53 protein-coding genes and 1 pseudogene (1 of these 54 cut by a window edge) are annotated in these 55729 nt (G+C 65.2%); 27 read left to right on the top strand and 27 right to left on the bottom strand.

Translation table 11 applies throughout. The annotated features are described in order from the left end of the window. Positions 1-675, top strand: partial view of a beta-barrel assembly-enhancing protease gene (locus NG898_RS06950; RefSeq protein WP_252691671.1) — the end only. The gene continues 1029 nt to the left of window position 1, outside the view; 675 of the gene's 1704 nt are visible here — the last part of the coding sequence; the start codon falls outside the window, past its left edge; its stop codon occupies positions 673-675. Positions 676-695: 20 nt separating this feature from the next. On the opposite strand, the gene NG898_RS06945 is transcribed toward NG898_RS06950, so the two are convergent. Genes NG898_RS06945 through NG898_RS06925 form a run of 5 tightly spaced genes read right to left on the bottom strand, consistent with a single transcriptional unit; the run spans position 696 to position 4119 of the window. Next, positions 696-1277, bottom strand: coding sequence for a DUF2946 family protein (locus NG898_RS06945; protein ID WP_252691670.1), 582 nt, complete (start codon positions 1275-1277; stop codon positions 696-698). Beyond that, on the bottom strand, positions 1270-2346 hold the full coding sequence (locus tag NG898_RS06940) for a YheT family hydrolase (RefSeq protein WP_252691669.1): 1077 nt from the start codon (positions 2344-2346) through the stop codon (positions 1270-1272). Before NG898_RS06940 ends, NG898_RS06945 begins: the two co-directional genes overlap by 8 nt. A gap of 34 nt (positions 2347-2380) precedes the next feature. Beyond that, the gene (locus NG898_RS06935) at positions 2381-2821 is read right to left on the bottom strand and encodes a YybH family protein (RefSeq protein WP_024976550.1); all 441 of its coding nucleotides are present in this window, start codon (positions 2819-2821) and stop codon (positions 2381-2383) included. A gap of 25 nt (positions 2822-2846) precedes the next feature. Further along, positions 2847-3872 carry a lipopolysaccharide heptosyltransferase II gene (waaF, locus tag NG898_RS06930; protein WP_252691668.1) on the bottom strand — a complete coding sequence of 342 codons (1026 nt, stop codon included), beginning with the start codon at positions 3870-3872 and terminating at the stop codon, positions 2847-2849. 49 nt (positions 3873-3921) lie between these two features. Next, the gene (locus NG898_RS06925) at positions 3922-4119 is read right to left on the bottom strand and encodes a zinc-finger domain-containing protein (RefSeq protein ID WP_252691667.1); all 198 of its coding nucleotides are present in this window, start codon (positions 4117-4119) and stop codon (positions 3922-3924) included. Between the two features lie 327 nt (positions 4120-4446). Here NG898_RS06925 and NG898_RS06920 point away from each other — a divergent pair, with 327 nt between their 5' ends. The 11 genes from NG898_RS06920 (at position 4447) to NG898_RS06870 (ending at position 15473) form a co-directional block, all read left to right on the top strand. Next, positions 4447-5241: an AzlC family ABC transporter permease gene (locus tag NG898_RS06920; protein WP_252691666.1), complete on the top strand. Its 795-nt coding sequence runs from the start codon at positions 4447-4449 to the stop codon at positions 5239-5241. Then, on the top strand, positions 5238-5561 hold the full coding sequence (locus NG898_RS06915) for an AzlD domain-containing protein (protein WP_252691665.1): 324 nt from the start codon (positions 5238-5240) through the stop codon (positions 5559-5561). The genes NG898_RS06920 and NG898_RS06915 overlap by 4 nt, the downstream gene beginning before the upstream one ends. Positions 5562-5563: 2 nt before the next feature. Beyond that, positions 5564-6460 (top strand): EamA family transporter RarD, encoded by an 897-nt coding sequence (gene rarD / locus NG898_RS06910; protein ID WP_252691664.1) that lies wholly within the window; start codon positions 5564-5566, stop codon positions 6458-6460. Positions 6461-6579: 119 nt separating this feature from the next. Continuing rightward, positions 6580-7773: a phosphoglycerate kinase gene (locus tag NG898_RS06905; protein ID WP_092973117.1), complete on the top strand. Its 1194-nt coding sequence runs from the start codon at positions 6580-6582 to the stop codon at positions 7771-7773. 49 nt (positions 7774-7822) lie between these two features. Next, positions 7823-9262 carry a pyruvate kinase gene (pyk, locus tag NG898_RS06900; protein WP_252691663.1) on the top strand — a complete coding sequence of 480 codons (1440 nt, stop codon included), beginning with the start codon at positions 7823-7825 and terminating at the stop codon, positions 9260-9262. A gap of 87 nt (positions 9263-9349) precedes the next feature. Further along, positions 9350-10414 carry a class II fructose-bisphosphate aldolase gene (fba, locus tag NG898_RS06895; protein ID WP_004636117.1) on the top strand — a complete coding sequence of 355 codons (1065 nt, stop codon included), beginning with the start codon at positions 9350-9352 and terminating at the stop codon, positions 10412-10414. 137 nt (positions 10415-10551) lie between these two features. Beyond that, positions 10552-11475, top strand: a complete 924-nt coding sequence (locus NG898_RS06890; protein WP_004636116.1) for a phosphoribosylaminoimidazolesuccinocarboxamide synthase — start codon at positions 10552-10554, stop codon at positions 11473-11475. 15 nt (positions 11476-11490) lie between these two features. Next, positions 11491-12000 (top strand): 5-(carboxyamino)imidazole ribonucleotide mutase, encoded by a 510-nt coding sequence (gene purE / locus NG898_RS06885; RefSeq protein ID WP_092973737.1) that lies wholly within the window; start codon positions 11491-11493, stop codon positions 11998-12000. A gap of 19 nt (positions 12001-12019) precedes the next feature. Then, positions 12020-13255, top strand: coding sequence for a 5-(carboxyamino)imidazole ribonucleotide synthase (locus NG898_RS06880; RefSeq protein ID WP_252691662.1), 1236 nt, complete (start codon positions 12020-12022; stop codon positions 13253-13255). 13 nt (positions 13256-13268) lie between these two features. Beyond that, the gene (locus NG898_RS06875; RefSeq protein WP_252691661.1) at positions 13269-14282 is read left to right on the top strand and encodes an L-threonylcarbamoyladenylate synthase; all 1014 of its coding nucleotides are present in this window, start codon (positions 13269-13271) and stop codon (positions 14280-14282) included. A 144-nt stretch (positions 14283-14426) separates the two neighbouring features. Continuing rightward, positions 14427-15473: an SGNH/GDSL hydrolase family protein gene (locus NG898_RS06870; protein ID WP_252691660.1), complete on the top strand. Its 1047-nt coding sequence runs from the start codon at positions 14427-14429 to the stop codon at positions 15471-15473. Positions 15474-15535: 62 nt separating this feature from the next. Here NG898_RS06870 and NG898_RS06865 read toward each other — a convergent pair whose 3' ends face one another. From NG898_RS06865 to ku, 5 genes are all read right to left on the bottom strand, one after another. Next, the gene (locus NG898_RS06865; protein WP_252691659.1) at positions 15536-16708 is read right to left on the bottom strand and encodes a tetratricopeptide repeat protein; all 1173 of its coding nucleotides are present in this window, start codon (positions 16706-16708) and stop codon (positions 15536-15538) included. A 78-nt stretch (positions 16709-16786) separates the two neighbouring features. Further along, a complete protein-coding gene (gene mobB / locus NG898_RS06860) occupies positions 16787-17314 on the bottom strand; it encodes a molybdopterin-guanine dinucleotide biosynthesis protein B (RefSeq protein WP_252691658.1) in 528 nt (175 codons plus the stop codon). Continuing rightward, positions 17311-18855: a D-alanyl-D-alanine carboxypeptidase/D-alanyl-D-alanine endopeptidase gene (gene dacB, locus NG898_RS06855; RefSeq protein ID WP_252691657.1), complete on the bottom strand. Its 1545-nt coding sequence runs from the start codon at positions 18853-18855 to the stop codon at positions 17311-17313. Before dacB ends, mobB begins: the two co-directional genes overlap by 4 nt. 139 nt (positions 18856-18994) lie before the next feature. Then, positions 18995-21598, bottom strand: coding sequence for a DNA ligase D (gene ligD, locus NG898_RS06850; protein WP_252691656.1), 2604 nt, complete (start codon positions 21596-21598; stop codon positions 18995-18997). Positions 21599-21616: 18 nt separating this feature from the next. Next, positions 21617-22534: a non-homologous end joining protein Ku gene (gene ku / locus NG898_RS06845; protein ID WP_252691655.1), complete on the bottom strand. Its 918-nt coding sequence runs from the start codon at positions 22532-22534 to the stop codon at positions 21617-21619. 156 nt (positions 22535-22690) lie between these two features. On the opposite strand from ku, the gene NG898_RS06840 reads away from it, so the two are divergent. From NG898_RS06840 to NG898_RS06830, 3 genes are all read left to right on the top strand, one after another. Further along, on the top strand, positions 22691-23875 hold the full coding sequence (locus NG898_RS06840) for an MFS transporter (RefSeq protein ID WP_252691654.1): 1185 nt from the start codon (positions 22691-22693) through the stop codon (positions 23873-23875). A gap of 212 nt (positions 23876-24087) precedes the next feature. After that, positions 24088-24477 carry a hypothetical protein gene (locus tag NG898_RS06835; RefSeq protein WP_252691653.1) on the top strand — a complete coding sequence of 130 codons (390 nt, stop codon included), beginning with the start codon at positions 24088-24090 and terminating at the stop codon, positions 24475-24477. A gap of 19 nt (positions 24478-24496) precedes the next feature. Further along, positions 24497-25312, top strand: coding sequence for a hypothetical protein (locus NG898_RS06830; RefSeq protein ID WP_252691652.1), 816 nt, complete (start codon positions 24497-24499; stop codon positions 25310-25312). On the opposite strand, the gene NG898_RS06825 is transcribed toward NG898_RS06830, so the two are convergent. Together NG898_RS06825 and NG898_RS06820 are read right to left on the bottom strand one after the other, a co-directional pair. Continuing rightward, positions 25302-26078 (bottom strand): DUF1045 domain-containing protein, encoded by a 777-nt coding sequence (locus NG898_RS06825; RefSeq protein WP_252691651.1) that lies wholly within the window; start codon positions 26076-26078, stop codon positions 25302-25304. The two genes, NG898_RS06830 and NG898_RS06825, sit on opposite strands and share 11 nt — an antisense overlap. An 8-nt stretch (positions 26079-26086) precedes the next feature. Next, complete coding sequence (locus tag NG898_RS06820) at positions 26087-27262, bottom strand: alpha-D-ribose 1-methylphosphonate 5-triphosphate diphosphatase (protein ID WP_252691650.1); 1176 nt, start codon at positions 27260-27262, stop codon at positions 26087-26089. 169 nt (positions 27263-27431) lie between these two features. Between NG898_RS06820 and NG898_RS06815 the strand changes: the two genes are divergently transcribed. Both NG898_RS06815 and NG898_RS06810 read left to right on the top strand, forming a co-directional pair. Beyond that, on the top strand, positions 27432-30155 hold the full coding sequence (locus tag NG898_RS06815; RefSeq protein WP_252691649.1) for a sensor domain-containing protein: 2724 nt from the start codon (positions 27432-27434) through the stop codon (positions 30153-30155). A 150-nt stretch (positions 30156-30305) separates the two neighbouring features. Further along, positions 30306-31718 carry a methyl-accepting chemotaxis protein gene (locus NG898_RS06810; RefSeq protein WP_252691648.1) on the top strand — a complete coding sequence of 471 codons (1413 nt, stop codon included), beginning with the start codon at positions 30306-30308 and terminating at the stop codon, positions 31716-31718. Between the two features lie 565 nt (positions 31719-32283). Here the strand turns inward: NG898_RS06810 and NG898_RS06805 are convergent. The 4 genes from NG898_RS06805 to NG898_RS06790 all read right to left on the bottom strand — a co-directional run bounded on the left by NG898_RS06805 (position 32284) and on the right by NG898_RS06790 (position 36620). Beyond that, a complete protein-coding gene (locus tag NG898_RS06805) occupies positions 32284-33606 on the bottom strand; it encodes an MFS transporter (protein WP_252691647.1) in 1323 nt (440 codons plus the stop codon). Positions 33607-33772: 166 nt separating this feature from the next. Continuing rightward, positions 33773-35134, bottom strand: coding sequence for an amidase (locus NG898_RS06800; protein WP_252691646.1), 1362 nt, complete (start codon positions 35132-35134; stop codon positions 33773-33775). A gap of 27 nt (positions 35135-35161) precedes the next feature. Continuing rightward, positions 35162-35839 (bottom strand): DUF2848 domain-containing protein, encoded by a 678-nt coding sequence (locus NG898_RS06795; RefSeq protein ID WP_252691645.1) that lies wholly within the window; start codon positions 35837-35839, stop codon positions 35162-35164. 46 nt (positions 35840-35885) lie between these two features. Further along, positions 35886-36620 (bottom strand): GntR family transcriptional regulator, encoded by a 735-nt coding sequence (locus tag NG898_RS06790; RefSeq protein WP_252691644.1) that lies wholly within the window; start codon positions 36618-36620, stop codon positions 35886-35888. Between the two features lie 176 nt (positions 36621-36796). On the opposite strand from NG898_RS06790, the gene NG898_RS06785 reads away from it, so the two are divergent. The 3 genes from NG898_RS06785 (at position 36797) to NG898_RS06775 (ending at position 39826) form a co-directional block, all read left to right on the top strand. Then, positions 36797-38062: a flavin-dependent oxidoreductase gene (locus tag NG898_RS06785; protein WP_252691643.1), complete on the top strand. Its 1266-nt coding sequence runs from the start codon at positions 36797-36799 to the stop codon at positions 38060-38062. Positions 38063-38103: 41 nt separating this feature from the next. Further along, entirely contained in the window at positions 38104-39237 is a 1134-nt protein-coding gene (locus NG898_RS06780; RefSeq protein ID WP_252691642.1) for an ABC transporter substrate-binding protein, read from the top strand. A 73-nt stretch (positions 39238-39310) separates the two neighbouring features. Further along, complete coding sequence (locus NG898_RS06775) at positions 39311-39826, top strand: MarR family winged helix-turn-helix transcriptional regulator (protein ID WP_092973072.1); 516 nt, start codon at positions 39311-39313, stop codon at positions 39824-39826. Positions 39827-39893: 67 nt separating this feature from the next. Here NG898_RS06775 and NG898_RS06770 read toward each other — a convergent pair whose 3' ends face one another. Next, positions 39894-40235 (bottom strand): hypothetical protein, encoded by a 342-nt coding sequence (locus tag NG898_RS06770; protein WP_252691641.1) that lies wholly within the window; start codon positions 40233-40235, stop codon positions 39894-39896. Positions 40236-40578: 343 nt separating this feature from the next. Between NG898_RS06770 and NG898_RS06765 the strand changes: the two genes are divergently transcribed. Continuing rightward, on the top strand, positions 40579-41793 hold the full coding sequence (locus tag NG898_RS06765) for a cyclic di-GMP phosphodiesterase (RefSeq protein WP_092973070.1): 1215 nt from the start codon (positions 40579-40581) through the stop codon (positions 41791-41793). A gap of 17 nt (positions 41794-41810) precedes the next feature. Here the strand turns inward: NG898_RS06765 and NG898_RS06760 are convergent, their stop codons facing one another. After that, a complete protein-coding gene (locus NG898_RS06760; protein ID WP_175537153.1) occupies positions 41811-41972 on the bottom strand; it encodes a hypothetical protein in 162 nt (53 codons plus the stop codon). Between the two features lie 229 nt (positions 41973-42201). Between NG898_RS06760 and NG898_RS06755 the strand changes: the two genes are divergently transcribed. The 3 genes from NG898_RS06755 to NG898_RS06745 all read left to right on the top strand — a co-directional run bounded on the left by NG898_RS06755 (position 42202) and on the right by NG898_RS06745 (position 46000). Continuing rightward, positions 42202-43188 (top strand): DUF6685 family protein, encoded by a 987-nt coding sequence (locus NG898_RS06755; protein ID WP_252691640.1) that lies wholly within the window; start codon positions 42202-42204, stop codon positions 43186-43188. A 104-nt stretch (positions 43189-43292) separates the two neighbouring features. Beyond that, positions 43293-43709: a hypothetical protein gene (locus NG898_RS06750; protein WP_252691639.1), complete on the top strand. Its 417-nt coding sequence runs from the start codon at positions 43293-43295 to the stop codon at positions 43707-43709. Positions 43710-43795: 86 nt separating this feature from the next. Beyond that, complete coding sequence (locus NG898_RS06745; RefSeq protein WP_252691638.1) at positions 43796-46000, top strand: TonB-dependent receptor; 2205 nt, start codon at positions 43796-43798, stop codon at positions 45998-46000. A 61-nt stretch (positions 46001-46061) separates the two neighbouring features. Here NG898_RS06745 and NG898_RS06740 read toward each other — a convergent pair whose 3' ends face one another. Beyond that, entirely contained in the window at positions 46062-46694 is a 633-nt protein-coding gene (locus tag NG898_RS06740) for a hypothetical protein (RefSeq protein WP_252691637.1), read from the bottom strand. Positions 46695-46826: 132 nt separating this feature from the next. After that, a complete protein-coding gene (locus NG898_RS06735; protein ID WP_092973059.1) occupies positions 46827-47414 on the bottom strand; it encodes a hypothetical protein in 588 nt (195 codons plus the stop codon). Between the two features lie 171 nt (positions 47415-47585). On the opposite strand from NG898_RS06735, the gene NG898_RS06730 reads away from it, so the two are divergent. Continuing rightward, positions 47586-47891 (top strand): hypothetical protein, encoded by a 306-nt coding sequence (locus tag NG898_RS06730; protein WP_252691636.1) that lies wholly within the window; start codon positions 47586-47588, stop codon positions 47889-47891. Between the two features lie 214 nt (positions 47892-48105). Here the strand turns inward: NG898_RS06730 and NG898_RS06725 are convergent, their stop codons facing one another. Beyond that, complete coding sequence (locus NG898_RS06725) at positions 48106-48447, bottom strand: hypothetical protein (RefSeq protein WP_252691635.1); 342 nt, start codon at positions 48445-48447, stop codon at positions 48106-48108. 204 nt (positions 48448-48651) lie between these two features. Between NG898_RS06725 and NG898_RS06720 the strand changes: the two genes are divergently transcribed. Next, complete coding sequence (locus NG898_RS06720) at positions 48652-50115, top strand: aminotransferase-like domain-containing protein (RefSeq protein WP_252691634.1); 1464 nt, start codon at positions 48652-48654, stop codon at positions 50113-50115. Between the two features lie 9 nt (positions 50116-50124). Here NG898_RS06720 and NG898_RS06715 read toward each other — a convergent pair whose 3' ends face one another. Genes NG898_RS06715 through NG898_RS06700 form a run of 4 tightly spaced genes read right to left on the bottom strand, consistent with a single transcriptional unit; the run spans position 50125 to position 53928 of the window. Further along, on the bottom strand, positions 50125-50793 hold the full coding sequence (locus tag NG898_RS06715; protein WP_252691633.1) for a PqiC family protein: 669 nt from the start codon (positions 50791-50793) through the stop codon (positions 50125-50127). Further along, positions 50790-52433 carry a PqiB family protein gene (locus NG898_RS06710; protein ID WP_252691632.1) on the bottom strand — a complete coding sequence of 548 codons (1644 nt, stop codon included), beginning with the start codon at positions 52431-52433 and terminating at the stop codon, positions 50790-50792. Before NG898_RS06710 ends, NG898_RS06715 begins: the two co-directional genes overlap by 4 nt. After that, positions 52430-53167, bottom strand: a complete 738-nt coding sequence (locus tag NG898_RS06705) for a paraquat-inducible protein A (protein ID WP_252691631.1) — start codon at positions 53165-53167, stop codon at positions 52430-52432. The genes NG898_RS06710 and NG898_RS06705 overlap by 4 nt, the downstream gene beginning before the upstream one ends. Beyond that, a complete protein-coding gene (locus NG898_RS06700; protein WP_252691630.1) occupies positions 53164-53928 on the bottom strand; it encodes a paraquat-inducible protein A in 765 nt (254 codons plus the stop codon). The genes NG898_RS06705 and NG898_RS06700 overlap by 4 nt, the downstream gene beginning before the upstream one ends. A gap of 251 nt (positions 53929-54179) precedes the next feature. On the opposite strand from NG898_RS06700, the gene NG898_RS06695 reads away from it, so the two are divergent. Further along, positions 54180-54674, top strand: coding sequence for a hypothetical protein (locus tag NG898_RS06695; RefSeq protein ID WP_252691629.1), 495 nt, complete (start codon positions 54180-54182; stop codon positions 54672-54674). 23 nt (positions 54675-54697) lie between these two features. Here the strand turns inward: NG898_RS06695 and fghA are convergent, their stop codons facing one another. Further along, entirely contained in the window at positions 54698-55561 is an 864-nt protein-coding gene (gene fghA, locus NG898_RS06690) for an S-formylglutathione hydrolase (protein WP_252691628.1), read from the bottom strand. A gap of 22 nt (positions 55562-55583) precedes the next feature. Next, positions 55584-55729 (bottom strand): annotated as a pseudogene (locus NG898_RS06685) (S-(hydroxymethyl)glutathione dehydrogenase); the annotation flags it as partial.

The following is a 55729-nucleotide window of genomic DNA, read 5'->3' as shown; positions in this document are numbered from 1 at the left end:
GCGCGCGTGCTGCAGGAAACGTCGACAAGCGCCTATATCGACGTGCGCAATGCGATGCGGTCGCAATTGTCGTCGGCGCCGGATGCGCCTGTCGAGAAGCGCGCGGCGCTCTGGTACGGCGTGGCCGTCGCCAACCAGATGGCCGGGCGGCTGGACGATGCTGAACAAGCGCTGCAGGAGGCGCGACGCCTGTACGGCAACATTCCCGGCATCACATCGGGCAGCGTCGAGCTGGACGTAACGGCCATCGAACTGGCACGCGCTCGTAACCACGCATCGGAGGCGTTGACGTTGGCGCGCGCAGCACTCACTGCGTATCCGCTGTCACGCGCGGTGGGCATCACCTATGCGCAAACGCTGCTGGCGGCCGGCCGGGCCGATGACGCGATTCCGTATCTGAAAGACAAGACCCGCGAAGACACCGCCCAGCCAATCTGGTGGGACATGCTCGCTCGTGCCTACGCCGACAAAGGCAAGCGCGTTGAGCAGCATCGTGCGCTGGCGGAGAAATACGCGCGGGATGGGGCGTGGGGATCGGCGGTGGAGCAACTGAAGCTCGCCCGCGATGCGGGGGATGCGGATTTCTACACGCTATCCGAAGTGGATGCGCGCTTGCATCAGATGGAGCGGCAATACCGGGAAGAGAAGGCGGAAGACAAGGCGCTGCCGAAGTAGGGCGGGTGGTGCAGCGGGCGCTATTCCGCTGGCCGCGCTACGAAGCCATAGCGCTTTGCGACTTCGGCGCTCGCAATTGGCTCAATGTCGAACGTCTGATCCCCCAGGTTCAGCGTACCCAGCGCGGCTCCGCATGCTTCTCCGTGCCAATGGGCCAGCGAGGAGAAGGGCTCGAGATCGTGATCATGCAGCAGGGCAATGGTCTCTTCTGCTTCGTATCCGCCCACGCGGCCCGAGAGCAGCACGCTGCCTTGTTCATCGACAAAACAGCCGCTGAGCGAGAATGCGGCGCCGGTGGTTGTCGTGAATGCGGGCGTCGCGCCGTCGGCTGACAGCCGCGCCACCCACGGCGTGTAATCGAGTTCGACAAACACCCGCTGCGGCCCGTTTTGAAAGAACCAGCGCCCCGCATCGTCATGCGCGTAGTTGCGCACGATGAAGTCGACGAGCGCCGCGTGGCGGATCGGCTCGCCGGATAGCTTGTTGGCCTGCGCATATTCGTTGCGCATGCGCCATTGGCCACGCCGATCCAGCGCCAGCCAGCCAAAGCAATTCGGCACGTTCGGCCACTTGGCCATGGCCTGGCGGACGATGTCATCCATGGGCGTCTTCCGTCTTGGCTTGGCGGCCCAGCACGTCATCGAAAAAGCGCAGGATGCGTGCAGGCATCCAATCGACGCGGCCTGTCTTGCCATGGCGCACCAGGAAGCCGACATGGCCGCCGTGCAGCGGCTGGTCTAGCGTGATGTCGGGCGACACGTCAGCCGCGCCGGGCAGGTGTTGTCCGGGCAGGAACGGATCGTTGCGTGCGTTCAGCACCAGTGCCGGCACGCGCACCTCGCGCAGCACGGGTTTTGACGAGGCGCGTGTCCAGTAGTCGAGCACGTCGCGAAAGCCATGCAGCGGCGCGGTGACAAGGTTGTCGAACTGCCCCAGCGTGCGCGTGGCCATCATGGCGGCGCGGTCGTACAGGCCGGGGTGCTGGTCGAGCTTGGCGTTGGCCTTGTCCTTGAGCGTGCGCAGGAACATCCGCGTGTAGACCATGTTGAAGCCCTTGGACAACGCGGCGCCGCCGGCCCGCATGTCCAGCGGCGCAGACACCGTCGCTGCGGCGCTCACGTAGCGCGCATCGGTGCCATGTTCGCCCAGGTAGCGCAGCAGCGCATTGCCGCCCAGCGAGATGCCGACGACCAGCAGTTTGCGGCCCTGCGGCTGGCAAACCGTCCGGTAAAGGCGTTCGAGGATCCACGCGATCTCGGCGCCATCGCCGCAGTGGTACATGCGCGGCGCGAGGTTCATCTCGCCCGAGCAGCCGCGGAAGTGTGGAATGACACCTTGCCAGCGGCGTGCGCGCAGCGCGTCCATCAGCAGCCGCGCGTAATGGCTGCGCGAATCGCCTTCCAGGCCATGAAACATGACGACGAGCGGCGCGTGCGCGTCGGTCTCGTGCGTGGTCCAGTCGAGGTCGATGAAGTCGTGGTCGGGCGTGTCCCAGCGCTCACGCCGATACGCAATGCGCGGAAAGCGCCACAGGCGCGCGGGCACGATCGTTTGCGCATTGCCGCCGATCAGCCACCACGGCGAACGAAATGCGTGCGGCTCGAACGGCCCTGCAAGCAGGGCGCCCAGATTCAGTTCAAGGGGAGTGGCGTGGCGAGACGGGTGGGTCATCGAAAGGGACGGCGGCCACGCCAAGCGCGGCAGCTTAGTGCAGAGAGTGCGTGACGCTGGCGATGGAAGCGGCCACGCGTTCCTCGGCGGCCTGGCTGGAATGCACGTGGGCGATACGCCAGCCTTCGTGGTTCTGCATCAGCACGTAGGTCGTGTGCACGTACAGATCTGCCTCGGTGGCGGTGGCCGAGAAGCGCAGCGCTTCCGTGGCTTCGAAGATCGATACGCCCAGCGACGAATGCACCTGCTGCGAGAGGCATTCGATCCAGACCGGGTTCTTCTCGACCAGCGCATCGAGGCAGCCGCGCAGTTGCTCGTGGCCGTTCAGGCGCTGGCCGTCGGGCAGGATGAAGCTCACCGAGTCCTCATCGAGCCACAGCTTGAGCGCGCCATCGGCGTCGCGGCGCTTGAGCGCATCGCGATAGGCTTCGAGGATGTCCTCGGCGGCTTCGAACAGGCGGGCAAATCGTGGCATGGCGGTGAACGTTAAGGAGAGCGTATTACTGCGGCTGCAATAGCCGGCGCAATTCATGAAACACCATCTCGGGGCCGATGTCGCGCAGGCAGCGCAAGTGGCCCAGCGGGCATTCGCGTGCAAAGCACGGGCTGCACTCCAGATGGAGCCACATGATACTCGCAGCGGGCGACAGCGGCGGCGTGTGGCGGGGGTCGCTGGAGCCGAATACGGCCACCTGCGGGCGCCCCAGGGCAGCCGTCACGTGCATCAGGCCGGAATCGTTGCAGATGGCTGCTTCGGCGCGGGCAAGCAGTTCGATCGCCTCGTCCAGCGAAGTCTCGCCGCACAAGTTGCGCACAAACGGCGCACGCTCGACGATGGCATTGGCCATCTCGCGGTCCTTGCCCGAACCAAGTGCGACGATCTGCGCATACGGGAACGAGCGGCGCAGCATCTGCGCAAGCTCTGCAAAGTGCTCGGCGGGCCAGCGCTTGGCGGGGCCATATTCCGCCCCCGGGCAGAAGGCAATCAGCCGCGCATTGCCCGGAATGCCGAACTTGGCGGACGTGGCGGCCACGCGCTGCACATCGACGTCCAGCTTCGGATCGGGCAGCGTGTCGGGCAGCTTGGCGTGGGGCTTGAAAGCCAGCGCCGCGTAGTGCTGCACCATCGGCGGACGCGTGTTCTTGGGCGGATTCGGGTAGCGCACGTTCAGCACGCCCAGGCGCGACTCGCCCTTGTAGCCGATGCGCAGCGGAATGCCGGCCAGCCACGGGATCAGCGCGCTCTTGAACGAGTTCGGCAGCACGTACGCTGCGTCAAAGGTTTCGCCCTTGAGCTGCTGGGCGAACATCGTGCGGCTGCCGAGCTGCAGCTTGCCGTGGGCGAGTTCGGTCGGCAGCACGCGCGCGATTTCCGGCATGCGCGCCAGCACGGGCGCCACCCATTTCGGGGCGATCGCGTGGATCTGCGCACGCGGGTGGCGCGCCTTGAGCTGCGCGAACAACGGCTGCGCCATCAGCGCATCACCGATCCAGTTGGGGGCGACGACGAGAATCTTGCGCATCATCGAATCGCCTGGCGAGCGCGGTGACCGGTGTGCTGCAGGTGAATCGGGCTCAATGGTGGCCCTTCAGTTCAACGCCGGCGGCCAGCTTGTACACGGTGCCGCAGTAGGGGCACTTGGCTTCGCCGGTGTCGGCGATGTCGAGGAACACGCGCGGGTGGTAGTTCCAGGCCGGCGTCTTGGCGGTCGGGCAATGCAGCGGCAGGTCGTCTGCGCCGATTTCGATCGTGGGTACGGTTTGCGTGGTCATGGTGAGTGAGGAATGCCGGCGCGGTCTGAGCAGGTCAGCCACGCCGTGATATGGGCCGCAGGTTCAAGAACCGACAAAGGCGAAATTGTAAGGGGTGGGCGCAGGCGCGCCAACGCCGATTGTTGCAGTGCGTGGCGCCCGGCATGAATCGCTCGATCGGTGGGATGCGCGCGCTTTGCCGTTAAGCGGATGCTTAACATCAAAAGTATAATCTTGTGTTTCCTACGAGCCACCCATGTCGCCCCCGACGTTCCTGCGCGCCCGCGCTGCCGGCTGCCCCTGCCCGCCGCATCAAAAAGAGTCCGATTCGCCACTTTTGGGGGCGCCATGGCGCTAGTCCGCTGGGCGGCGGCGTTGCAGCGCCGCTGGGAGGCCATCGATCCGGCTGAACGGGCGGGCTTCTTTGCCGGCGTGCGAGCCTATATGCCGTCGATGCCGCCGGTGCTCGCCTGGGGGCTGGTGACCGGCGTGGCGATGAGTAAATCGGTGCTGACCATCCCGCAAGCCATCGGCATGACGATCTTCGTGTATGCGGGGTCGTCGCAGTTGGCGGTGCTACCGCTGCTGGCAGCGGGGTTGCCGATCTGGACGGCGCTCCTGACGGCGTTCATCGTGAATGTGCGCTTCATTATCTTTAGCGCCGGGCTGATGCAGCATTTCGGGCATTTGCCGTTCATGCGGCGCGTGGTCCTGGGTGTGTTCAACGGCGATCTGCCGTTCGTGCTGTTCACCCAGCAGTACCCCTCGGCCGCGCCGCAGGCGGGCAAGGAGGGCTATTACTGGGGCATGGTCCTGCTGAGCTTCGTTGGCTGGCAGGTGTCGTCGATCCTGGGCATCGTCGCGGCGAGCCTGTTTCCTGACGCGTGGGGCCTGGCGCTGGCCGGGACGCTTGCGCTCATTCCTGTCATGGTGTCGACCATTCGTAGCCGTGCCACGCTCATGGCGGTGGCTGTGGCGGCGGTGCTGGCGCTGGTTGCCTTCAAGCTGCCGTATCGATTGAGCCTCGTGATTGCCGTCACTGGCGCGATGGCTGCCGGCCTGGCCGCCGACGAGGCTGCCGCGCGTCTGCAGTGGCAGCGCCGCCGTGCCGCGCAGGCGGCAGCTGACGAGGACGATGCATGACAGCGCTCGAAATCTGGCTGGTGATTGCCGGGATGACCGTGGTGACGATCGTCACGCGCTCGTTGTTCCTGATCGTGGGCAACCGCATGCCCCTGCCCACCCGCGTGCAGCACGCGCTGCGCTTTGCGCCCGCTGCCGCGCTCGTCGCCATCGTCTTGCCCGACCTGCTCTGGAACCAGGGGCACTTCGACGCAAGCTGGACCAACCCGCGCCTGATGGCTGGCATTGCCGCCACCGCGTTCTATGTAGCGACGCGGCGCATGCTCGGCATGATCTTCGTCGGCATGGGCGTCTTTACCGTGCTGCGTCTCTGGGGATGAACATGTCGGGTTCCAATCGCAACGGCGCGATCTTCGCGTTTCTGGCCTACACGATGTGGGGCCTGTTTCCGCTGTACTTCAAGCTGCTCAAGGCGGTGTCGCCGGTGGAGATTCTCTCGCACCGGGTGATCTGGTCGTTGGCGGTGATGGTGGCGATTCTGCTCGTGAAGCGGCACTGGGCGTGGCTTTGGGCGCTGCGCACGCAGCCGCGTGTGGTGGGGCGCTACGCGGCCAGCACGAGCCTGTTGGCCGCCAACTGGCTGACCTACATCTGGGCCGTCAACCACGACCACGTGATCGACGCCAGCTTGGGCTACTTCATCAACCCGCTGGTGGTGGTAATGCTGGCGCTGCTGGTGCTCGGCGAGCGGCTGCGGCCAGTGCAATGGGTGTCGGTAGCCCTGGCGGCGGCGGGCGTGGCGTGGCTAACCTGGCAGGCCGGGACGCTGCCGTGGATTGCGCTGGCGCTGGCGTTTTCGTTTGGGTTCTACGGCTTGCTGCGCAAGACATCGCCGCTGGGCGCGCTGGAAGGGCTGACGCTGGAGACGCTGCTGCTGTTTCCGCTGGCGCTGGCCTACCTCGGCTGGCTGGCTTCGCAGCATCAGAATGCCTTCCTGGCCGCATCGTCGGGCACGCAATTGCTGCTGGCGCTGGCCGGCCCGCTGACGGCGCTGCCGCTGCTGCTGTTTGGCGCCGGCGCCCGGCGTATTCCGCTGTCGCTGCTGGGTTTGCTGCAATACGTGAGCCCGACGCTGCAGCTGCTGCTGGGCGTTTGGCTCTACAACGAGCCGTTTGCGGGCCCCAAAGTGGCGGGCTATGTGCTGATCTGGGTGGGTCTCGCCGTGTATTCGGCCGAAGGCTGTATGCGGCTGCGCCGTCGCACGCCGCTGCCGGCATAGTCCCCGCCAATCGGCCTCGGCAAGACGGTCGAGCCCGGAAGGTTCGGCCGAGAAACGCACGTTTTGACCAGGCGCATCGGGTAAAATCGTCGTTTTCCGCGATTTCTTCCGTAGCTGCCATGCCTCACGTCCTGCGTCTGTCCGATCTCATCTCCGAAGGAAAGCTTGCCGGTAAGCGCGTGTTTATCCGCGCCGACCTCAACGTGCCGCAAGACGATGCCGGCAACATCACTGAAGACACGCGCATCCGCGCTTCCGTGCCCGCCGTCAAGGCCGCGCTGGACGCGGGTGCCGCCGTCATGGTCACTTCGCACCTGGGTCGCCCGACCGAGGGCGAATTCAAGCCCGAAGATTCGCTGGCGCCGGTTGCCAAGCGCCTGTCCGAACTGCTCGGCCGTGACGTGAAACTCGTCCAGAACTGGGTTGACGGCGTGGATGTCGCTCCTGGCCAGGTCGTGCTGCTGGAAAACTGCCGCGTGAACAAGGGCGAGAAGAAGAACAGCGACGAACTGGCCCAGAAGATGGCCAAGCTGTGCGACGTTTACGTCAACGACGCCTTCGGCACTGCCCACCGCGCGGAAGCCACCACCCACGGTATCGCCAAGTTTGCACCGGTCGCCTGCGCCGGTCCGCTGCTGGCCGCCGAACTGGATGCGTTGGGCAAGGCACTGGGTCAGCCGGCACGTCCGCTGGTCGCCATCGTGGCCGGCTCGAAGGTGTCGACCAAGCTGACCATCCTCAAGTCGCTGGCCGACAAGGTGGACAACCTGATCGTCGGTGGCGGCATTGCCAACACGTTCATGCTGGCTGCCGGCCTGAAGATCGGCAAATCGCTGGCGGAAGCTGATCTAGTGGGCGATGCAAAGGCCATCATCGAGATGCTGGCTGCACGTGGCGCGTCTGTGCCCATCCCGGTCGACGTAGTGTGCGCCAAGGAATTCAGCGCCACCGCGGCCGCCACCGTCAAGGATGTGGCGGATGTGGCGGACGACGACATGATCCTCGACATCGGCCCGAAGACGGCCGCACAACTGGCCGAACAACTGAAGACCGCCGGCACCATCGTGTGGAACGGCCCGGTCGGCGTGTTTGAATTCGACCAGTTCGGTAACGGCACCAAGGTGCTGGCCGAGGCGATTGCTGCCTCGTCGGGTTTCTCGATTGCGGGCGGCGGCGACACGCTGGCCGCAATCGCCAAGTACAACATTGCCGACAAGGTGGGCTATATCTCCACCGGCGGCGGTGCGTTCCTCGAATTCCTGGAAGGCAAGACGCTGCCGGCCGTCGAAATCCTGGAACAACGCGCTGCCTGAGCGTAAGCGCCGCGAATACCCCTACCACAACAACGAGACACCGCCGCCCATGACCCGTGCTACCAAGATCGTCGCAACGCTCGGCCCCGCGTCCAGCACGCAGGAAGTCCTGACCCGCATGATCGCCGCGGGGGTGGACGTGGTGCGGCTGAACTTCTCGCACGGCGCGGCGCAAGATCACATCGATCGCGCGCAGCTCGTGCGCGAAGTGGCGCGTTCGGTGGGTCGCGAGGTGGCCATCATGGCCGACCTGCAGGGTCCGAAGATCCGCGTCGGCAAGTTCGAGAACGGCAAGATCACGCTCGAACCCGGTGATCGCTTCACGCTCGACGCCCGCTGCGAACTTGGTAACCAGGAGCGCGTCGGCCTCGACTACAAGGAACTGCCGCGCGACGTGGGCCCCGGCGATCTGCTGCTGCTCAACGACGGCTTGATCGTGCTGCAGGTCGAGCGCGTGGTTGGTGAAGAGATCGAGACCATCGTCAAGATCGGCGGCGATCTGTCCAACAACAAGGGCATCAACCGCCAGGGCGGCGGGCTGTCGGCGCCGGCGCTGACCGCCAAGGACATGGAAGACATCAAGACCGCGATGGCGCTCGGTGCTGATTATGTCGCGGTCAGCTTCCCCAAGAACGCGACCGACATGGAAATGGCGCGCCAACTGGCCGCCGTGGCAGGCGCGCCGCATAACCACAAGACCCGCATGATCGCCAAGATCGAGCGCGCCGAGGCCATCCGCCCGGGCGTGCTCGAAGAGATCCTGGCGGCGTCCGACGGCATCATGGTCGCGCGTGGCGACCTGGCAGTGGAAGTGGGCAACGCGGCCGTGCCGGCGCTGCAGAAGCGCATGATCAAGCTGGCCCGCGAAAACAACAAGCTGGCCATCACCGCCACGCAGATGATGGAATCGATGATCGTCAACCCGGTGCCGACGCGCGCCGAGGTGTCGGACGTTGCCAACGCCGTGCTCGACGGCACCGATGCGGTGATGCTGTCGGCGGAAACCGCCGCCGGCCGCTATCCGGTCGAGACCATCGAAGCCATGGCTGCCATCTGCGTGGAAGCCGAGAAGTCGCAAACCGTGCATCTGGATGCAGACTTTCTTGACCAGACCTTCAGCCGTATCGACCAGTCGATCGCCATGGGGGCGCTGTTCACGGCGCACCACCTGCAGGTCAAGGCAATTGCGGCGCTCACCGATTCCGGCGCCACGGCGCTGTGGATGAGCCGACACGGCATCAATATTCCCATTTATGCGATGACGCCCAATGTGGCCTCGCAGCGCAAGATGGCCCTGTACCGCAACGTGCAGTCGCTGCCGCTGGCCAACAGCGCCGACCGAGACGAAGCGTTGCATCAGGCCGAAGAACTGCTGGTCGCGCGTGGCGTCGTGCAGCGCGGCGACTTCATCGTCCTGACCGTCGGCGAGCCAATGGGTCAGGCCGGCGGCACCAATACGCTCAAGATTGTTCGCGTCGGCATGCACTGACGCCCACGACGGAACGCCGTTTGCTACGTCTACCAGACGCCCACGCGTTCCTGAGACCGAATACAGATCGATCCATAGGAGAAAACCATGCCACTCGTCTCGATGCGCCAACTGCTGGACCACGCCGCTGAAAACGGCTACGGCCTGCCGGCATTCAACGTGAACAACCTGGAGCAAGTCCAGGCTGTGATGGAAGCTGCCAAGGAAGCCGGCGCACCGGTCATCCTGCAGGCCAGCGCAGGCGCCCGCAAATACGCTGGCGAATCGTTCATCAAGCACCTGATCCAGGCCGCGGTCGAGGCTTATCCGGAGATTCCGCTGGTCATGCACCAGGATCACGGCCAAAGCCCGGCAATCTGCCAGGGCGCAATTGACCTGGGCTTCGGCTCGGTCATGATGGACGGCTCGCTGCGCGAAGACGGCAAGACCCCGGCCGATTTCGACTACAACGTCGACGTGACGCGTCGCGTGGTCGAGATGGCACACAAGGTTGGTGTGACCGTGGAAGGCGAACTCGGCTGCCTGGGCTCGCTCGAGACCGGTATGGCCGGTGAGGAAGATGGCCACGGCGCGGAAGGGAAGCTCGACCACTCGTCGCTGCTGACCGACCCCGAAGAGGCTGCCCAGTTCGTCAAGGCGACCCAACTGGACGCGCTGGCCATCGCCATCGGCACCAGCCACGGCGCCTACAAGTTCACGCGCAAGCCCACCGGCGACATCCTCGCCATCAGCCGCGTGAAGGAAATCCACGCCCGCATCCCGAACACCCACTTGGTGATGCACGGCTCGTCGAGCGTGCCGCAAGAGTTGCTGGCCATCATCAACCAGTACGGCGGCAAGATGAAGGAAACCTACGGCGTGCCCGTCGAGGAAATCCAGGAAGCCATCAAGTACGGCGTGCGCAAGATCAACATCGACACCGACATTCGTCTGGCAATGACGGGCGCGGTGCGCAAGTTCCTGGCTGAAAACCCGGACAAGTTCGACGCCCGCGAATGGCTCAAGCCGGCGCGCGAAGCGGCCAAGCAAATCTGCAAGGCGCGTTATATCCAGTTTGGCTGCGAAGGTCAGGCGGGCAAGATCAAGCCGATCGGCCTGTCGGTGATGGCGCAGAAGTACCAAAGCGGCGATCTCGCCCAAGTGGTGCAATAAGCATTCCGCGTCACATTTAGCAAACGGCTGGCACTGCGCCAGCCGTTTTGCATTGCATGGGCCACCTTATGGGCCACCCCATGGGCCACGTATAATGCTGGCCTTCCACGTTTTCTTATTTCCTCTCGGGTTCCGCCGTGTCCGCCACCCCTGCATCCTCCGCCCTTTACGAATCGTCGATCACCAGCCTGCCGTTGCTCGGCCGTGGCAAGGTGCGCGAGAACTACGCTGTCGGCGACGACAAGCTGCTGATGGTCACCACCGACCGCCTCTCGGCGTTTGACGTGATTCTCGGCCAGCCGATTCCGGACAAGGGCCGTGTGCTCGCGCAGATGTCGGATTTCTGGTTCAACAAGCTGCGCCACATCGTGCCGACGCACGAGACGGGCATCGCCCCGGAAACCGTGGTGGCCCCGAATGAAGTCGACCAGGTGCGCGGCCGCGCCATCGTGGTCAAGCGCCTGAAGCCGATCCTGGTGGAAGCCGTGGTGCGCGGCTACCTCGCCGGCAGCGGCTGGAAGGATTACCAGGCTACCGGCGCCGTCTGCGGCGTGCATCTGGCCCCTGGTCTGCAGAACGCGCAGAAGCTGCCCGAGCCGATCTTCACCCCCGCCGCCAAGGCCGAGATGGGTGAGCACGACGAGAACATCTCCTTCGATGAAGTTGAACGCCGCATCGGTCCGGACCTCGCTGCGCAGATCCGCGACGTGAGCATCCGCCTATACAAGGAAGCGTCCGACTTTGCCGCCACGCGCGGCATCATCATCGCCGACACCAAGTTTGAATTCGGGCTGGATGAAAACGGCACGCTCACGCTGATGGACGAAGCGCTCACCGCCGATTCGTCGCGCTTCTGGCCGGCCGATTCGTACCAGGTCGGCACGAACCCGCCGTCGTTCGACAAGCAGTTCGTGCGCGATTGGCTCGAAGCCGTGCGCATCGACGGCAAGCCGTGGCCGAAGACTGCGCCGGCGCCACAACTGCCCGCCGACGTGATCGAAAAAACCGCCGACAAGTACCGCGAAGCGCTGACCCGCCTGACCGGTGAATCCCTGCGTTAAACCGGAGCGATGACGATGACCGCACAGCAATCCGCTCCGCTCGTTGGCGTGGTGATGGGCTCCAGCTCCGACTGGGAAGTGATGCGCCACGCCGTCGACATGCTCACGCAGTTCGGCATTCCGTTCGAGGCGCAGGTTGTCTCGGCGCACCGCATGCCGGACGACATGTTCCGCTACGCCGAAACCGCACGCAGCCGTGGTTTGCGCGCCATCATTGCTGGCGCGGGCGGCGCAGCGCACCTGCCGGGCATGATCGCCGCCAAGACGATCGTGCCGGTGTTCGGCGTGCCGGTACCCTCCAAGTACCTGCGCGGCGAAGACTCGCTGCTCTCGATTGTGCAGATGCCCAAGGGCATTCCGGTGTCGACATTCGCGATTGGCGAAGCCGGTGCCGCCAACGCAGCGCTGGCGGCCATCGCGACGATCGCCACCACCGACTCGGCCCTTGCCGACAAGCTCGAAGCCTTCCGCGCGCAGCAGACAGAAGTCGCGCGCGGCATGACGCTCCCTGTGCACGGCGCTTAAGTAACCTACGACCTGATTCATGGCCGACGACCTGAACCCGCGCCTGGCGCAAGCCCACACCGCGGAATCCCGCGCGCTGAACGTTCCCAACGCGATCCTGCCCGATGCCTGGCTTGGCATGCTTGGCGGTGGCCAGCTCGGCCGCATGTTCACGCACGCGGCGCAGGCGATGGGTTACAAGGTCTGCGTGCTCGACCCGGACCCGAACAGCCCTGCCGGCACCATCGCCGAGCGCCATCTGTGCGCCGGCTACACCGATGAAGCCGCATTGGCCGAGATGGCCGCGCTGTGCCCGGCCGTCACCACCGAATTCGAGAACGTGCCCGCGCAAGCGCTCGACAAGCTTGAGCAGCTCGGTGCGTTCGTTGCGCCGCGTGCCAACTGCGTATCGATCGCGCAGAACCGCATCGCCGAGAAGAAATTCTTCGCGCTGTGCGCCGCCCGCACCGGCATCCACCCCGCACCAAGCTGGGTGATCGAGCACGAAGCCGATATCGAACAACTGCCCGCCGACCTGCTGCCCGGCATCCTGAAGATTGCCCGCATGGGCTACGACGGCAAGGGCCAGGCGCGTGTCTCGACGGTTGAAGAGCTGCGCGCCGCCTGGGCCGCCATGCAGCACGTGCCGTGCGTGCTGGAGAAGATGCTGCCTCTGGCGTACGAAGTGTCGGTGTTGGCCGCGCGCGGCGCTGATGGCACCACCGCCACGTGGCCGCTCGCCGAGAACGAACACCGTGACGGCATTCTGTTTTCAACGACCATGCCCTCGCGCAGCGTTTCGGACGACATTGCCACGCGCACTCGCGCCGCCGCTGCGATGATCGCCGAAGAAATGGGCTACGTCGGCGTGCTGTGCATCGAGTTCTTCGTGCTGCAGGACGGCTCCCTGGTCGCCAATGAAATGGCGCCGCGTCCGCACAACTCCGGCCACATCACCATGGACGTGTGCGAGACCAGCCAGTTCGAGCAGCAGGTGCGCGCCATGGCTCGCCTGCCGCTGGGCAGCACGCGCCAGCATTCACCGGGGCGCATGCTGAATGTGCTGGGCGACGTGTGGTTCGAATACGGTTTGGAACGCACGCCCGCGTGGCACGAAGTGATGGGCCACAGCGGTGCGAAGGTGCATCTGTACGGCAAAGCCGACGCCCGCCCAGGCCGCAAGATGGGCCACGTGAATTGTGTCGGCACCTCGCCGGAAGTGGTGGACGAAGCGTTCCGCCATGCCGCGCACGTGCTGGGCCTGCAGCCCGCCTAAAGACGAGTCGCCCATGCCGCATCGGACCAAAACGCCCTACACCATGCCTTCCGCCGAACGCCTCGATGAGGCTGCGCGCAGGCTGGAGGCGGGCGAGCTGGTCGCCTTCCCGACCGAGACCGTGTACGGACTCGGCGCCGATGCCGAGAACCCGCAGGCCATCGCCAAGATCTACGCGGCCAAGGGCCGGCCGTCCAATCACCCCGTGATCGTGCATGTGGTGGATGGCGCCGATATTTCCTACTGGTCCGACGATGTGCCCGGCATCGCACTGCAGCTCATTGAAGCTTTCTGGCCGGGGCCGCTCACGCTGATCCTGAAACGTGCACCGCACATTCCCGCAGCCGTGGCGGGCGGGCAGGACAGCATCGGGCTGCGTTGCCCGTCGCACCCGGTGGCGCAGGCGTTGCTCTCCCGCTTCAAGCGCGGACGCGGCGGCATTGCGGCGCCGTCGGCCAACAAGTTCGGCCAAGTCAGCCCGACCACCGCGCAGCACGTGCGCGATGAATTTGGCGATGCCGTGTTCGTGCTCGAAGGCGACGGCGTGGACGTGGGCATCGAATCGACCATCATCGATCTCTCGCGGCTGGATCAAGGCATTGGCCCCGTGCTGCTGCGCCCGGGCGCCATCACGCCTGAAGACATCGAGCGCGTGACCGGCGAACTGCCGGCGCTTCCCGATGCCGCTGCGCCGCGTGCTTCGGGCACGTTGAAAGCGCATTACGCGCCGCGCACGCCGTTGTATCTGCTGTCGGCCGCCGATGTGTCTGCACGCCTGGCTGCAATGCCTGCGGACAAGCGCATCGTGTGGCTCGGTGCCCCCGTGGCACTGCGTGACGGCTGCGATCAGCGCGTCGCCCCCGCCACACCCGCCGCCTATGCCAATGCGCTCTACGCGCTATTGCGCGAACTCGACCGCGGCGGTTACGACGCCATCTGGGTGGAAACCCTAGCCGACACGCCCGCCTGGGCGGCCGTCAACGATCGCCTGCGTCGCGCGGCCGCCGCGTTCGAGACGGACCTCTAATTCTTCCGGGGCGCGCGTTCGCCGTGCGCCCGGCAACCTCGCTACACTTGGGCGTTGTGTCGTTCCGCGTGCTTCAAACGCGCACGGCGAGGTTACGCACCGCGGCACCACAAACCATAAAAATTCCACACGGAGACAGACATCATGAAGTTGCGTCAATGGATGGGCGTCGTCGCATCGGCGACCCTGGCCTTGGGCCTGGCAGCTTGCGGCGGCGGTGAAAGCGATCAGAGCGGCAACCCCAACGTTGCCAAGGTGCAGCGCATGGTGGTATTCGGCGACAGCCTGAGCGATGCCGGTACCTACACGCCGGCAGCCGCTGCCGTGGGCGGCGGCAAGTTCACCACCAACCCCGGCCCGATCTGGGCGGAAACCGTGGCTGCGCAACTCGGTGTGACGCTTACGCCGGCCGTGATGGGTTACGCGACCTCGGTGCAGAACTGCCCGAAACCGGGTTGCTTCGACTACGCGCAAGGCGGCTCACGCGTGACCGACCCGAACGGCATCGGCCACAACGGTGGTGCTGGCGCGCTCACGTATCCGGTCAAACAGCAACTCGCCAACTTCTACACGGCCAGCAACAACACGTTCAACGGCGACAACGACGTGGTGTTCGTGTTTGGTGGCAACAACGACATCTTCTACTGGGCTGCCGCTGTGGCGACACCCAACTCGGGTGTGACGCCTGCCATCGCCACCGCGCAGGTGCAACAGGCGGCGACCGATCTGGTCGGTTACGTCAAGGACATGATCAGCAAGAACGCGACGCAGCTTTACGTGTTCAACCTGCCCGACAGCAGCCTGACGCCGCAAGGCGTGGCGGGCGGCGCGGCAGGCCAGGCGCTGCTGCATGCGCTGGTGGGCGCGTTCAACGCCACGCTGCAAGCCGGTCTGGCAGGTACCAACGCTCGCGTGATCGACTTCAACTCGCAGTTGACGGCTGTGATCCAGAACGGCGCGACGTTCGGCTTCAGCAATACCAGCGTGCCGGCGTGCGATGCAACCAAGATCAACGCACTCGTGCCGGGCGCGGGCGGCAGCTCGCTGTTCTGCTCCGCCAACACGTTGGTGACGGCAGGTGCAGACACGTCGTACCTGTTCGCTGACGGCGTGCACCCCACCACGGGTGGTCATCGCCTGATCTCGAGCAACGTGCTGCAACGCCTGCTGGCTGACGGCGTGACGCACTGATCGAGCACCACTGAGCAAAACGCCCGCGTGAAGCGGGCGTTTTCGTTTGTGGCGATGTTTTCCTACTTGGCGTCGGCGGTCGGCAATGTCACGGCCAGGCGGGCCAGCGTAGCCTTGAGCACATCGTTCTGCGGCGACATGGCGAGGCCCTGCCTGAAGCAATCGTGCGCTTCGTCCGCGCGGCCCAACTTCCACAGCACTTCGCCCTTGTGTGCAAGGCCTTCCGCGCGTGCTTCGCGTACCGCTTCGTCGTCTGCGTCGTAGTCGCCGTCCGGTTGGGTGAACACGGCGATGGAGCGGTCGAACCACGTCAGCGCTTCGTCGTTGCGGCCGAGCCGGTACAGCGCCCAGCCCTTGCTGTCGAGCGCGAACGGCTCGTCCGGGTGCTTGGCCAGATAGGCATCGATCATCGACAAGCCGCGCTCCACGCGCAGGCCCGCGTCAACAAGCTCGTAGCCGTAGCTATTAAGGCGGTCTTCCGGCACCGGCTGCAGATCGAGGGCGAGGTCGATGCGGGCCTCATCTCGTGCGGCAATTGCCAGTGACATCAGCTTGCGCGCGATGCGGCTTTGCAAGTCTTCGCTGAGTGTCGCTGCGTTGGCCGTGAGCGTGCCGAGATACTGCGAATAGAGATCGGGTGCGCCCTGCGAGTTGCTGCTATCGGCGATCGCACGGCCTTCGCCGGCGCACCAGGCATCGTCGGCCGGCGTGAAGATCACCGTATTTTCAAGGTGCACGGTGCGAGACTCGCGCGACTGCACGTAGGCGGTATAACCGCCGGCGCTGGAGTGCCCGCAGACCAGGTATTCGCCCACCACATCGATCAGATATGGATGCCCCTCGATGGGTGCGCCGCCGAGCGAATCGACCAAGCGGAACGATTCGCCAAGGTCGCCATTGCCGACGACGGGGTTGAGCACCCAGCGTGCCGCCGCATAATGTCTTGGCAACCGGATTTTGGCCGTATGCCCGGCGCTGTCGGTGGTGCCAAAGATCACGCTGTCGGTTTCGCCCATCTGCGGCGGCCTGCCGACGATGGTGTGGCCGGGCAGGAACAGGCGGTAGCGCGCGTTGGGCATCGGGCGCCCGGTCGCAGAATCGATGAGCACGAATTGGTGGATCTGCGCGCCGCGCCCGAGGGTGGTATTCGGGGCGACCCAATCACGTGCAGCGACTGGCAAGGCCGAGCAAAAAAATGCCGCGCCAAGCAGCGCGGCCGATAGACGGGAAAGCATGTTGTTAGGAGGGGGGCTGGCGAAAAACTGGACGGCCCCATCATAGCCAAGCTGCTTCGCCCGGATGTTAAGAGTGCTTCATATGGATGCGTTGCCCAGTTGCCGTACGGCAAACCGGTACACCGCATCGGCGTCGTTCAAATCCAGCACAGTCAGGCCTTCCGGGGTTTGCACGGCGTCAGGTGAATCGGTGGCCACCGCCACCACGCCGCCAATCTCCGGCCACAGTGGCGGGCGGCCCAGCGAAGGGCGAAACACTTCGATCTTCGGGAAGGTGCTGCGCTTATAGCCTTCTACGATGACGAGGTCGGTGGCGGGCGAGAGCAACGCCAGCACGTCATCAAGTTCGGGTTCCAAAGCGTTGGCGTATTCGCGCATCAGCACGAGGCGTTCACCGCCCACGAGCACGACTTCGGCGCTGCCGGCTTCGCGCATACGGTATGAATCCTTGCCCGGTGAATCGAGATCGAAGCCGTGATGCGTGTGCTTGATGGCCGCCACGCGCCGTCCGTCGCGCACGAAACGGGCGATGAGCTGCTCGACGAGCGTGGTTTTGCCGCTGCCCGACGTGCCGGTGATGCCCAGTAATGCCTTGCGTGAAGTCATCGCGGCGCGCCCTGGTAAATCCATTGCAGCAGCGCGTCGTGCGCGGCCTGGCCGCCGCTGGAGTTCGGGTGATTGATCATGCTGACCACCACGAAGCGCTGGCCGTCTTCGCCTTCCACGTACCCGGCAATGGCGCGCACATCGTTGAGCGTGCCGGTCTTGATCTCGGCGTTGCCGGCCACCCCGGCACGTGTCAGACGGTTGCGCATGGTGCCGTCCACGCCGACGACGGGCAGCGCATCGCGCAGCACGCCGCCGTTCGGGTTGGCGTCGGCCTGTTGCAGCAGGCGTCCCATGTTGCGTGCGCTGATGCGCTCGATGCGTGACAGGCCCGAGCCGTTCTCCAGCACCAATTCCGGCATCGTCAGGTTCTGTTTGGCGAGCCAGCGGTTGATGACCTCGGTCGATTGCCGCACCGATGCGGGCTTGCGGCCGATTTCCGCGCCGATCGTCAGGAAGAGCTGCCGTGCCATCACGTTGTTCGAATACTTGTCGATGTCATGCACAACCTCCGACAGCGGCGGGCCGTAGTGCGTGGCCAGCAGAATGGCTTGGCGCGGCACCTTGCCCTCGCGCAGGCCCGGCGTGAAGCGCGTCGTGCCGCCGGCTTGCTGCCACAGCGCCAAGAAGCCGCCCCAGATGAAGTCGGCATGCGTAAGTGCGGCGATATTGAAGACGCGTTCGCCGCACGCGGCGGCATAGCGGCCGTCAAAGCTGGCAAGCACATGGCCGTCGGTTTGCGTGGAGATGTTGGCGCCGGAGGTCGTCTTCCAGTCGCCGCAGCCGCCGCGCGTGGTGCGCAACTGGTTGTCGATCTGCAATTGGGCCAGCGGCGGCGATACATCAATGTTGACCGCGCCGTTACCGGCATCCGGCGACAGCGTGAACGTGAGCGTCTTGAATGAATACAGCAGGGCGTCGGGCGCGACGTTGTAGGCGCGCGCGCTGTCGCCGTCCAGCGGCGGGGCTTCTGACAGGCCGCCCTCGAAGTAGGTGCGATCGAGCACGATGTTGCCGGCCAGTTCATCCACGCCGGCGCGGCGCACATCGGTCACCAGCTTGACGAGTTCTTCTGGAATCAGCTTCGGATCGCCCTGGCCGCGCAGGTACAGGTTGCCGTTGAGCGTGCCATTGACGGGCTGGCTGTCGGCATACGCTGTCGTCTTCCAGCGAAAGTCCGGGCCGAGCATGTCCAGCCCTGCGAAGGTGGTCAGCAGCTTCATGGTCGACGCCGGGTTCATTCCGGCGTCTGCATTCCATTGCAGGATGGGCGTGGCGGTGCCGGTGCGGATCACAAATACGCTTACCGCATCCAGCGGGATGTGTGCGCGCGCAAAGGCCAGTGCCACGTTGGCGGGCAATCCGGCGGGGTTGTGCGCGGCCTGGCGAGCTTGCGCGGCGGTGGCGCGCGGCGCCGCCGCCGCGTGAGCCTTGGCCTTCTTGGCGTGGGCCAGCGGCGAGGCCGCAATGGTCAAAAGCGCGGCGCAGGCAAGCGCACTGCGCGACAGATTCAGCAAACGGGTCGGACGAATTCGGGCCATCGGGCGGGCAGGGTGGGGGGCGTAGACAAGTGCGCCAAGTGCAGACGCAGGCATGTTAACGCAGCGGCCCCGCACTTCGGCCGACAAGCAATGGGCCGTTCACCGCCCAATTCTTTGAGAATCGCCAGTGTGTGACGGTTCAGTCATTGGCGGCGATGCGCTTGCGCATGTCAGCCGTGACGGATTGGCGCGTGCCGGCGTAGTCCGCCCATGGGTCGTCCTTGAGCTTGGCCAGCCGCTCCGGCAGCGTGCGCAGCGTCCACTGGGCAGACGATTGCAGTGCCTCCAGCTCTTCATGGCGGATCGGCACCGACACCGGCAACCCCGTCCGCGCACGCACCGAATATGCCGCCACCGTGCTCGCGCCGCGGTTGTTGCGCAGATAGTCGATGAAGATCTTTCCCACCCGGTTCTGCGGGCCCATCTTGGCGACAAAGCGGTCAGGAAAAGTCGCGGCCATGTGCTGCACCACGGCTTGCGCGAAGGCTTTGAGCGTGTCCCAGCCGGAGGTTTCGCGGCGCGTAAGCGGCACCACCACGTGCATGCCGTGCCCGCCGCTGGTTTTCAGGAACGCCTTCAGGCCGAGTTCATCGAGCAGCGCGAGCGTGAGCTGCGTGGCCTCGATCACGCGCGCGAAGGGCAGCGCCGGGTCGGGGTCGATATCGAAGACGATGCGATCGGGCTGTTCGATGCGGTCGGCCAGTGCATTCCACGTGTGGAATTCCACCGTGCCCATCTGCACCGCACCGACCAGGGCTTCCGCCGAGTTGATCGCCAGCAGCGACGGATGCCCCGGGTCAAGCGATGGGTCCAACTGCGTGATGCCCTGCAGCTTGAGTGCGGCGGAATGCTTCTGGAAGAAGCGCTCGCCGTCGATGCCATCGGGCGCTCGTACCAGCGACGTCGGCCGGTTGTGCAGATGCGGCAGCATCCATTCGGCCACGCTTGCGTAATAGCGCGCCAGGTCGGCCTTAGTGGTGCCGCTGGCTTTCTCGATTACGCGATCCGGATGCGTGACATCCACACCCGCGATGCGTTTGGCACCGGGGCGCACCTTGCGTTCAGGGGCATTCACGGCGCGGGTCTCCTTGCGGGTGGCGGCACTGGGCGGTTTGGCTTTTTCACGCACGATGTTGCGCGCTGGTTTGTCGTCGCGCAAACCTTGAAACACCGCCTGCCGTACGATGCCTTCGCGCGTCCATTCGGCAAAGGCGATTTCCGCCACGCGCTCGGGTTTCACCCATTGCACGTCACGCGCATCGCTGCCGGTGGGCGGGTCGGCGAAGGGCGGCGTGTCGACGGCCAGACCGGTCAGCTCGTGATGCAAAGCGTGCAGACTCGTCTCGTTGAACCCGGTGCCGACGCGGCCCGCATAGCGCAGCGTGCCTGCGTCGTCATACACACCGAGCAGCAGGGCGCCAAAGCCGCTGCGGCTGCCCTTGGGCGCGCTGTAACCGCCGATCACGAATTCCTGCCGCTGCCCACATTTGAGCTTGATCCATGCGGGGCTTCGGCCGGCGCGGTACGGCGCATCGGCGCGCTTGCCGATCACGCCTTCGAGCGACATGCTGCACGCCGAAGACAGCAAGTCTTCGGGCGCCGCGTTGAATGTGCCTGAGAACAGCACCGCATCGCGGTCGAGATCGCCCGGGGCCGCATCGAGAATGCGTTGCAGCAGCGCGCGCCGCTCACGTAACGGTACCCCGCGCAAGTCCATACCGTTGCAGAACGGGATGTCGAAGAGGTAATAGGCAATGTGTTCGGCGTGCGCCGTTTCGAAGGCGTTCTGCAGCGCTTGGAAGTCGGGCACGCCACGTTCGCCCATCACCACGACTTCGCCATCGAGCCACGCCTCATGCAGGCCCAGCGCATGCAGCGTGCGCGCTTGGCGCGGTAGCTTGGCTGTCCAGTCCCGGCCGTTGCGGCTGAACAGGCGCACGGTGCTGCCCTCGATGCGCGCAAGGATGCGGTAGCCGTCGAATTTCACTTCGTAGTCCCACTCGCCCTGCGCAGGTGGCCCATCGACCAGCGTGGCGAGCTGCGGCTCCAGCGTTCTGGGCAGCGTTCCGGGCACGGCGCCGGAGGGCGGCTGGACTTGCGCCGGGTCGGCACGCTCGGTCTTGCCGCCATCGGCCTTGGCCTTTCCTTTGGCCTTGGGTTTTGCGCCAACGTTCTCTCCGGTGATCACGCTGGCGGGCAGTGCCTGTGTCACGTCGTAATCGCTGGAAGCGCGCACCTGGTCGTCCCGTTCCTTGATCAGCAGCCACTGCTCCTTCGGATGCTTACCCGTGCCATGCAAGTGCGTGCGCACCAGCGCCCACGCGCCGTGCAGCTTCTCGCCGTCGAGATCGAATTTGAGCTTGCCGTCTCGGTACGCCTTGCGCGGATCGCCATGCGGATGCCACGTGCCGCGGTCCCACACGATCACGTCGCCACCGCCGTATTGGCCTTCGGGGATATGGCCTTCGAAATCTGCGTAGTCCAACGGATGGTCTTCAACATGCACGGCGAGACGCTTGTCGGCCGGGTCCAGGCTCGGGCCTTTCGGGACGGCCCAACTCTTGAGCGTGCCGTCGAGTTCAAGCCGGAAGTCGTAGTGCAGCCGCGTGGCGTCGTGCTTCTGAATCACGAAGTGCAGGGCGCCATCGTCATGTCGCTCATCGGCTTTGCGGCGTGCGCCCGCGGGTTCCTGTGTCTGCGTGAAATCGCGCTTGCGGCGGTAGTCGGCGAGATGGCGTGGCATGGCGTCGGCTCCGTCCTGTTATGCGCGCTTGCGTGTGGCGGTCTTGCGCGCTGTCTTGGCCGCGGCCTTGCGCGGTGCACGCTTGCGCGGGGCAGGTTCGTCTTCCGCCTCGTCGTCGTTTGACGCCCCTTTGCCCTTGCCGCGCTTGGCAAGGCTTTGGCGCAGCAGGTCGGTCAGGTCGATCACGTTGCCGGAGCGCGGTGCAGCGGTTTCGGCCTCCATCGGCTCGACGGACTCCGTGCGGCCTTCGCGCACCTTCCGGTCGACCAGCGCGAGAATGTCTTCGCGGAAAGTGTCGTTGTACTCGGCAGGGTCCCACTTACCGCTCATGTCGTCGATCAGCTTTTCGGCCATGTCGATTTCCTTGGCCGTGAGCTTGGCAGCCTTGGCACCTTCCTCCGGCACGTCGAGTTCGGACCAGTCGCGCACCTCGTTGGACCAGCGCAGCGTATGCAGCACAAGCACGGGCCCCATCGGGATCAACGCGGCCAGATGCTGCTTGGTGTGCAGCACCACGTTGGCGACGCCAATCTTTTGCGAGCGCGTCAACGCTTCGCGCAGCAGTGCATAGACTTTTTCACCCCGCCGGTCCGGCGCGAGAAAGTAGGGCGTATCGAGATAAAGAAACGGAATCTCGGCCGCATCAACGAAGGTCAGCAGATCCACCGTTTGCGTCGAAACCGGGTTGGCCGCGCGGATGTCCTCATCGGTGAGGATCACGTAGCGGTCTTTCTCGTAGGCGTAGCCGCGCACGATCTGCTCGCGCGGCACCTCTTTGCCGGTGGTTTTGTTGATGCGCTTGTAGCCGACGCGGTCCATCGTGCGGCGGTCGAGCCAGTCGAAATCGAGATCGTCGCTGCGGGTGGCCGGATACAGCGCAACGGGAATGTGGACAAGGCCGAAGCTCACGGCGCCCTTCCAGATCACGCGGGGCATGGCAGGTCTCCCGATGCGGTGGATTCGAGCGTGGTGACGCAAGCCGCATACCTGCCTGGTGCGGGGCGGCGTCATACGCTCATCAGCCCGGCGCGGTAGCATGGTGCCTTTGCGGCGCAGCCCGTTTGCGCCGCGCGTTTCTCCCAGCTGTTCTTCATGTCTTCCGAATACGTCCAATCTACCGGCGCGTTGCAGCCCCGCCGGCTTCCCCTGTCGGCCCGCGCGGCGACGATGGCTCTCTTTTTCGCCAACGGTGCAACGTTTGCGACCTGGGGCATTCACATTCCTACGGTGAAGGCGCGGTTCGGCTTGTCCGAGGCGTCGCTGTCGCTGGCGATGTTCATGGTGGCCGCCGGTGCCATCGTCGCGATGAAGTTTGCGGGCAAGTGGGCGGCACGCGTCGGAACCCGCCGCGCGAGCGTGCAGGGCGGCGTGGCATTTGGTGCCATGACCGCGCTCATCATGCTGATGCCGAGCTACCCCGCGCTGCTGGCCGTGCTGGTGCTGTTCGGCATCACCAACGCGGGTTTCGACGTGGCCATGAATGCGCAGGCCGCCACCGTGGAGGCCAACCACCACAAGCCGATCATCTCGTCGCTGCACGGCATGTTCAGCCTGGGCGGCATGGCAGGCGCAGCGGTGGGTGGCGTGCTGCTGGAACTGGGCGTGCCACCGGCCGTGCATTGCGGCGGCATGGCGCTCGTCACCATGGCGGCTGCCTTGTGTGCCGGCCCCTTCATGCTGCCCGACCACGTGCACGCAGAAGGCGAACCTGCACATCCGACTACGGGCCGCACGCTGTTCCTGCTCGGTGTGCTGGCCTTCCTGGGGCTGGTAGGCGAAGGCGCGATGTACGACTGGACGACCGTGTACATGCGCGAGATTGCGCAATCGCCCGAAGCCGTTGCCAGCGCGGGTTATGCAGCGTTTTCAGGTGGGATGGCGCTTGCGCGTTTCGGTGGCGATTTCGCACGCGGGCGCTGGGGCAATATGCGCGTGCTCGGCGGCAGTGGCGTGCTGGCAACGGGCGGAATCCTGCTTGCTCTGCTGTGGCCGGCGCCGATTGCTGTCCTGACAGGTTTTGCGCTGATGGGCGTGGGCGCCGCCAACATGGTGCCGATCTTCTTTATCACCGCGTCGCGCCTGCCGGGTGTGCCGGCAGCCGAAGGCATTGCTGCCGTGGCGCGCTTTGCCTACGTGGGCTTGCTGATCGGCCCGGTCATCATCGGGTTGATTGCGCATCGCTCCGACCTGCGCTGGGGGCTGTCGGTGGTGGCGCTCACCATGGCGTTGATTGCCGTGATGGGCCCGCGTGCGATCCGCCAGCCGGAACGCCGTTGATCGGCCTGAACTTAAGCTCGCAACTGCCCAAAAAATATGCAGTTTCTGTGCGTTGACTTTCCTGTGCGCTTGCCATAGCTTACGACGAGGAGAGGGGGTTTCCCGGCGCCGGCGCCAACATGGCAGTTGCGCATGACATCGGGATGCGTTCAAAACGAGGCTGCACCATTTGATTTGATCAGCCCAAACGACCCATAGGAAAGGAGCTTCAGATGCCGTACAAACGTCTTACCCTCGTGACAGCGGTAGCTGTCGTAGCAGCCATCGGCACCGTAGCCCACGCGCAGACTGACCAGAAGAAGTTCGACCCCTATAGCCAAGGCGCAAAAGTCGGCGACAAGTTCGATCCGTACCAGCAGGGTGCGAAGGCCGGCGACAAGTTCGACCCGTATTCGCAAGGCGCCAACAAGAACGACAGCACCGCCAGCGCGCTCAACCCTGGCGCCCAGCCGGCCAATGTCGAGAAGGGCAAGTACGACACGTACACCCAAGGCGCGAAGGCCGGTGAGAAGTTCGACCCGTATAGCCAGGGCGCCAAGGCCGGCGGCAAGTTTGACCCGTACAGCGAGGGCGCCAACAAGAAGGACGCGCCCAAGCAGTAAGCCCGTGCCGATCGGGTTCATGAAGACGCTGATGCATCGCCCGATGCATCGGCGTTTTTCTTTATGGAGCGCCACCGCCGCCGTGGCGGCGATTGCGTGGGCGTTGCCTGCGCAGGCAGCGGGGCTATGCTCCGCGCCGTGGGTGCACGACGGCAGCCGCGTCCGCCTGGACGGCAACGGCAAGACGCCGATGATCGTCGAGTTCACCCTGCACGACGTCAATCGCGACATGCAGGACGGCTGCGAAATCGGTCTGCACATCTACGCCAAATCGGGCCTCGTGGCGCTGGGCGGCCGCCCCATCGAGACGGTGCAGGAGCACCAGCTATTGGTGGACGAGGCTGGTGTGGTCACGCGCATTGTCAGCATCAACGGTCGCGTGTTTGCGCAAAGCGAACATGCCGATTTGATCGGCACCGTGAGCACGGCCATTTCCGGCATGTTCCTGTACGGCGCCGGCCTGGCGCCCGAAGCCCAGATGCTGCCCGGCGATACGTACGAATCGAGTTTCGATTTCGATGTGGTGTCGCCGCGCCTGGGGATCTCCGTCGGGCGCATGCGGGCCGAGCGCGCCAAGGTGGAGGTGTCGGAGCGCGAGGTCGGGCCGCCGCAGCCGATGAACACCGTGGTCGGCGAGTTACAGTGCCGGCCGATCCGCTACACGCGCACGGCGCGCCTCGGTGTGCTGCGGCTGGGTAATGAAACGCTCGAGCCCGACCCCACCGTTGCGCACATCACCGATTGGTATTGCCCAGAAGCGGCCGTCGTGATGCGCCAGGAGGTTGAGCAACACGGCCAGACGCAAGTGATCGACGTGGTCGAACTCAAGCGCTGAGCGCGCCCTGCGCAGCGTCGAAGTCTTCGATGCTCCCATCAAACCGGTACACACGTGCCACCGTGAACGGCGCTTCCGGCGCGGGCTGCGAGAACAACGCGATGTGATCGATGGGCATGGCGGCTGGCAGCACCACGCGCGTGGCTTCCAATGCGCGATAACACGCAAGCTGCTCGGCATGGTCGAGCCGGTCGGTCAGCGTGATGTGGAACGTGAACGTACCAAACACATACGGATAGCCCCAGCGCTGCAGATGGCGCTCTTGCGCATCGGACAGGCCCGCACGACGACGGCGCGCTAGTTCAGTGGGCGGAGGCGGCGCGCGAAAGGCATCGAACTCGGCGACGCACGCATCGGCGAACTGATGGAGCGTGTCACGCGCTGGGTCGCCATGACGCAGCCGCCAAGCGAGAAAGCCGCGCAGCGTCTGCAAGGCCGGCTCGATCACGAAGGCTTGTTGCTGCTGTGCGAAGCGGCGCAGCGCGGCGTCCAGTTCATTGACGGTGCGATCGCTTGCCAGGCGGAACGGCGGCTTGAACGTGGCGTGCAGGCCGTATTGGCGCGGCGCTTCCGTCCAGCTGTCGAGTGTGGCGAGGTCGACGCCGGCTTCGCGGACAAACGCCTCGCGCTCATCGGCAGCGATGGCGGTGTCGGAGCGGGCGCAGCGGCCGAGCCAGCGCGTGCCCAGTCCGTACCAGGGCTCGGGCGGCAGCAGGTAGAGCGCATACCGCCAGGCTGACGGTAAAGGTGCCAGCGCTTGCTCCATGGCGTGGTTCAGCCGATCAGCGGCAACTGCCCGGCGGCATGGCGCAGCCGTCCGCCCACCACGGCCGCCACCACACGCGGCAGGCCCGGGCGGCGATCATCCACCACGATGGCATCGGCGCGCAGGCCAGTCGCCAGCACGCCGCGATCCGCCAGCCCCGCGGCTTCTGCCGGGTTGGCCGCCACCAGCGCCCAGGCCTCCGCCAGCGGCGCCACGCCGCGCTCGGCCAGCTTGAACGGCGCGGCCAGCAGCGCGGGGTAGTAATAGTCGGATGCCAGCACGGTGCCCAGCCCCGCGGCCACCATGGCCGCCGCATTCGGTGCGCCGTTGTGGCTGCCGCCGCGCACCACGTTGGGCGCGCCGAAGACGATATGTCCGCCATGCGCGCGCGCCGCCTGCGCAACCTCCTCGGTCAACGGAAATTCGGTGACGGTGCAGCCGTGCGCATGGAAGGTGTTGCGCGTGGCAATGTCGGGTTCGTCGTGTGAAGCCATGCAGATGCCGCGTTGCTGCGCTGCCCGCGCGAGCGTGCCAGTCACTTCGGCGAGCCGCGTGGCGTTGACTGCGGCGGCATGCAGCCGGGCGAGGAACGTGTCGATGTCGCACTCGGCTCGATCGGCGTATTGTGCGAGCTTGCGTGCGTCGCCCAGCTTGTCGCGCATTCCCGGCAGGTGATCGTTGAACGACAGGAAGTGCACGCGGCCGGCCTCCATCCAGGCCAGCGCGTCGGCAACGCCATCGGCGTGGTGCAGTTCGAAGCGCAGGTGCATCAAATGCTGGGCCCCCAGATGCGGGCGCATGGCGTCGAGGGTGTCCAGCATGCGCAGGGCGTAGGCGCGGCCACGCAAACCACCCTCCCAGGAATACGTCACGCCGTGGAATTCGGTGGTGATGCCACTGGCAAGTAATTGGCCGTCAACGTCGGCCAGCGCGGTTTCATAGGGAAAGGCCACGCCGGGGCGGGGCATGACGGCGCGTTCGAAGGCATCGCCGTGCAGGTCGACGATCCCGGGCAGCACGAGCAGGTCGCCGCAGTCGATCATGCCGCGCGTCGGGTTGGCGTCACAGCTGGCGATCTGCCCGTCGCGAAATTGCACGGCAGCTTCCGCCAGCCCGTTGGCCAGCAGGGTACGTCGCGAAAACAGGCCAGCTACGTGGCCGACGGAAGACGAAAACGATTGCATAAGGCAAAGGTGCGAACAGTTGCGCAAGAAGCCGTGCGGGCATTGTGCCGCAACTGGCGTGCCGCTTAACCGCACATCCGCCATTTGCCCCACCCTGAAGTGGGGAAAGGCAGCCAAACGCCTTAACTTTCCCGACACGTTGGTCGATATCTTGAAAAACAACCCAGATATGGACGCCACCTCTGCTGAGCGGCCTGACCGTCCCGAACCGGATGTGATCGACCAGGACAGCCCCAGGCCGTTGCCGCTCGCTGATGACCGTTACGAGGCGCTCGTCCGGCAAATGCCGGACGCGTTGTACATCGTGGCGGACGACATTATCGTTTTCGTCAACGAGGCGGGCGTTCGGCTGTTTGGGGCGGAGACGGCCCGCGACATCGTCGGTCGCGAACTGGATGAGTTCGTTCACGACAATTCGACGCACCTTGCCCGGCAACGCCGCGAGTGGATGGTCGCGCACGGCGCCGGCCTGCCGCCTGTTGAACAGACCTTGCTGCGTTGCGATGGCACGCCCGTGGAAGTCGAGGTGCTTTCCGCGCCGGTGCAGCTTGGCTGGCGCACCGCCATCCAGGTGGTGGCCCGCGACATCACCCAGCGCAAGCAGGCCGAACAGGCCCTGCGCGAATCCGAAGCCAACTACCGGGCACTGGCCGCTGAAACCGCGCGCGCCAAGGAATTGCTGCGCTGCGAAAAAACCGTGCTTGAACTCAGCTCGCGCAACGTGCCGCTGCCTGACCTGCTTGCCGAGGTATGCCGGCTGGTGGAGGCGCTGCTCGATGACGGCGCGATGTGTTCTGTGTTGCTGAGCAGCGATGGCGAGCACATCACACAAGCCATAGCACCGTCGCTGCCTTTCCTGCTCTCGCAGTTGCTGGTCGGGATCGCGATTGGTCCTTCGGTCGGTTCGTGCGGCACGGCCATGTTCCTGAACAAGACCGTGGTGGTGGAAGACATCGACGCCGATCCGCTCTGGGATGGCTACCGCGACATCGTTGCGCCGCTGGGCCTGCGCGCCTGCTGGTCCACGCCCATCCGCGGCGACAACGCGCAGATGATCGGCGCGATGGGCATCTACTACGACACCCCGCGTGCGCCCACGCGCGACGCCATGGGGCTGCTCGATGGCATTACCGACATCATCGGCGTGGCGGTGCAGAAAGCACATATCGCGCGCGATCTGCAGGAGAGCGAAGAACGCTACCGCCTGGCCGTCGACAACCTGACCGAAGGCATCGTTGTGCAGGCGGCCGACGGCACCATCCTCGCGTGCAACCCGAGCGCGCGACGCATTCTCCGGGCGGGCAACCTGTCGCCAGTGGGCACCAGCCACCTGGCGCTGATGCGCCGCTCGTTGCGCGAAGACGGCAGCGAGATCCCGCTCAATGAGCGCCCCACGCGCGTGGTCTTGACCACCGGCCGGCCGCTGCTCGGCTTGACCGTCGGCCTGGAACTGGTGGACGGCGACATTGTGTGGGTGCACGAAAACGTGCTGCCCATCGTGCGCCCCGGCGACGATGCCCCCTCGGCCGTGCTCATCTCGTTCAACGATATCGGGCCCGCGCGCGCGGCCCAGCAGCAGCTCACTTTCCTCGCGCAGCGTGATGCGCTCACCGGCTTGTACAACCGCGCCTATTTCTCTCAGCGCATGCAGGCAGTGATGGAGCAGGCCGCCAGCGAGCCCAGCGAGGCACGCCAGGTCGCCGTGCTGTTCCTCGATCTGGACGGCTTCAAGAAGGTGAACGACACAGCCGGCCACGAAGCCGGTGACCACTTGCTGCGCATCGTCGCGCAACGCCTGTCGGCCTGCGTGCGCCAGAGCGATACGTTGGCGCGCCTGGGCGGCGATGAGTTTGTCGTGCTGCTCGACAACGTGCGCTCGTTGGGTGAGGCGGAGCGCTTGGCCAAACGCATCGTCCATTCGATCGCGCAGCCGTTTTCGACGAGTGGCACGGAGTATTACCTGGGCGCCTCGATCGGCATCGCGGTGTACCCGGAGCACGGCAACGATGCCGCCACGCTGCTGCGTTGCGCGGATGCTGCCATGTACAACGCCAAGCAGAACGGCCGCAACCAGCATCGCGTGTACACCGCGCGCCTGTCGCAGCGTGCGCAACGGCGCTTCCAGTTGGAATACCACCTGCGCCGCGCGCTGTCAGCAGGCGAGCTGTCGCTGCGCTTCCAGCCGATCGTCGATGCCACGTCGATGGACATCGTCGGCGCTGAAGTGCTGCTGCGCTGGCACAGCACCGAACTGGGCGAGGTGTCGCCCGCCGAGTTCATTCCCGTGGCGGAAGACGCCGGGCTCATCGGCGACATCGGCGAATGGGTACTGGCGCAGGCGTGCCGTCAGGCCGCGCATTGGCGTGCCACCTGCATGCCGGATTTCTTTGTCGCCGTGAACCTGTCGCCCCGCCAGTTTGGCGAAGGGCTGGTGCCGACCATCTCGCGCTGCCTGACCGAGGCCGGCTTGCCCGCCTGCGCGCTGGAGATGGAGATCACCGAAGGCCTGCTCATGCGCGACACCGCCGCCGTGATGCCGATGCTGGACGCGCTCACGGCGCTGGGCATTCGCATCTCGATCGACGATTTCGGCACAGGGTATTCGTCGCTGTCGTATCTGCAGCGCTTCCCGATCGACAACCTGAAGGTGGATCGCTCGTTCGTCTCGGGCATTCCGCGCCATCGCGATTCGGTGGTGATTTCGCGCGCCATCGTCGCCATGGCCGCATCGCTCGACATGACGGTCACCGCCGAGGGTGTCGAGACGCTGGAGCAGGCCGAGTTCCTGCAAGCCGCCGGGTGCGACAAGTTGCAGGGCTTCCTGTTCGGCCCTCCGATGACGGCTGCCGCCTACGAGGCGCGGCTGCGTCGCACCCGCTCGGCACAGGCTTAGTGCTGCGCAAGGCGCATGTAATGCCCGCGTAAGCCGGTGCAGGTAGCGTCGCTCAAGCGCGCACCGCTCGCGCCGATACTCCCCGTAGAGGGTTTGCTTCGCCATCAGCGCGAGCGCACAAACAACAACGACATCTGGAGACAACCGCACGTGAAGCCATTCGCCTGGGCCCGCGGCCCGAAAGCCTCTCCCGACCTTGTAGCCCGGATTGCCGAAGAGGCCGGCCGCGTAGGCATGGGCATCTGCGAAGTCTCCGGCAACGTGGAAGACGTGGCCGTGCGCCTGCGCCGGCAGGCCGACGTGTTCGACCAATTGCGCAACGCCGCCGATGTGACCATGCGCGGCAACCACGACATCGCGGTGGCCGCGCGGCATGCGCGCGAAGTCGCCTCGCATGCCAGCGAGGAGGTGAGCGGCTCGCGCGCAACGGTCGATGCATCGCTGCGCGACATTCGCGAGCTGGCCGTTGGCGTGGCGAGCATGGAGCAGCAGATTGCTGCGCTGCGTGAGGCGCTGGTCCAGGTGGCGCAGGCATCCGAGCAGATTTCGCAGATTGCCAGGCAGACCAATCTGCTGGCGATCAACGCCGCCATTGAAGCTGCGCGCGCGGGCGAATCGGGCCGCAGCTTTGCCGTCGTTGCGGGGGCGGTGAAGCAGCTCGCCGGGCAGACTGCCGAAGCCACGCAGCGTATCGAAACCACCTTGGCGGATTTGTCCGGCCAGACCGACAAGCTGATCGGCGACAGCAGCGCGAACGTGGCACGCGCCCAGCGTGTGGATACCGGCACGCAGGCGATTGGCGCGGTGATTGGCGTGGCGGGCGAGGCCATCGCGCGCTTTGATGTCGAGGCGACGAGCATTGCGGAATCCACCGCCGCCATCGAAGGCGAATGCGCGTCGCTCGCGCGTGAAGTGGATGCGATGGCCGAGGGTGTGAAGCAATCGAGCCACAACATCGACAACGCACAGCGGCAGCTTTCGGGCTTGCTGGGGGCGTCGGAAACGTTGATCCGGTTGACGGCTTCAACGGGCGTGCAGAGCGCCGATACGCCGTTTATCGAAGCGGTGCAGGCCGCGGCCGGCAAGATCAGTGCGTTGTTTGAATCGGCCCTGGCGCGGGGTGATATCAGCGAAGGCGATTTGTTCGACCGCGCTTATGCGCCGGTGCCGAATACCGATCCGCCGCAGCATATGACGCGGTTTACGGCGTTCACTGATCGTGTATTGCCTGCGGTGCAGGAGCCGTTGCTACAGCTGGATCCGCGCGTGGTGTTTTGTGCGGCGGTGGACACCAACGGCTATCTGCCGACGCACAACCTGAAGTTCTCGCAGCCGCAGGGCAGCGATCCGGCCTGGAACGCTGCCAACAGCCGTAACCGCCGGCTGTTCACCGATCGCACGGGGCTGGGGGCCGCGCGCAATACCGAGGCATTTTTGTTGCAGACCTATCGTCGCGACATGGGCAACGGGACGTTTGCGATGATGAAGGATGTGTCGGCGCCGATTTACGTCAAGGGCCGCCACTGGGGTGGTGTTCGGATGGGCTACAAGGTGGCTGGTTAAGGTCCGTAACGCCGGGGTTGGGGTTTAGAACTTCGCTGATGGGGTTCCGAACGGCAATGCTGAGGTTTGGAACTGCATTCGTGGGGTTCAGAACAGCATGTGTGGGGTTCGGATCTTGCGGGCTTGGCGTTTGGAACGCCGTGAATGGGGTTTGGGACTGCTTTGGGCGGGTTCGGAACCTCATTGATGGGGTTCGGGACTGCTTTGATGCGGTTCGGAACGTCTAGGGGTGGGGTTTGGAACTTCGTGGGTGGGGTTTGGGACCTTGCTGCCGGGCTTTTTGTTGGTGGTGTATCCCTTATTTCGTCCCCTGCCGGGGCCGACTTACTTTCTTTGTCTTGCCAAAGAAAGGTAAGCAAAGAAAAGCGCGCCCGAGATGGCGAACCACTCCTTGAATTTCTGTAACCGGGCGGAGAAGGAGGCAAACTCGCTGCGCTCAGACAGGCCTCCTTCTTTTTTCCGCCCGCTTACAGAAATTCAAGGCGCCATCTAGGGCAGGAACGTCAACGGCCAAACCATCGTGAGGCGTGCGGTTGCGCCACGATGGTTTGTTTGCTGTTGGGCTTTAGTGTTTGCGGGTGCCTAGGATGACCAGCACGGCGGCGCCCAGCTCCAGCGCGGCTACGAAGTAGAGGCCGGCGGAGAGGTGGCCTGTGCTCGTTTTCAGCCAGCCGATCATGTACGGCGCGACGAAGCCGGCCAGGTTGCCGATGGAGTTGATGAGGGCGATGCCGCCTGCGGCTGCTGTGCCGGCCAGGAACACGGCCGGGATGGACCAGAACACCGGGAACGCGGCAAGGATGCCGACGGCGGCGACCGTCAGCGAGATCAGTGCGAGCACCGGCGAGCCCAACATCGCGCCAGTTGCCACCAGACCGGCGGCTGCGATAACGGCTGCAATGGCGCAGTGCATGCGGCGTTCGCCCGTGCGATCGGAATGCGCGCCGTTCCACACCATCGCAATCGTGCCGGCGATGAACGGAATGGCCGAGATCAGGCCGATGTGGAAATTGCCCTGTACGCCCAGCTCCTTGATGATCGACGGCGTCCAGAAGGCAATGGTGGCGTTGCCGCTGACCACGCAGAAGTAGATGGCTGCGCAGATCCACACGCGAGCATTGGCCAGTGCCGCACCAAACGAGGCATGCTTGGCAGGGTCGCGGTTCTCCACTTCAACGGCGCGCACCACGGCATCTTGTTCTGCAGCGGAAAGCCACTTGGCCTGGCGAGGCGTTTCGGGCAGCCACGCAAGCACGGCAAAGCCGGCGAGCACCGACGGAATGCCCTCGAGCAGGAACAGCCATTGCCAGTTGGCGAGGTGGCCCACGCCTTCCATGCGGCTCATGATGAAACCGGCAATCGGGCCGCCCACGACGCCCGCAATCGCAAACGAGGTCATGAACAGGCCGTTGATGCGCGCGCGGTGTGCCGAAGGAAACCAGTACGTCAGATACAGCACCACGCCGGGGAAGAAACCTGCCTCAAAGATGCCCAGCAGAAAGCGCATCACGTAGAACGAGGTCGGCGTCTTCACGTAGATCATCGCCATCGAGGCCAGGCCCCACAGGATGGTGATGCGCGCCAGCGTCTTGCGTGCGCCGATCTTTTCCAGCAGCAGGTTGCTCGGCACTTCAAACAGGAAGTAGCCGATGAAGAAAATGCCGGCGCCCAAGCCGTACACCGCTTCGCTGAACTGCAGGTCCTGCAGCATCGACAACTTGGCGAAGCCGACGTTGACGCGGTCGATCCACGCGAGGATGAACAGCACCACCAGGAACGGCACCAGGCGGCACGCAATGCGGCGGTAGGTGACATCCAGGTCGGCGCTGGGGAGTGGGCGGCTGGCCGGGTCTGTTGGGGTGGCCGCCAGGGCTTGGGTTTGCGACATGGTTTCCTCCAATAGCGTGTGAGGGCGCCGGCGCTTCGTGTGCTGCTGTGTTGCACGAAACGCAGGCATGAGTTGGGCCCGGCGCGTCTGCAGCGCACCTTTTGACTTGGCTTGGGAAACCGCCTGCGCGGCCCGGGCGCAGGCGGGGAATGTTCTGGCTAGTCGATCAACGCCGCAGGGCAGCCTCCACCGCCCGGCCAACGCGCAGGATGCGCGCGTCGTCGTTGGCGAGACCGCAGAGCGACAGTCCGACCGGCAGTTCGCCGGCGGCGTGTACGGGCAGCGTCAGCGCGCAGCCATCCAGAAAATTGATCACGCTTGGATTGCGCAGCGTGAGTGCGTTGACGCGGAAGAACGCAGCGTCGTCCGCTTCGAGCGGTGCGACTTCGGGCGGCACGATGGCCACCGTCGGCATCAGCCATGCATCGAGGTTGCCCAAGCGCTTGTGTGCGGCGGCAATCATGCGCACGCGTGCGTTGATCACGTCGATGTATGCGGCTGCGCTCATCTGTTCACCACGGCGAATACGCGTGGCGACGCGCGGGTCGTACTGCGCTTCTGCACGCGCGAGCAGCGAGCGATGCCATGCCCAGGATTCCGCCGCCGAGAAGCCGCCGCCGCTGTTGATCTCGGGCAGTTGCAGCAACTCGGGAAACTCAAAACGCACGATGTGTGCACCGGCACGTTCGAGCTGTTCAACAGCGCGGTTGAATGCGACGGCGACCGTGTTGTCGAGATCCGCGCCGACAAAATCCTGTGTGATGCCAAAACGCAACCCAGCCAGCGGCACGGCGGTAGTGTCGAACGCATCGTTGCCCGACTCGCCGCTCAGCACGGCATCGACGATGGCGCAGCAGTCGACCGAATTGGCGAGCGGGCCGCCGGAATCGAGCGACGTGGATAGCGGCACGGCACCTGTCATCGGCACGCGGCGCGCGGTAGGTTTGAAGCCCGTCAGATTGCAGAACGCCGACGGAATGCGGATCGAGCCGCCGGTGTCCGTGCCCAGTGCCGCCACAGCCATGCCACCCGCAACAGTGACGGCGCCGCCCGACGTGGAGCCGCCCGCCGCGCGCGCACCATCCGCCGGCGTGCGCGGTGTGCCGTAGTGCGGGTTCAGGCCCAGACCGGAGAACGCGAATTCGCTCATGTTGGTGCGGCCGAGCAGCACGGCTCCGGCTGCACGCAGGCGCGCCACGGCAGCCGCATCGGCAGTGGCGCAAGGCTGATCGGCCAGGGCGCGCGAACCAGCTGCCGTCACCTGGCCGGCCACGTCAAACAGATCCTTGATCGACACCGGCAACCCCGCCAGCAGCGAGGGCACGTTGCCTGCCGCACGCGCGGCATCGGCGGCGCGGGCCATGGCCAGCGCGGCTTGCTCGTCGATGCTTACGTAGGCGGCACCGCCAGCGGCGCGGTGCGCTGCGGCGTGCTCCAGGGCGGCCTCTGTTAGCGCGACGCTGGTGGTGCGGCCGGCGGCCAGGTCAGCGGCCAGTGAGCGGATCATGTTCGGGCGGGGCGTCATCATGCGGTGATCTCCGTTGGGTGGTGCGCTTCAGCCTTCAACAGGCAGCGTGTCAACAGCATAGCGATGGCGCAGCTCGGTGCCCGACACCGGATCGATCAATGCCATGTCGAAGGCCTCGCCAAAACCGAGTTCGCCGATGATGGGCTGCGTGCCGCAGAACATGGCGGTGCCCACCGGCAGCGTGTCGTTGCCGGTGTAGCGGCGGATAAGGTCGCGTGGGTCGAGCATGCGCGTGACGCCGCCTTCCTGGTACAGCGCGGTCTGGCCGTCGCGCGTGCGCCACGTCTTCATCTGCAGGCTGTCCCAATGATCGGCCAGCGCTTCGAAGCGCCACACATCCCGGCTCACGGGCTTGGCGCACATCTGCTTGGAGACCGTCACGCCATAGGCTTCGACCTTGCGGTCGGTGTGGTCCGAGCCAATGCCGACCAGCAGGCCCATCGGCGTGGAATACAGCACGAACTCCGCCTCGCCGGACGAATCGGCGCCGGGAATCTCCACGGATGCGTCGGTCGTCAGCAGCGAGGCCGACACGCGGTAGAAGCAGGGCACGCGCGCCGGACGCGCCACGCCGATCGCTTCAAGCTCGGCGATGTGGTGTTCAACGGCTTCGGCATCGCGGCCGGTCCAGCCGGCAATGACAAGGTGGTCCACGGTCACGTCGATGGGGCCGTGGCCAATCAGGTTCAGGTGCAGCGTGGTCATGCGGAATCCGGAAGAGGCGGGAAAAACAAACGGGGGGAAATCGGGGTCAGAGCGTGCGGATGATCGTGCGGCGGAACTCGTCGATGTGCTCGCGAATGGCTTCACGCGCTGCGGGCACGTCGCGGCGCTCCAGCGCATCGAGCACGGCGAGGTGCTCGTCGTACACGTTCTGCAGGTGTTGTGGCTCCGACAGCGAGAGGAACCAGAAGCGCGCTTGCTTCTCGTGCAGACCGCGCAGCAGTTCGGCCAGCACGCGGTTGCGCGAGGCAGCGGAAATGGCGAGGTGGAACTTGAGGTCCAGCGCGGCCAGGGCGGCAATGTCGCGGTGCTCGATCAGCGCGGGCGATGCATCGACGATGGCGCGCATGGCTTCGAAATCCGCCGGGTGGGCGCGCTCGGCGGCCAGCGTTACGCACAGGATCTCGTTGGTGGCGCGCACCTCGATCATGTCGAGCACGTCGTTGAGCGACAGCGGCGTCACCAGCACGCCCTTGCGCGGCAGGATCTGCACCAGCCCTTCCACCTCCAGGCGATGCAGCGCCTGGTGGATCGGCGTGCGGCCCAGACCCAGAATCGTGCCGAGCTGCGCTTCGTTGAGCGGCTCGCCGGGGCGGAATTCGCACGCCATGATGCGGCGCTTGATCTCGTTGTAGGCGAGTTCACGCATGGCGGCGCCCTTGGGCGCATGCGCGTCGGGTTCCACGGCAAACGGTGCAGATGCAGATGCAGATGCAGATGCGAGTTTGGCAGACCCGGAAACCAGCTTGATCGGACGCGACATCGCGGCGGCCTCGAATTTCGTAAAAGTCGAGTGATGGTATTGTGATATCTCACATAGCGTCAAGCGAACAACGCGCCGCATTCAGCTGCGTTCGTCTAGGTATTTGCCCTGATATGTCGCTGGCAGGAGGCCGTTGAGATTCGTTATAGACTGCAACAAATTTCAGGGAGACAGCCATGAAGATCGCCATCATCGGGGCGGGCATTGGTGGCCTGACGCTCGCGTTGATGGCGGAGCGGCAAGGTTTCGAGGTGGAGGTGTGGGAGGCCGCGCAGACGTTGCGGCCCCTGGGCGTTGGCATCAACCTCCTGCCGCACGCCGCGCGCCAGTTGTGCGAACTGGGGCTGGAAGACACGCTGAGTGCGCTGGCGATTCGTACGTCTGCACTGGCTTATTACAACCGGTTCGGCCAGCCGATCTGGCACGAGCCGCGCGGGCTGGCCGCGGGCTACGACTGGCCGCAGTTCTCCATTCATCGTGGCGAATTCCAGATGGCGCTGGCCGATGCCGTGACCGAGCGGCTCGGCGCGGGGTGCATCCGCCTCGGGCACAGCTTCGAGGCGGTTCAATCGACGGGGGAGAAGGGCGGCCCCGTGCGCTTTACGCTGCGCGATCGCGCCAACGACGCCGTTGTCGAATCCTCGGCCGAGGTGCTGGTCGGCGCGGATGGCATCCACTCTGCCGTGCGCAGGCACTTTTACCCGAGCGGCGATGCGCCGCGTTTTGCGGGCCGCATGCTGTGGCGTGCAGTGACTGAAGCCGAGCCGTATCTCGATGGCCGCACCATGTTCATGGCGGGCCATCAAGACCAGAAGTTCGTCGCCTATCCGATCTCCGAACCGCTGCGCCAGCAGGGCCGCTCGCGCATCAACTGGATTGCCGAGCTGCGCGTGCCCGACGAGGCACCCCCGCGCAGCGACTGGAACCGCGAGGTCGACCGCGCGATCTTCCGCAGCGCCTTCTCCGACTGGAAATGGAGTTGGATCGACATCCCGGCTTTGATCGACGGAGCGCAGGCCGTGTACGAATTTCCGCTCGTCGATAAAGACCCGCTGCCACGCTGGACCTTCGGCCGCGCTACGCTGCTGGGCGATGCGGCACACCCGATGTATCCGATCGGCTCGAATGGAAGCGCGCAGGCGATTCTCGATGCGCGCGCGTTGGTCGATTGCCTGCTTGCCACGCGCGACACGGGCGTGGCTCTGCGCGAGTACGAGGCCGATCGTCTGCCGCGCACGGCTGGCATCGTGCTGCGCAATCGCCTCAATGGTCCGGAGCAGGTCATGCAACTCGCGCATGAGCGCGCGCCCCAAGGCTTCGCGCGCATCGAAGACGTGATCCCGCGCACCGAGCTGGAAGGGATTGCGATGCGCTACAAAAAGCTGGCCGGCTTCGATCCGCAATCGCTGCGCGATCAACCACCCATGCCACGCCGCGCCTGAAACACCGAGCCGTTCAAACGCCAGAAAAAATGAGGGGACCCATGACCATCCGCCGCACCATCTGCGCCGCTGCTGCGCTGTTGCTCGCCACCGCTGCCCATGCCGAAATCGTCGTTGGCGTGAGCCTGTCGACGACCGGGCCGTCGGCATCGCTCGGCATCACGCAGAAGAACTCGCTGGCGTTCTATCCGGATTCCATCGGCGGAGAAAAGCTGCGCCTCGTGGTCGCGGATGACGCCTCAGACCCGAGCACCGGCACGCGCCTGGCGCGCAAGCTCGTGACGGAAGACCATGTCGACATCATCGTTGGCTCGTCGGCGGTGGCACCGTCGATTGCGATTGCCGAAGTCGCCACCGAATCGCACACGCCGCAACTGGCGTTGGCGCCGGTCGAGCTGAAGCCGGGCAAGGGCGATTGGACTTACCGGCTTGCGCAGCCCATCTCGCTGATGGCCGAGGCGATTGCCGCGCGCATGGCGGCGTCCGGCATCAAGAACGCCGGCTTCATCGGCTTTGCTGATGCGTACGGCGAGAGCTGGCTGAAGGACTTCACCGCTGCCGCCACGCCGCGCGGCATCAAGATCGTCGACGTGGAACGCTATGCCCGCGCAGACACCAGCGTGACGGGGCAGGTCGCTAAGCTGGTGAGCATCAAGCCCGATGCGATCCTGGTGGCCGGTGCAGGCACTGGCGCTGCGCTGCCCCACACCGCATTGCGTGATCGCGGTTATGCGGGGCCGATCTATCAGACGCACGGCGCAGCCACGAAAGACCTGATCCGCATCGGCGGCAAGGCGGTCGACGGAGCCATCCTGCCGGCAGGCCCGGTGATCGTGGCCGAGCAGTTGCCCGACAGCCACCCCAGCAAGAAGGCCGCGCTTGAATACGTGACGCGCTATGAAAAGGCCAACGGACCCGACACGCGCACCCAGTTCGGCGCCCACACCTGGGATGCGCTGCAGGTGCTCCAGCGCATCGTTCCGGTGGCCCTGAAGAAGGCGAAGCCGGGCACGTCGGAGTTCCGCCAGGCGCTGAAGAGCGCGCTGGAATCGGAGCACGACATCGTCGTTTCGCATGGCGTGCTCAACTACACGGCTACGGATCATTTCGGCTTTGACGCCCGCGGCCGCGTGTTGCTGACCATCGACCACGGCAAATGGAAATTGTTGAACTGAAACGCGCGCGGGTGCGTGGCCGGCGGGCGCATCGCCGACGATAATCGAGGGGTCTTTCCCCATCGACGCCGCCATGCCGCGCACCCCCAAAGCAGACGACCTGTATCCCGCCGTGGCCCCTTCGGGTCACTTCAACCCGCATCTGGCGGACGTGGAGTATGGCGCGCTGGATGGCCTCGTCGGCTATGCCGTGCGCCGCGCACAACTGCATATCTACGAAGATTTCGTGCGCTCGCTGCACGCGTGGAACATCACGCCGCCGCGCTTCTCGGCCATGACCGTAATCGCGCACAACCCCAACCTCAAGCTGACCGAACTGGCCAACATCCTGGGCGTGGCGCGCTCCGGCGCGGTGCTGCTGGTCGACACGCTGGAAGACATGGGCATGGTTGAGCGCCAGCCCTCGCCCAAGGACAAGCGCGCGTTCCGGCTTGTGCTGACCGCCAAAGGGGCGACCACTCTCGACGAAATCACCCGCGCTGTTACCGCACACGACGCCCGCGTGACGGCGCATCTTTCAAAAGATGAACGGCACACGCTGCTGGCACTGCTCAACAAGCTGGCATCGGGGCCGGATTCCGCTTCCTGATCTGCAGCCTGCCCGTGCAAATGACAAGCGGCCCGAACGTGGGCCGCTTTGCTTTGGTGCGAGCGCTTCAGCGCTTGTTTGCGTCGATGGCCTTCTGCCAGAGGTCCTTGTCTGGCGGATACAGCGAATCGAAGTATTCGCGCAGCGTGCAGATTTCCTGGACGATCTCGAACGGAAATCCCTGGCGGCCACCCCGATCGTCAATCTGCAGGCTATTCAGGTAGCGCCGGCAGCCGATGAAATCGGCCCACTTGGCGGCAATCGTGTTGATGATGCGCGGAAATTTCCGGCCGAGTTCGATCGGCCGCACCGGGTCAGGCAAGGACGCGAGCCACCGGATGGCGTCGCGGTTGAGCGCGAAGTCATCGGCATTCTGCTGCTTGCGTTGAGAGGTGGGATCTTGAGTCATGTCGGATGCGCATCCTTGAAGTCTAGTGTACCCCTCCCGCGCCGGCCTGCCAGCCCGACAGGCGAGGGTCTTGACGCATCACCTGTTTGATTCGACCGCCGCCACAGCCGGTGTTCCGGTGTTTGCTTGCCAAGGCTGCGGTATGCCGCGCGCCGCCCAATCCACATTCGCCTCAAGTTTTGCTCAGGCTTGCCGATAAGCCAAGCGCGGTTTGGCGCGCTGAAGGACCAGAGCATCCACCAGCTTAAAACGCCTAGACTGCGAAACACGAGCCAGTGTCGGCTGGCACGCCGCTCCCCTAATTCAATCAAAAAACCGGACTTCGAGCCGAGGTAGGCAGGGTATGAAGCGAATCGATGCGAGCCAATTGCGTGTCGGCATGTTTGTGATGAAGCTGGGCGGTTCCTGGCTCAAGCATCCGTTCTGGCGTGCGCAATTCCAGTTGTCGCACCAGGGCCAGATTGACGACATCCGCAAGGCGGGTATCACCGAGATCTGGATCGACCCCGAGCGCGGCGAAGACGTCATGTCAGAGACGCTGATGCCTGCACCGGCGCCGGCACCCGCGCCCGAGCCGCTCACGCGGGAGACCGTGGCCGCGCGGCCGCCGATCACGCCAACGTCGCTCAAGGAAGAGTGGAAGCACGCCCAGCAGCTGATGCAGAACGGCAAGGCGACGCTTGGTCACATGTTTTCCGAAGCCCGCATGGGCCGTGCGCTGGAAACCGAAAAGGCGCTGCTGCTGGTGGACGACGTGTCGAACTCGCTGGCACGCAATTCCTATGCGCTGATTGCGCTGGCGCGGCTGAAAAACAAGGACGACTACACCTATCTGCATTCGTTTGCCGTTTGCGCGCTGATGGTGGCGCTGGCCAAGACGCTGGGCTTGCCTGAAGACGAGATCCGCGAATGCGGGCTGGGCGGGCTGGTGCACGACATCGGCAAATCGGCCATGCCGCGCACGCTGCTCGATAAGAGCACCGCGCTGACCAAGGACGAACTGGCGCTGCTGCAGACCCACGCCGTGGGCGGCCATCACCTGCTGCAGGGTACCGGCCAGTTCAGCGAGATTGCCCGCGAAATCTGCCTGCACCATCACGAGCGCATCGACGGCAGCGGTTACCCTGACGCCCAGAAGGCTGAGGCTATTAGCCTGTGGGCCAAGATGGGCGCCATCTGCGACGTGTACGACACGCTCACGTCGAGCAGCCCGTACCACCATGCGTGGTCGCCCGCGCAGGCGCTGAAATACATGATGGCGCGCACCGACACGCAGTTCGATCGCACGGTATTCCAGGCTTTCACGCGCAGCGTGGGCATCTACCCGGTCGGCACGCTGGTCAAACTGCGTACCAACCGATTGGGCGTGGTGGTTCACCAGAACGAGGCGTCTGCGCTCAAGCCGGACGTGGTCGTTTTCTATTCGGGCAACACCAAGACACGCGTGCGCCCGGAGCGCATCAGCCTGGGCAAGTCCGACGATTCCATCGTCACCGTGGAAGACGCCACCACCTGGGGTTTGTCGGACGAGGAAGTCTCCGACATGTGCCTGGTCTGAGCTGCGGGCCCTCGGGCTCACACGTTTTCGACGGGCGGCTCATTCTGCTCGGCTGGATTCGGGCGGGTATCGCGTGGCACCAGCGGGTCGCCGGGCTTGCGCTTGGCAGGCTCGGGCTGGGCTTTCGGACTGGCGGGCTGTGTCGTATCGGTTTCTGAACGGCCTGGCTGGGTGGGCATTGCGGTCTCCTGATCTGCGGATGCCCCTCTTCCAGCATGTCGCGCGCCTGACAAGTCCCCACGTTTCATGTGTATTTTTCTTAACACGGACTTCAACAAACTTCATGGCACACCCCTCTAAAGTGGGGTACGTTTGAGTCGTTGGTTCTTACATTGCTGAACAATCGCCACACATTCAGAGCGACGTCGGCAATCCGCAAACAAACGATTCAGTCTTCCGGGGGGTGACATGAACGTTTCCAATCTGCTGCATGCAGCGTCGAACTGGGTCGTCCAGTCGCGCGCTTTCAATGTCACGCAATCGGTGGCACACCATCGCACGCCTAGCGATGCGTTGTCGCACTGGAAACTCGATATCTGGCACAAGAGCGTGCCGTTCCTGTTCGAGGGGGGCCTTGCCGAGCCCGCGCACCAACTGTTTCCCAAGCATCTGGCGCATGCCGAGTGGGTGGACGAGCTGCACCACCATCTGAGCCAGCTTGTGGGCGTGCGCCGGGAGCACTGCAAGATCGACATTCGCGCGGTGACGGGGCTGGCGCAGTCACCGTGCTCGGTGCATTCCTTTCCGAGCATGCTGGTGTTTGCGCATCAGCATTGCCGCCGCATTCCGCACAGCACGGACGCCGACTTTGCCGCCAACCGGCGCCACGTATTCCGCTACGCGGATCAGGCCAACGTGTTCCGCGCCTACGACTTTGCCGGCGGCGAGCTGTTCTACATGAACGAGTGGGGCGCACATCATTTCGCCGCGCTTGCCTTGCAGGCTCGCACGCAGAACCGTGAACTGCTGGTCGATGCCGAGGTGCGTCACGCGCGTTCTGCGCGGGGGTTGCGTCGGCTGCTTAACGGCTTCTACGTGATCGGTGCGCGACGGCAAGGGCAGCAGCGCTACGGCACGCGTTTGTCGGAAGCGCTGGCCAGCCACCAGGTGCCGCACCGCTGGATGCATGGCCGCCGCGAGGCCGAAGGCTTTGAGCTGTGCTTCCTGCCCAAGTCGGATCGCTTTGCGAATTGCGTGGGCGAACAGCTTGTGCGCGACGGCTGGTTCGACTACGGCGCCTGGCTGGCCAGCCTGCACGATGCCACCGAGGTGGGTGCCCCCGCGCAGCGCGCCGAGGCCGCCCGCAAGACGCGCCCGAACTGGAAGCGCGTGCAGGTGCCGAGCCTGGGCGTGCCGACGGGTCTCATGCCGGGTTTTGCGCACACGCGCTTGTAATACAAGGGCGCTACGCTCGCAGGTTGTTCTGCCCTCCACCTGACGGATTGCTGAATCAGGCGGCTGGTGTCAGAATTCGCAACTTAGTTGCATTGGGGCGCGCAATGTCGGATGACATTGTGCGCCAGCACCTGCGCCCGACCTTGCGTTCCTTCCGCTCCTCCTTCCTCCATCTGCGTTGGCTGGCTTGCCTGCTGACCGTGTTCCTGCTGTTTGGTCAGCAGGGCGCGCTGCGGCATGCGCTGTCGCATTGGAGCGAACTGAGCGAAGGGACTGCGGCCGTGTTCAACGCTGCCGCCACGGCCAAGCCTGCCGGCGCCGAGCGCAGCCAGCCCGCGCAGGAGCACGCCGCGTGCTTGCAGTGCGCTGCCTATGCCGCGCTGGCGGCTACCTTGCCGATGCTGGTGGCGCTGCGCCTGGCGCATACGCGACGCTGGCATTTCCCGCACATCGGCTTTCATGCGTGCGCGCCGGTCTTTCCGGTGGCCGTGTGTTCGCGCGATCCCCCATTCCGCCTTTGATTCCTGCCTTGCCCCTCGGTCCGCGCGTTGTGTTGACGCATGCGCGGGCCGCTGCTTAACGCATCCGCTCGATTCAAAGGTCTTTCATGATTCCGTTCCAGCCCCGCAAGCTGGTGACGGCGCTTGCCGCCGTCTTGCCATCCATCGCCTCGGTTTCCGCACTGGCTCAGCAAGCCACGACGCCGGCCCCCACACCCGCCACGCCAGCCACGACGGCGCCCGCTGCACAGGCCAAACCGGCCGCCGCCAACGTGCGCGACCTCAGTGAAACTCGCGTCACGGCCAAGCGGCTGGACGCTGCACGCAATGCGCTGTCGCCGGACACCGGCAGTTCCGTCTACAAGTTCGACACCGATGACATCGCCCGCATGCCGCTGGGCGATGCCACGCCGCTCAACCAGGTGCTGCTGCAGGCGCCGGGCGTGGTGCAGGATTCGTACGGGCAATTGCACGTGCGTGGGGACCACTCGAACTTGCAGTACCGCATCAATGGCGTGATCGTGCCTGAGCCGATCAGCGGTTTCGGGCAGATGCTCGATACGCGCTTCGCCAACCAGATCAATGTGCTGACTGGCGCGCTGCCGGCGCAGTACGGTTACCGCACGGCCGGCATCGTCGACATCACTACCAAGGGCGCCTCGACCGACGAGGACGGCGAGCCCAAGGCATTTGGCGGCGAGATCGGCACTGTGCTGGGAAGCAATGCCACGCATGAGGTCAACGCGCAGATCCAGGGCACGAAAGACCGCTTCAGCTATTACCTCTCGGGCGTGTTTGCCGAGAACAACCTTGGCATTGAAAACCCCACGGGCAACCGCAATGCCACGCACGATCACACCACGCAGAACAAGTCGTTCGGCATGCTGTCGTACCTGCTCGATAACGATAGCCGCGTGAGCTTCATGTTCGGCACGTCGAACGGCCGTTTCCAGATCCCGACGCGCCCAGGCCTGACGCCACAATTCACGCTCGACGGCGCAGTGCCGCCTGCCTCTGAAGCGCTTAACGCCAATCAACGCGAGAAGACCGACTTCCAGATCCTGACGTATCAGCAGAAGGTGTCACCCAAGCTGGACTACCAGGTGTCGGTGTTCCGCCGCGCAAGCCGTATCGACTACATGCCCGATCCGATTGGCGATCTGGTCTACAACGGCGTGGCGGCCGACATCACGCGCCGCAACGAGGCCTACGGTGTGCAGGGCGACGCGAGCTACAAGCTGACCGACAAGCACACGCTGCGTGCCGGCGTGTTCGTGCAGCGCGAGCGCTACGTGGCCGACAACACCGCCAGCGTGTTTGCCGCCGACAGCTCCGGCGCCCAGACCAGCACGACGCCGTTCACCATCGTCGACAACCACAGCGGCAGCGGCACGACCATGGGCGTCTACCTGCAGGACGAGTGGAAGCCCACCGACAAGCTCACCGTCAACTACGGCGCGCGCTACGACCGCGTCAACACCATCGTCAGCGAGCAGCAATTGAGCCCCCGCCTGGGCGTGACGTATGACCTGACGCCGCGCACCCGCGTGCATGCCGGCTACGCGCGCTACTTCACGCCGCCGCCCACGGAGAAGTTCGATACCACCTCGGTGCAGGCCTTTGCCGGTACGACCAATGCGCTGCCGTCCGACGCCAACACGGCCGTCAAGTCGGAGCGTTCGAACTACTTTGACCTGGGGGTTTCGCACCAGCTCACGCCGCACCTGACGCTGGGTCTGGATGCGTATTACCGCGACGTGCGCCATCTGCAGGACGAAGGGCAGTTCGGCAACGCGCTGCTGTACTCGGCGTTCAACTACGAGCGTGGCCGCATCTACGGGCTGGAAGGCAGTGCGAACTATCGCAACGGCAACTTCGGGGCCTACCTGAACCTGGCTGTGTCGCGCGCGCAGGGCAAGGGCATCGAGACCGGCCAGTTCAATTTTGATGCGGAGGAACTGGCCTACATCAACAACCATTGGGTCAATCTCGATCACGACCAGCGCCTGACCGCGTCGGCTGGTGTGTCGTATCGGTATTCCGGCACGACGTATACGAGTGATGTGCTGTTCGGTACGGGCTTGCGCAACGGCTTTGCCAATACCGAACACCTGCCGGCCTACTGGCAGATGAACGTGGGCGCCGCCCGCGACTTCAACCTGCCGACACTGGGCAAGTTCAAGACGCGTCTGACCGTGATGAATATCTTCGACCGGAGCTACCAGTTGCGCGACGGCACGGGCATCGGCGTGGGTGCACCGCAGTTCGCGCCGCGCCGCACGTTCCTCTTGTCGGTCAGCAAGCCGTTCTAAGCAAATCGGGCCAGCGCATGAGGCTGGCCCGATCCTTCATCTTTCATCCGTCACATCGTCATCACATCGGCGGGACCATGCCGTCCTTGCCGACCAGCACGCGCTGCGCGACCAGCGTGCCTTGCGCATCGGCGCGCACGAACATGACGACGTGCGCGCCGGCCTTCAGGTCATCACGCCGGCCCGGCTCGAAGGTGACGATCGGCACTTGCGGCGGCACCACGATGCGCTGCTCCCCGTCCTTGTATTTGACCGACAGCGTGCGGCCCTGCGCCCCGGTGACGGCGCCTGCCTGTTCGACGGTGCCGTTGGTCATGCTGCTGTTTGGGCCCATGTCGTAGGCGCGGTGGCCGTCGCCGGTGCCGCGCATGGCTTCCGGAAACACGTGGACTTCCAGCGCAAGCAATGTGCCGTCCGGCTGCTTGACCGCCGCCGTGCCGATATAGCTGCCGGCGCGAATGGCCGACGGTTCGATCGGCGCGACCTGGGTGACGTTGAGGTCCACCGGCAGCGTCACAGTGGCCTTGTTGCCGGAGGCGTCGGTCACATCGACAGCAGTGCTGTGGACGGCATTGATGGTGGCGCGCACGCGCGTGGGCGCAGCGGTACTTTGCGCCGACGCGGCCAGCGGGAAGAGCGCTGTCACGACGGCGACAACTGCAGCGGTACGGGCTGAGAAACGTAGTCGGGTCATTGGGTAGGGGACGTGAAGTTCGCTCAAGGTGAGCCGGACGGCCTGCGCAACTCGCATGGGCTGCGAGGGCGGTTCACCAGTCTAGACCGGACCGCGCTGGCGTGCAGGCGCGGTCCGTTCACCCGATGCGGCTTAGCCGCGATGCTGGCCCGGCACGCGCTTGCCCTTGTACGTCGGGCGGCTGCGGCGCATGTTGTCAGACCAATCTGTGCCGCCACCGGTGGGCGAGTGCACCGGTACATCGCGGCTGCCAGGCTCCGGGTCGATTGGCGCTTCGTCTAGGTCGACTGCATCCGGCGCATCGGCGTCGTCGTTTTCACCGGCGAGGCCCGTGGCGTGTTCAAAATCCTCGTCGTCGATGGGTGTGTCGACTTCGGGATGGTTTATGTCATGTATGGCGTCGGGCATCAGGTCGCTGCCTTCGCGTATGACGGGTTCGTGCCCGGCCGCGCGACGCTCGCCGGTCCCGGTGGAATCGGTGTCGCTGTCGAGATTCACATCCCCCAAGTCTGCGCCGGCCGTGCGGTTGGCTGCATTGCCGTGCGGGTGCACGGCGGGATCCTCGTCAAATCGATCTTCAACGTCGCTGCCCAAGCCTGGGCCGCCGACCACGTCGCTGCCCGAGTCCGAACTGTCGGAGGGGCCGAGTGCGTCGGTTCCGTGACCTTTGCCGGTCTGTGCAGGGGCTTCACCGGTGCGATACAGGTTGCTGGTTGCCATGTGGCTTCTCCATGCGTGCTTGTGCGCTAACGCGCGACATTGCACGTGCAGCAAGGCAGATACCTGCGCCGGGCGCCGCAGGCGTACGCCTGCGCACTGGTGCGGCGGCACGCGGGTTGCGACGCAGTTGGCACGGGCGATTCGTCCGTAAACCGAACCAGGAGGCTGACGATGAAGCAACACGCACAGCAACCGCACAAGCCCGCCGCCCACGCGGCGGAAAAAGCGGGGGAACGAAAGAGCGAAGGCAAGAAAGGTGAGCGCAGCAATCAAGCCCAGCAAGAACGGGGTGCCGCCAAGGACCGCGCTGAATCCGACCGCGCCGAGCGCACATCAATGCAGCACGGCACGGACCAGTCGGCGAAACGTCCGATGCAGGTACCAGCCGAGGATGGCCGCGCCGCCGCACAGGAAGGGCAATTGCCGCAGAACCAGCAGCGTCTGGGGCAGCATCAGAACAGTCGGAAGCAGCCATGACCGCCACCCAGAAGCCTCGTGGCGATGACAAAGCCAAAGCGCCTGCGGGCGACACCGCTCGGCCCGTGGCGCCGGCCATCCCAAGTGAAAGCGGCGTAGGCGAGGAAGACCCGGGTGATTTCGAGAACGCGTCAATCCGGTCGGACGACGGGAAGCGCCCCGGCGCCTCGCCAAGCAAGCCAGACAGGCGGCGGTAACCGCTCACCTCGTCATTTCAGCCGCGCGAAGTCTGGCGCGGCTGAATGACGTTCGCAAACCAACGCCATATCGCCGGCCGAGCCGGGCATCGTGTGCCAGCGGCCGCAGCCACGATGTGCACCTGCGCGCCGTTGCGCCTGTCGGCATGCAGGTGCCACCACCCGGACGTTTCCACAACATGCGCGTGGCCCGCGCCAAGGGTGTGCCGCGCTGTTGCAATCGAGCGCGATGGAGGCGCCAGGCGCAAGGTGCCTTCCAGTGCCACCAGCGTGGCTCCAGCGGAGAGCCAGTGCAGGCCGGTTTGTCCGGGGCGAAGCGTCAGCCTTTCCGGTTCGGATGGGAGTGTCGTTGCAGTCATGTCGATCTCCTGAACATGGCTTCAGCGTAGGCACACGACCCCACTCTCAACAGACACAGAGCCGGCAAAGTGCGGGGCAACAGCCGTGCCTTGTGACAATCTGTTGCGGTACAGTTTGACGTCGTCTGTATCTGTTGCGGTGGCGGTCTTGCCGGCATGATGTGCTAGACCCTCCTTGCCGCCTGTCGCCGCCCCCTCGCCGCCATGTCCGTCACCGAGTTGACTTCCCCGCCCGCGCAGCCGTTGTACCGGACGCTTGCCGATCATTACCTTGGCGCGATCCGCAGCGGGGTGCTGGCGCCCGGTGAGCGCATGCCGTCGGTGCGCATGCTGATGCGCACGCACGCGGTGAGTCTGTCGACCGCGCTGCAGGTATGTCGGCATCTGGAGACGGAAGGCTGGCTTGAAGCACGTGAGCGCTCGGGCTACTTCGTGCGCCAGCCGCGCCGTGCGTTGCTGGCGCCGGTGGGGGAGCCCGACGTTGGCACGCCGGACCCGGCCGCGTATGTGGGGGTGCACGCGCGCATATCGGCCATTGTGGCGCGCGGGCAGCAGGCCAACGTGCACATCGATCTGTCCGGGGCGAGTGGGGATGCGGCGCTCTACCCGTCGGCGGCGCTCAACCGGATCGCTACCCAGGTGCTGCGCCAGCATCCGTTGCTCCTCACGCAGGCGGTCATACCCAACGGGCATCCGGAATTACAGACCGCCGTGGCGCGCCGCATGCTCGACATTGGCATCCAGCTTGCGCCTGACGACGTGGTCATCACGCACGGGTGTATCGAGGCAGTCAATCTGGCACTGCGCGCCGTTGCGCAGCCGGGCGATACCGTGGCCGTGGAGTCGCCCACTTACTACGGGCTGCTGCAGGTGCTGGAAAGCCTCGGGTTACGCGCGGTAGAGATCCCGACCAGCCCCCGCACCGGCATGTCGCTGGAAGCCTTGCAGATGGCGGTGCAAGCCTACGGCAACATCCGCGCCGTGGTGGTGGTGCCCAATCTGCAGAACCCGCTCGGCAGCATCATGCCGGACACCGCCAAGCGGCGCATGGCGGCCTTCTGCGAGGCCCACGACATCGCCCTCATTGAAGACGATACATACAGCCCGCTGGCCGACAGCCCCACGCCGCTCAAGGCGATCAAGGCGTGGGATCGCACGGGCAACGTCATCTATTGCGCGTCATTGCGCAAGACGTTCGCGCCCGGCTTGCGACTGGGCTGGATGGCCGCAGGGCGCTGGCATGAGCGTGTACAGATGCTGAAGTTTGCCCAGTCGCGGCCGAATGATTCGTGGCCGCAGGTGCTGGCCGGGCGCTTCATTGCGTCGGGGGCGTATGACCGACATCTGCGCACGCTGCGCCAGACTTTGCGCAAGCAGCGCGAGGCTATGGCGGAGTCGATTGCGGCGTGCTTTCCGGCGGGCACGCGGCTCTCGGTGCCCTCGGGCGGGGTGGCGATGTGGGTGGAGTTGCCGACCAATGTCTCATCGGTGGCGCTGTTTGATGCGGCGTTGGCGCGGGGCATCCGCATTGCGCCGGGGACGATGTTCTCGAACCTGAACCGCTTCGATCATTACTTCCGCATCTGCTTCGGGCTGCCGCCGTCGGCCAACCTTGAAGCCGCGCTTGCCACGCTCGGCCGGCTCACGCAGGAACTGGCCGAGCGCTGATCGATCGACCTACCGGCACCACGACGGCACAGCGGAAGGCGATTCGAGACCCTGCACGCTCTGCGCAATCTGTTGCGACCACTGCTGCACGAGGCGTTGCGTGGATGACACCACTGCATTCACGCCCGCATTCGCATCCGTACCGGCAGCTTGCCCATTCACCGGCAGCGCAAGCGTCGTCTGGCATGTGAGCGCAGCGGGGCTTGCGCTTTGGGTGCCTGCATCGTGTGATACGCGCCACGTCACCAGTGCCGTCACGCCCTGCCCGGGCCGCGCGTCATAGCTGCGCATTTCGGCGCCGATGCGGAAGAGCGGCACGCCTGCCGGCGCAGCAGCACTTCCTACGTCCACCGCAGACAGCGTCGTCGCCAAGTTCGCAGACAGCGCATCGCGCAGTTCAGAACCGAACGGCGCGGCCCAGCGTTGCTGCTCTAGCGCCATCACTTCGCTGTCGGATGTACGCAGCACGATCTGCGGCTTGTCCAGGCGATCGGGCACCCGCACGCCCGAGAGGCGGAAGGCGCGGTGGAAACGGCCGGTATCCGTTGCTTCAGGGCGCACCGACAGCGTATGCAACGTCGGCTCGGGCGAAGCGCACGCGCCAACCAGCAACGCCACGGCAGCGGCGCCGGCCAGGCGAAGAGAAGAAGACAGCATCGTCGTTTGCATCGGCATCATTGCGCGTCCTTTGCCTTGCCGCGGATCAGCGCTTCCGGGTGGCGGTCCAGATAATCGGTCAGCACGCGCACGGACGCGGCGGCCTTGGCCACTTGCTCCAGCGTGTCGCGCGCATTGCGTTGCAGCGGGGCATCGTCGGAGAAGACCTGGCGCGCAGAATCGAGCGTGCGGCGTGCCTCGGCCAGCGTTTCCTTCATCTGCGGGGCGAGGTCGCTGTTGACAGTCTTGGCCAGTTGCTCGGTCTGTTTGAGCGTGGCGTCGAGCGTCGTCAGCGTGCGGTGAACATCCTGTCCGATCTGCTCGAACGGCACCTTGTTGAGCTTCTTGGCGATGCCGGCAATCTGCGCTTCGATGTCGTCAGTCGGGTTATCGGCAGTCGGGAAAACATACGCGCCGTCACGATCGCGCATGCCGAAGCGCGGCGGGGTCTTGTCGCGGTCGGCTGCGTCAATGAAGTCGAGGTTCACGAACTGCTGGCCCGTCAGCAGGCTCGCGCTCTTCAACTGTGCGCGCATGCCGTTCTTCACCAGCACGTCGAACTGTGTGCGGACGTCTTCGGCGGCGTGCTGCGGGTTGTCGTCGCGGATGTCCATGCCGAAGCGCGTGGGGTACAGCGTGGCCGTCACGGGCAGTACGAACTCGTGGCGCTTCTTGCTGTAGTGGATGCCGATCGACTTGATCTCGCCCACGTTGATGCCCTTGAACTCCACCGGTGCGCCCACGTTGAGCCCGCGCAACGAACGGTGGAAGTACATCACCACGGTCTGCGACAGGTGTTCGGGGTCTTTCAGTGCCATGGTCTCGTTGCGCACGAGCTGGAACTCGGCGTCGGAGGCGGCCGGCTGGTGATCGGCTTCTTCGGGCGTCTGGAACGCGATGCCGCCCAGCGCCACGGTCAGCAGCGATTGCGTATCGACCTTCAACCCGCTGGCGTCGAGCTTGAGGTCGATGCCGCTGGCATTCCAGAACCGCGTGCCGCGTGCCACAAACTTGTCGAACGGCGCGTTGACGAAGATGTGCAACGTCACGCCCTTGCCGTCGGTGTCGATGTCATACGCGGTGACCTGGCCCACGCGCACGCGGCGGAAATACACCGGCGCGCCGATATCGAGCGAGCCCAGATCGGGCGCATGCAACGTGAACTGCTTGCCGGGCGCATCCGCGGAGATGGCCGGCGGTGTGTCGAGGCCTTTGAAGGTGGATTTCTTCTCCTGCGAGCGGCCGCCGTCTACGCCGATGTACGCCCCGGAGAGCAGCGTGCCGAGTCCCGAGATGCTGCCGGCCGCAACGCGCGGGCGCACCACCCAGAAGCGCGTATCCGACGCAGCGAACGCCTTGCCGTCATGGGTGAGTTCGATCAGTACCACGGCACCCGACCGGTCGTCGGTGAGGCCCACTGCCTTGACCACGCCAATATCGACACTCTTGAATTTCACGCGCGTCTTGCCGGCTTCAATGCCCTCGGCCGAGCTGAATGTGACGGTCACTTGCGCGCCGCGCGCCAGGATCACGCGCGCCATGAGCGTGGCGCCCACCATCAGCGCCACGATCGGCACCAGCCAGATCAGTGAAGGCAGCCAGCGCTTGCGCTTCGTGCGGCGCGGCGCGGGAATGTTTTCGTTATCGACGGGGTCGGTCATACATCGGTCTCTTCGGGATCGGGCTCGTCGATGACGTCCCAGATCAGGCGGGGATCAAAACAGCGGGCGGCAAACATGGTCAGCACCACCACGGCGGCAAACGGGCCGACACCAGGGCCGGGTTTGATGATGGCCAGCGTCGACAGATGCACAAGCCCTGCGAGCAGCGTCACCACAAACACATCGAGCATCGACCACCGGCCGATGATCTCGACCAGCGCATACAGGCGCGTGCGCAGTCGCGGATTCCAGCGCCAGCGTTGCTGCACCGAGAGGCACAGCACCGCCAGGATGCCGAGCTTGGCCAGCGGCACCAGAAAGCTTGCGATGAACACGATGATGGCCAGGTGCCACGAGCCTGACGTCCAGAGATAGACGATCCCGCTCATGATGGTGTCCTGCTGCGTGCCGAGCAGGGTGTCGGTAATCATCACGGGCAGCAGGTTGGCGGGCAGGTACATGGCGGCAGCCGCAAGCAGGAGTGCCCAGCAGCGCGCCAGGCTGTCGGGCTTGCGCACATGCATGGGCGACATGCAGCGCGGGCAGACCGGCGCTGCGATGGTCTCGTCAGGGGCGTCTTCGTGCGTGAGCACCGCTTGGGTGGCGGCAGAAGCGTGGGGCATGCGCGCCAGCAGGCCGCAGCGCTCGCATGTCACCAGGCCTTGTGCGACGGCCCGCAGCGGGCGACCCTCTTGAGCTGGCTGGGCCGGTGCAGGGGTGGTGACGCTGTTCATGGGCGATCCTCGCCGGGGCGGGCGGAGGCGTCCATGCCGGTGGGCGCGTCGACTTGCGAGCCCGGTGGCAGCGTCAACCCAATCTCGCGCCAGAACGGTCGCAGGTCGATCGACAACGCCACCGTCAGGAACACGGTAAGCGCGGCAAACGCCCACAAGCCCGCATCGGCTTCAAGTGACACCATGCGCGCCACTTTGATGAGCGCCACCACTACGCCCAGCATGAAGATCTCGACCATCGCCCACGGGCGGATCAGCGCTGCCGTGCGCAGCACCAGCGCCGCGGCCGGATGCTGCCGCCCACGCAATCGCGCAATGAGCAGCGGCGCCAGCACTGACATGTACATCAGCGGGAAGAAGACCGTAGTGAGTGCCACCAGTACGGCAGCGAAGAGCATGTCGTAGTCGTACAGCGCCACGATGGCGCCCCACAGCGTGGTGGCGTGCCGGTTGCCGCCGCCGTTCATCTCGGCAATCGGAAAGATGTTGGCGACGATGTAGACGATGAGGCCCGTCAGCACCAGCGGTAGCAGTACCGAGAGCCGCTCGCTCTGGTTGCGGTACAGCTTGACGCCGCAGCGCGTGCAATGCGCTTCTTCATCCAGCGCAATGACTTCGTGGCGATGCAGGGTGTCGCAGTGCTCGCATGCGATCCAGGCATCTGGATCGCCAGGAAGGGGCTGCGCGACCGGGGCGGCCTTGGCGTCGGGGGTGTCGCCCGCTGCACGCCATGACCGGGGCAGCGGGAAGGGGAGTTTCACGGTTTACAGCTCCATCGTCGGGCTGAAGGTGGGCCGGCAGCATTGCAGACGCATGCGGCGGCGCACCGACAGTGGGGCAGGCGATTATACATACACCGTTGAATGTATAGCTGAGTGCGGGCTTCCTCATTTTGACGCACGGTCACCAGCAAATATCCCGCCAATTGGCGCACTCGATATTGCATGGCGTGACGGCGGAACGGGCCTTGCTGACGTGGAAGGGCACATTCCCAATCTCAAAGGAGCATTTCATGACGTATCTCCGTGCATCTTCTCTAGTCATCGCGTTGGCGCTGGCGGGCGGTACCGCAGCGGCGTATGCCCAAACGGGGGCAGCCCAATCCAACAGCACGGCTGGCGGCAGCAGCATGTCTCCGGCGGGTGGTACCGACACCGGCGCAACTGCAACGGGCACGGGGGGTACCGCTGTCAACGGCAGTTCGGCCAACGGCGGTCGGGATGCCACCCGCAACCGTAACGCCACCGGCAAGCAAGGGCGCGCCGGCAATATGCGCTCGGGTTCGAGCGGTGGCTATGGCGACAGTGCCAACGATTCAACTGGCAGTGCAACCGGCGGCGGCTCGGGTGGAGTGGGTGTAGGCGCACCAGGCACGGGCGGGTCGATAGGCGCGCCGGGCGGCGGTAGTGGCGGCGGTGCTGCCGGTTCAGGCGGCGCTGGTGCCGGTGCGGGTACCGGAGGCGCCGGTGGGGCGGCGGGCGGCAGTGCCGGTGGAGGCAGCCGCTAGCACAGCCGCGCGCTTACCTGCTGCTAGCGCAGTTGTGCTGCGTGATGCAGCAGGTGATCTTCGATGAAGGTCTCGATGAAGTAGTAGCCGTGGTCGTAGCCCGGGTGGCGGCGCAGTTGCAGAGGCTGCCCGGCTGTGGCGCACGCGGCCGCGAATTCATCCGGGTATAGCTGCTCGGCAAGAAATTTGTCGGCCTCGCCCTGATCGATCAGGATGCCGCCGGGGAACGGGCAAGACGCCTGCCGCATCAACTGCGTGGCGTCGTGCGCTGCCCAGGCGGCGCGATCATCCCCGAGATACCCCGTGAACGCCTTGATGCCCCACGGGCACACCGACGGATGCGCGATGGGCGCAAACGCGGAGACCGAAGCAAAGCGTTCCCGATGACGCAAGGCCAGCGTCAACGCGCCGTGGCCGCCCATCGAATGCCCGAAGATGCCGATGCGCCCCGGCGCCACCGGAAAAGCCACGCGGGCGATGTGGTGCAGCTCGTCGGCAATGTAGCTTTCCATGCGGTAGTGCTCGCGCCACGGCGCCTGCGTGGCGTCCAGGTAGAAACCGGCGGCGATGCCGAAATCCCAGCTGTCGGTTTCACCGGGGATGTTTGCGTCGCGAGGGCTGGTGTCCGGCGCGATGAGGATGAGACCTTCACGTGCTGCCACGCGTTGCGCACCGGCCTTGATGGCAAACGTCTCTTCTGTGCACGTCAGGCCCGCCAGATAGAAGAGCGCGGGGCAGCGCGTGCCTGCCAACGCCTGTGGCGGCAGGTAGACCGAGAAGCGCATCGGCAGCCCGATCGCCGTCGAGGCATGCCGATAAAAGCGCTGCACGCCACCAAAGCAGGCATGCTCGGAAAGCAGTTCAAGGGCCGGTACCGGGATCGTCATTGCGTGGCTCCATCCTCGAGGTTCAATACAGCACGACCGACCGGATCGACTCACCGCGCTTCATCAGCTCGAAGCCCTCGTTGATGCGCTCCAGCGGCAGCGTGTGCGTAATGAGGTCGTCGATATTGAGTTTGCCTTCCATGTACCAGTCGACGATCTTCGGCACGT

The organism is Ralstonia mojiangensis, assembly GCF_023955645.1.
GTDB lineage: Bacteria > Pseudomonadota > Gammaproteobacteria > Burkholderiales > Burkholderiaceae > Ralstonia > Ralstonia mojiangensis.
Note: the sequence above shows the minus strand (reverse complement) of the source record. Positions and strands in the feature narration are given on the sequence as shown.

Bases quoted from the DNA above. Each gene is read 5' to 3' on its own strand.
- NG898_RS06945 (WP_252691670.1), bottom strand. From the start codon at position 1,277: ATGGATGACATCGTCCGCCAGGCCATGGCCAAGTGGCCGAACGTGCCG.
- NG898_RS06940 (WP_252691669.1), bottom strand. From the start codon at position 2,346: ATGACCCACCCGTCTCGCCACGCCACTCCCCTTGAACTGAATCTGGGC.
- NG898_RS06935 (WP_024976550.1), bottom strand. From the start codon at position 2,821: ATGCCACGATTTGCCCGCCTGTTCGAAGCCGCCGAGGACATCCTCGAA.
- waaF (WP_252691668.1), bottom strand. From the start codon at position 3,872: ATGATGCGCAAGATTCTCGTCGTCGCCCCCAACTGGATCGGTGATGCG.
- NG898_RS06925 (WP_252691667.1), bottom strand. From the start codon at position 4,119: ATGACCACGCAAACCGTACCCACGATCGAAATCGGCGCAGACGACCTG.
- NG898_RS06920 (WP_252691666.1), top strand. From the start codon at position 4,447: ATGGCGCTAGTCCGCTGGGCGGCGGCGTTGCAGCGCCGCTGGGAGGCC.
- NG898_RS06915 (WP_252691665.1), top strand. From the start codon at position 5,238: ATGACAGCGCTCGAAATCTGGCTGGTGATTGCCGGGATGACCGTGGTG.
- rarD (WP_252691664.1), top strand. From the start codon at position 5,564: ATGTCGGGTTCCAATCGCAACGGCGCGATCTTCGCGTTTCTGGCCTAC.
- NG898_RS06905 (WP_092973117.1), top strand. From the start codon at position 6,580: ATGCCTCACGTCCTGCGTCTGTCCGATCTCATCTCCGAAGGAAAGCTT.
- pyk (WP_252691663.1), top strand. From the start codon at position 7,823: ATGACCCGTGCTACCAAGATCGTCGCAACGCTCGGCCCCGCGTCCAGC.
- fba (WP_004636117.1), top strand. From the start codon at position 9,350: ATGCCACTCGTCTCGATGCGCCAACTGCTGGACCACGCCGCTGAAAAC.
- purE (WP_092973737.1), top strand. From the start codon at position 11,491: ATGACCGCACAGCAATCCGCTCCGCTCGTTGGCGTGGTGATGGGCTCC.
- NG898_RS06880 (WP_252691662.1), top strand. From the start codon at position 12,020: ATGGCCGACGACCTGAACCCGCGCCTGGCGCAAGCCCACACCGCGGAA.
- NG898_RS06875 (WP_252691661.1), top strand. From the start codon at position 13,269: ATGCCGCATCGGACCAAAACGCCCTACACCATGCCTTCCGCCGAACGC.
- NG898_RS06870 (WP_252691660.1), top strand. From the start codon at position 14,427: ATGAAGTTGCGTCAATGGATGGGCGTCGTCGCATCGGCGACCCTGGCC.
- NG898_RS06865 (WP_252691659.1), bottom strand. From the start codon at position 16,708: ATGCTTTCCCGTCTATCGGCCGCGCTGCTTGGCGCGGCATTTTTTTGC.
- mobB (WP_252691658.1), bottom strand. From the start codon at position 17,314: ATGACTTCACGCAAGGCATTACTGGGCATCACCGGCACGTCGGGCAGC.
- dacB (WP_252691657.1), bottom strand. From the start codon at position 18,855: ATGGCCCGAATTCGTCCGACCCGTTTGCTGAATCTGTCGCGCAGTGCG.
- ligD (WP_252691656.1), bottom strand. From the start codon at position 21,598: ATGCCACGCCATCTCGCCGACTACCGCCGCAAGCGCGATTTCACGCAG.
- ku (WP_252691655.1), bottom strand. From the start codon at position 22,534: ATGCCCCGCGTGATCTGGAAGGGCGCCGTGAGCTTCGGCCTTGTCCAC.
- NG898_RS06840 (WP_252691654.1), top strand. From the start codon at position 22,691: ATGTCTTCCGAATACGTCCAATCTACCGGCGCGTTGCAGCCCCGCCGG.
- NG898_RS06835 (WP_252691653.1), top strand. From the start codon at position 24,088: ATGCCGTACAAACGTCTTACCCTCGTGACAGCGGTAGCTGTCGTAGCA.
- NG898_RS06830 (WP_252691652.1), top strand. From the start codon at position 24,497: ATGAAGACGCTGATGCATCGCCCGATGCATCGGCGTTTTTCTTTATGG.
- NG898_RS06825 (WP_252691651.1), bottom strand. From the start codon at position 26,078: ATGGAGCAAGCGCTGGCACCTTTACCGTCAGCCTGGCGGTATGCGCTC.
- NG898_RS06820 (WP_252691650.1), bottom strand. From the start codon at position 27,262: ATGCAATCGTTTTCGTCTTCCGTCGGCCACGTAGCTGGCCTGTTTTCG.
- NG898_RS06815 (WP_252691649.1), top strand. From the start codon at position 27,432: ATGGACGCCACCTCTGCTGAGCGGCCTGACCGTCCCGAACCGGATGTG.
- NG898_RS06805 (WP_252691647.1), bottom strand. From the start codon at position 33,606: ATGTCGCAAACCCAAGCCCTGGCGGCCACCCCAACAGACCCGGCCAGC.
- NG898_RS06800 (WP_252691646.1), bottom strand. From the start codon at position 35,134: ATGATGACGCCCCGCCCGAACATGATCCGCTCACTGGCCGCTGACCTG.
- NG898_RS06795 (WP_252691645.1), bottom strand. From the start codon at position 35,839: ATGACCACGCTGCACCTGAACCTGATTGGCCACGGCCCCATCGACGTG.
- NG898_RS06790 (WP_252691644.1), bottom strand. From the start codon at position 36,620: ATGTCGCGTCCGATCAAGCTGGTTTCCGGGTCTGCCAAACTCGCATCT.
- NG898_RS06785 (WP_252691643.1), top strand. From the start codon at position 36,797: ATGAAGATCGCCATCATCGGGGCGGGCATTGGTGGCCTGACGCTCGCG.
- NG898_RS06780 (WP_252691642.1), top strand. From the start codon at position 38,104: ATGACCATCCGCCGCACCATCTGCGCCGCTGCTGCGCTGTTGCTCGCC.
- NG898_RS06775 (WP_092973072.1), top strand. From the start codon at position 39,311: ATGCCGCGCACCCCCAAAGCAGACGACCTGTATCCCGCCGTGGCCCCT.
- NG898_RS06770 (WP_252691641.1), bottom strand. From the start codon at position 40,235: ATGACTCAAGATCCCACCTCTCAACGCAAGCAGCAGAATGCCGATGAC.
- NG898_RS06765 (WP_092973070.1), top strand. From the start codon at position 40,579: ATGAAGCGAATCGATGCGAGCCAATTGCGTGTCGGCATGTTTGTGATG.
- NG898_RS06760 (WP_175537153.1), bottom strand. From the start codon at position 41,972: ATGCCCACCCAGCCAGGCCGTTCAGAAACCGATACGACACAGCCCGCC.
- NG898_RS06755 (WP_252691640.1), top strand. From the start codon at position 42,202: ATGAACGTTTCCAATCTGCTGCATGCAGCGTCGAACTGGGTCGTCCAG.
- NG898_RS06750 (WP_252691639.1), top strand. From the start codon at position 43,293: ATGTCGGATGACATTGTGCGCCAGCACCTGCGCCCGACCTTGCGTTCC.
- NG898_RS06745 (WP_252691638.1), top strand. From the start codon at position 43,796: ATGATTCCGTTCCAGCCCCGCAAGCTGGTGACGGCGCTTGCCGCCGTC.
- NG898_RS06740 (WP_252691637.1), bottom strand. From the start codon at position 46,694: ATGACCCGACTACGTTTCTCAGCCCGTACCGCTGCAGTTGTCGCCGTC.
- NG898_RS06735 (WP_092973059.1), bottom strand. From the start codon at position 47,414: ATGGCAACCAGCAACCTGTATCGCACCGGTGAAGCCCCTGCACAGACC.
- NG898_RS06730 (WP_252691636.1), top strand. From the start codon at position 47,586: ATGAAGCAACACGCACAGCAACCGCACAAGCCCGCCGCCCACGCGGCG.
- NG898_RS06725 (WP_252691635.1), bottom strand. From the start codon at position 48,447: ATGACTGCAACGACACTCCCATCCGAACCGGAAAGGCTGACGCTTCGC.
- NG898_RS06720 (WP_252691634.1), top strand. From the start codon at position 48,652: ATGTCCGTCACCGAGTTGACTTCCCCGCCCGCGCAGCCGTTGTACCGG.
- NG898_RS06715 (WP_252691633.1), bottom strand. From the start codon at position 50,793: ATGATGCCGATGCAAACGACGATGCTGTCTTCTTCTCTTCGCCTGGCC.
- NG898_RS06710 (WP_252691632.1), bottom strand. From the start codon at position 52,433: ATGACCGACCCCGTCGATAACGAAAACATTCCCGCGCCGCGCCGCACG.
- NG898_RS06705 (WP_252691631.1), bottom strand. From the start codon at position 53,167: ATGAACAGCGTCACCACCCCTGCACCGGCCCAGCCAGCTCAAGAGGGT.
- NG898_RS06695 (WP_252691629.1), top strand. From the start codon at position 54,180: ATGACGTATCTCCGTGCATCTTCTCTAGTCATCGCGTTGGCGCTGGCG.
- fghA (WP_252691628.1), bottom strand. From the start codon at position 55,561: ATGACGATCCCGGTACCGGCCCTTGAACTGCTTTCCGAGCATGCCTGC.